Source organism: Xaviernesmea oryzae (genome assembly GCF_900109605.1).
Classification (GTDB): Bacteria; Pseudomonadota; Alphaproteobacteria; order Rhizobiales; family Rhizobiaceae; genus Xaviernesmea; species Xaviernesmea oryzae.
Window position 1 is genome coordinate 1 of the sequence record NZ_FOAM01000023.1, and the last position, 56,489, is coordinate 56,489.

Annotated in this window: 52 protein-coding genes and 3 tRNA genes (1 of these 55 running past the window's edge); 34 read left to right on the forward strand and 21 right to left on the reverse strand. The window is 63.1% G+C overall.

Annotated elements, in window-relative coordinates; translation table 11 throughout:
• Positions 1–851 (reverse strand): elongation factor Tu (gene tuf / locus BMX61_RS21630; RefSeq protein ID WP_092743013.1); only part of this gene is annotated, 851 nt, incomplete at its 3' end.
• Positions 852–1,317: 466 nt separating this feature from the next.
• On the opposite strand from tuf, the gene BMX61_RS21635 reads away from it, so the two are divergent.
• A complete protein-coding gene (locus BMX61_RS21635; RefSeq protein ID WP_075628844.1) occupies positions 1,318–1,527 on the forward strand; it encodes a KTSC domain-containing protein in 210 nt (69 codons plus the stop codon).
• Between the two features lie 106 nt (positions 1,528–1,633).
• Here the strand turns inward: BMX61_RS21635 and BMX61_RS21640 are convergent.
• A tRNA-Gly gene (locus BMX61_RS21640) sits at positions 1,634–1,707 on the reverse strand.
• Between the two features lie 27 nt (positions 1,708–1,734).
• Positions 1,735–1,819, reverse strand: a tRNA-Tyr gene (locus BMX61_RS21645).
• A gap of 256 nt (positions 1,820–2,075) precedes the next feature.
• Here BMX61_RS21645 and BMX61_RS21650 point away from each other — a divergent pair.
• The gene (locus tag BMX61_RS21650) at positions 2,076–2,954 is read left to right on the forward strand and encodes a TrmH family RNA methyltransferase (RefSeq protein WP_075628845.1); all 879 of its coding nucleotides are present in this window, start codon (positions 2,076–2,078) and stop codon (positions 2,952–2,954) included.
• A 276-nt stretch (positions 2,955–3,230) separates the two neighbouring features.
• Here BMX61_RS21650 and BMX61_RS21655 read toward each other — a convergent pair whose 3' ends face one another.
• Positions 3,231–3,812, reverse strand: a complete 582-nt coding sequence (locus BMX61_RS21655) for an FMN-dependent NADH-azoreductase (protein ID WP_075628846.1) — start codon at positions 3,810–3,812, stop codon at positions 3,231–3,233.
• A 177-nt stretch (positions 3,813–3,989) separates the two neighbouring features.
• Between BMX61_RS21655 and BMX61_RS21660 the strand changes: the two genes are divergently transcribed.
• Both BMX61_RS21660 and BMX61_RS21665 read left to right on the forward strand, forming a co-directional pair.
• The gene (locus BMX61_RS21660; protein ID WP_075629179.1) at positions 3,990–4,934 is read left to right on the forward strand and encodes a LysR family transcriptional regulator; all 945 of its coding nucleotides are present in this window, start codon (positions 3,990–3,992) and stop codon (positions 4,932–4,934) included.
• 67 nt (positions 4,935–5,001) lie between these two features.
• Positions 5,002–5,076, forward strand: a tRNA-Thr gene (locus tag BMX61_RS21665).
• Between the two features lie 209 nt (positions 5,077–5,285).
• Here BMX61_RS21665 and BMX61_RS21670 read toward each other — a convergent pair.
• Entirely contained in the window at positions 5,286–5,657 is a 372-nt protein-coding gene (locus tag BMX61_RS21670; RefSeq protein ID WP_075628847.1) for a c-type cytochrome, read from the reverse strand.
• A gap of 455 nt (positions 5,658–6,112) precedes the next feature.
• Here BMX61_RS21670 and BMX61_RS21675 point away from each other — a divergent pair, with 455 nt between their 5' ends.
• From BMX61_RS21675 to BMX61_RS21690, 4 genes are all read left to right on the forward strand, one after another.
• Positions 6,113–7,570 carry a sensor histidine kinase gene (locus tag BMX61_RS21675; RefSeq protein WP_170854999.1) on the forward strand — a complete coding sequence of 486 codons (1,458 nt, stop codon included), beginning with the start codon at positions 6,113–6,115 and terminating at the stop codon, positions 7,568–7,570.
• Between the two features lie 199 nt (positions 7,571–7,769).
• Entirely contained in the window at positions 7,770–8,120 is a 351-nt protein-coding gene (locus BMX61_RS21680; protein ID WP_075628849.1) for a hypothetical protein, read from the forward strand.
• Between the two features lie 253 nt (positions 8,121–8,373).
• Positions 8,374–9,147, forward strand: coding sequence for an NAD kinase (locus tag BMX61_RS21685; RefSeq protein WP_075628850.1), 774 nt, complete (start codon positions 8,374–8,376; stop codon positions 9,145–9,147).
• A gap of 243 nt (positions 9,148–9,390) precedes the next feature.
• Entirely contained in the window at positions 9,391–9,927 is a 537-nt protein-coding gene (locus tag BMX61_RS21690) for a hypothetical protein (protein WP_083639556.1), read from the forward strand.
• A gap of 122 nt (positions 9,928–10,049) precedes the next feature.
• Here BMX61_RS21690 and prfB read toward each other — a convergent pair.
• From prfB to BMX61_RS21705, 3 genes are all read right to left on the reverse strand, one after another.
• Positions 10,050–11,181 (reverse strand): peptide chain release factor 2 gene (gene prfB, locus BMX61_RS21695; protein ID WP_139198982.1). Its coding sequence is split into 2 segments (ribosomal slippage): positions 10,050–11,111 and positions 11,113–11,181, totalling 1,131 coding nucleotides; the frame shifts between segments, so codons are not numbered across the junction.
• 201 nt (positions 11,182–11,382) lie between these two features.
• Entirely contained in the window at positions 11,383–13,836 is a 2,454-nt protein-coding gene (locus BMX61_RS21700; protein WP_075628852.1) for a penicillin-binding protein 1A, read from the reverse strand.
• Positions 13,837–14,099: 263 nt separating this feature from the next.
• Positions 14,100–15,305, reverse strand: a complete 1,206-nt coding sequence (locus tag BMX61_RS21705) for an N-acetylmuramoyl-L-alanine amidase (RefSeq protein WP_075629181.1) — start codon at positions 15,303–15,305, stop codon at positions 14,100–14,102.
• Positions 15,306–16,073: 768 nt separating this feature from the next.
• Between BMX61_RS21705 and BMX61_RS21710 the strand changes: the two genes are divergently transcribed.
• The 6 genes from BMX61_RS21710 to aat all read left to right on the forward strand — a co-directional run bounded on the left by BMX61_RS21710 (position 16,074) and on the right by aat (position 23,785).
• Positions 16,074–19,088 carry an Rne/Rng family ribonuclease gene (locus tag BMX61_RS21710; protein WP_075628853.1) on the forward strand — a complete coding sequence of 1,005 codons (3,015 nt, stop codon included), beginning with the start codon at positions 16,074–16,076 and terminating at the stop codon, positions 19,086–19,088.
• Between the two features lie 899 nt (positions 19,089–19,987).
• Positions 19,988–20,755: a DsbA family protein gene (locus BMX61_RS21720; RefSeq protein ID WP_075628855.1), complete on the forward strand. Its 768-nt coding sequence runs from the start codon at positions 19,988–19,990 to the stop codon at positions 20,753–20,755.
• 110 nt (positions 20,756–20,865) lie between these two features.
• Positions 20,866–21,318, forward strand: a complete 453-nt coding sequence (aroQ, locus tag BMX61_RS21725) for a type II 3-dehydroquinate dehydratase (protein ID WP_075628856.1) — start codon at positions 20,866–20,868, stop codon at positions 21,316–21,318.
• 20 nt (positions 21,319–21,338) lie between these two features.
• Positions 21,339–21,809 carry an acetyl-CoA carboxylase biotin carboxyl carrier protein gene (gene accB, locus BMX61_RS21730; protein WP_075628857.1) on the forward strand — a complete coding sequence of 157 codons (471 nt, stop codon included), beginning with the start codon at positions 21,339–21,341 and terminating at the stop codon, positions 21,807–21,809.
• 4 nt (positions 21,810–21,813) lie between these two features.
• Positions 21,814–23,160, forward strand: a complete 1,347-nt coding sequence (accC, locus tag BMX61_RS21735; protein WP_075628858.1) for an acetyl-CoA carboxylase biotin carboxylase subunit — start codon at positions 21,814–21,816, stop codon at positions 23,158–23,160.
• Between the two features lie 10 nt (positions 23,161–23,170).
• Positions 23,171–23,785: a leucyl/phenylalanyl-tRNA--protein transferase gene (aat, locus tag BMX61_RS21740; RefSeq protein ID WP_075628859.1), complete on the forward strand. Its 615-nt coding sequence runs from the start codon at positions 23,171–23,173 to the stop codon at positions 23,783–23,785.
• Positions 23,786–23,839: 54 nt separating this feature from the next.
• Here the strand turns inward: aat and BMX61_RS21745 are convergent, their stop codons facing one another.
• The 4 genes from BMX61_RS21745 to gatB all read right to left on the reverse strand — a co-directional run bounded on the left by BMX61_RS21745 (position 23,840) and on the right by gatB (position 27,130).
• Complete coding sequence (locus BMX61_RS21745; RefSeq protein ID WP_075628860.1) at positions 23,840–24,298, reverse strand: DUF2155 domain-containing protein; 459 nt, start codon at positions 24,296–24,298, stop codon at positions 23,840–23,842.
• 257 nt (positions 24,299–24,555) lie between these two features.
• The gene (locus BMX61_RS21750; RefSeq protein WP_075628861.1) at positions 24,556–24,954 is read right to left on the reverse strand and encodes an NADH:ubiquinone oxidoreductase subunit NDUFA12; all 399 of its coding nucleotides are present in this window, start codon (positions 24,952–24,954) and stop codon (positions 24,556–24,558) included.
• Between the two features lie 176 nt (positions 24,955–25,130).
• Entirely contained in the window at positions 25,131–25,628 is a 498-nt protein-coding gene (locus tag BMX61_RS21755; protein ID WP_075628862.1) for a GNAT family N-acetyltransferase, read from the reverse strand.
• Positions 25,628–27,130, reverse strand: a complete 1,503-nt coding sequence (gatB, locus tag BMX61_RS21760) for an Asp-tRNA(Asn)/Glu-tRNA(Gln) amidotransferase subunit GatB (protein WP_075628863.1) — start codon at positions 27,128–27,130, stop codon at positions 25,628–25,630. The genes BMX61_RS21755 and gatB overlap by 1 nt, the downstream gene beginning before the upstream one ends.
• A 209-nt stretch (positions 27,131–27,339) precedes the next feature.
• Between gatB and BMX61_RS21765 the strand changes: the two genes are divergently transcribed.
• Together BMX61_RS21765 and BMX61_RS21770 are read left to right on the forward strand one after the other, a co-directional pair.
• Positions 27,340–28,797: an ArnT family glycosyltransferase gene (locus tag BMX61_RS21765; protein WP_234794778.1), complete on the forward strand. Its 1,458-nt coding sequence runs from the start codon at positions 27,340–27,342 to the stop codon at positions 28,795–28,797.
• Positions 28,798–29,172: 375 nt separating this feature from the next.
• On the forward strand, positions 29,173–29,430 hold the full coding sequence (locus BMX61_RS21770) for a YjhX family toxin (RefSeq protein WP_075628864.1): 258 nt from the start codon (positions 29,173–29,175) through the stop codon (positions 29,428–29,430).
• Between the two features lie 18 nt (positions 29,431–29,448).
• Here BMX61_RS21770 and BMX61_RS21775 read toward each other — a convergent pair whose 3' ends face one another.
• Positions 29,449–29,727: a hypothetical protein gene (locus BMX61_RS21775; protein ID WP_075628865.1), complete on the reverse strand. Its 279-nt coding sequence runs from the start codon at positions 29,725–29,727 to the stop codon at positions 29,449–29,451.
• Positions 29,728–29,826: 99 nt separating this feature from the next.
• On the opposite strand from BMX61_RS21775, the gene BMX61_RS21780 reads away from it, so the two are divergent.
• Positions 29,827–30,012 (forward strand): hypothetical protein, encoded by a 186-nt coding sequence (locus tag BMX61_RS21780; protein WP_075628866.1) that lies wholly within the window; start codon positions 29,827–29,829, stop codon positions 30,010–30,012.
• Positions 29,996–30,295, forward strand: a complete 300-nt coding sequence (locus tag BMX61_RS21785; protein WP_075628867.1) for a type II toxin-antitoxin system RelE/ParE family toxin — start codon at positions 29,996–29,998, stop codon at positions 30,293–30,295. The genes BMX61_RS21780 and BMX61_RS21785 overlap by 17 nt, the downstream gene beginning before the upstream one ends.
• 142 nt (positions 30,296–30,437) lie before the next feature.
• Here BMX61_RS21785 and gatA read toward each other — a convergent pair whose 3' ends face one another.
• The 3 genes from gatA to BMX61_RS21800 form a co-directional block, all read right to left on the reverse strand.
• A complete protein-coding gene (gene gatA / locus BMX61_RS21790) occupies positions 30,438–31,919 on the reverse strand; it encodes an Asp-tRNA(Asn)/Glu-tRNA(Gln) amidotransferase subunit GatA (protein WP_075628868.1) in 1,482 nt (493 codons plus the stop codon).
• Positions 31,920–31,978: 59 nt separating this feature from the next.
• On the reverse strand, positions 31,979–32,266 hold the full coding sequence (gatC, locus tag BMX61_RS21795) for an Asp-tRNA(Asn)/Glu-tRNA(Gln) amidotransferase subunit GatC (RefSeq protein ID WP_075628869.1): 288 nt from the start codon (positions 32,264–32,266) through the stop codon (positions 31,979–31,981).
• A 128-nt stretch (positions 32,267–32,394) separates the two neighbouring features.
• Complete coding sequence (locus tag BMX61_RS21800; protein ID WP_075628870.1) at positions 32,395–33,099, reverse strand: metal-dependent hydrolase; 705 nt, start codon at positions 33,097–33,099, stop codon at positions 32,395–32,397.
• 99 nt (positions 33,100–33,198) lie between these two features.
• On the opposite strand from BMX61_RS21800, the gene ruvX reads away from it, so the two are divergent.
• The gene (ruvX, locus tag BMX61_RS21805) at positions 33,199–33,693 is read left to right on the forward strand and encodes a Holliday junction resolvase RuvX (protein ID WP_075628871.1); all 495 of its coding nucleotides are present in this window, start codon (positions 33,199–33,201) and stop codon (positions 33,691–33,693) included.
• Here ruvX and BMX61_RS21810 read toward each other — a convergent pair.
• Positions 33,630–33,992 carry a DUF6105 family protein gene (locus tag BMX61_RS21810; protein WP_075628872.1) on the reverse strand — a complete coding sequence of 121 codons (363 nt, stop codon included), beginning with the start codon at positions 33,990–33,992 and terminating at the stop codon, positions 33,630–33,632. The genes ruvX and BMX61_RS21810 overlap by 64 nt on opposite strands.
• Positions 33,993–34,188: 196 nt before the next feature.
• On the reverse strand, positions 34,189–34,368 hold the full coding sequence (locus tag BMX61_RS21815) for a hypothetical protein (RefSeq protein ID WP_075628873.1): 180 nt from the start codon (positions 34,366–34,368) through the stop codon (positions 34,189–34,191).
• A 294-nt stretch (positions 34,369–34,662) separates the two neighbouring features.
• Between BMX61_RS21815 and BMX61_RS21820 the strand changes: the two genes are divergently transcribed.
• The gene (locus BMX61_RS21820) at positions 34,663–35,598 is read left to right on the forward strand and encodes an AEC family transporter (protein ID WP_075628874.1); all 936 of its coding nucleotides are present in this window, start codon (positions 34,663–34,665) and stop codon (positions 35,596–35,598) included.
• On the opposite strand, the gene BMX61_RS21825 is transcribed toward BMX61_RS21820, so the two are convergent.
• Positions 35,580–37,229, reverse strand: a complete 1,650-nt coding sequence (locus BMX61_RS21825) for an acyl-CoA dehydrogenase family protein (protein ID WP_075629183.1) — start codon at positions 37,227–37,229, stop codon at positions 35,580–35,582. The two genes, BMX61_RS21820 and BMX61_RS21825, sit on opposite strands and share 19 nt — an antisense overlap.
• 217 nt (positions 37,230–37,446) lie before the next feature.
• On the opposite strand from BMX61_RS21825, the gene BMX61_RS21830 reads away from it, so the two are divergent.
• From BMX61_RS21830 to rpmG, 10 genes are all read left to right on the forward strand, one after another.
• Positions 37,447–38,388, forward strand: a complete 942-nt coding sequence (locus BMX61_RS21830; RefSeq protein WP_075628875.1) for an aspartate carbamoyltransferase catalytic subunit — start codon at positions 37,447–37,449, stop codon at positions 38,386–38,388.
• On the forward strand, positions 38,385–39,722 hold the full coding sequence (locus BMX61_RS21835; RefSeq protein ID WP_092743016.1) for a dihydroorotase: 1,338 nt from the start codon (positions 38,385–38,387) through the stop codon (positions 39,720–39,722). Before BMX61_RS21830 ends, BMX61_RS21835 begins: the two co-directional genes overlap by 4 nt.
• Before the next feature lie 54 nt (positions 39,723–39,776).
• On the forward strand, positions 39,777–40,385 hold the full coding sequence (gene plsY / locus BMX61_RS21840; protein ID WP_075628876.1) for a glycerol-3-phosphate 1-O-acyltransferase PlsY: 609 nt from the start codon (positions 39,777–39,779) through the stop codon (positions 40,383–40,385).
• A gap of 4 nt (positions 40,386–40,389) precedes the next feature.
• Positions 40,390–41,535, forward strand: coding sequence for a DNA-processing protein DprA (gene dprA / locus BMX61_RS21845; RefSeq protein WP_075628877.1), 1,146 nt, complete (start codon positions 40,390–40,392; stop codon positions 41,533–41,535).
• Positions 41,536–42,047: 512 nt separating this feature from the next.
• Positions 42,048–44,795 (forward strand): type I DNA topoisomerase, encoded by a 2,748-nt coding sequence (gene topA, locus BMX61_RS21855; protein WP_075628879.1) that lies wholly within the window; start codon positions 42,048–42,050, stop codon positions 44,793–44,795.
• Between the two features lie 85 nt (positions 44,796–44,880).
• Entirely contained in the window at positions 44,881–47,190 is a 2,310-nt protein-coding gene (gene rnr, locus BMX61_RS21860; RefSeq protein WP_083639558.1) for a ribonuclease R, read from the forward strand.
• Positions 47,191–47,548: 358 nt separating this feature from the next.
• On the forward strand, positions 47,549–47,971 hold the full coding sequence (locus tag BMX61_RS21865) for a DUF983 domain-containing protein (RefSeq protein ID WP_075628881.1): 423 nt from the start codon (positions 47,549–47,551) through the stop codon (positions 47,969–47,971).
• Positions 47,968–48,840, forward strand: a complete 873-nt coding sequence (locus BMX61_RS21870) for an NUDIX hydrolase (protein ID WP_234794779.1) — start codon at positions 47,968–47,970, stop codon at positions 48,838–48,840. The genes BMX61_RS21865 and BMX61_RS21870 overlap by 4 nt, the downstream gene beginning before the upstream one ends.
• A 10-nt stretch (positions 48,841–48,850) precedes the next feature.
• Entirely contained in the window at positions 48,851–50,029 is a 1,179-nt protein-coding gene (locus BMX61_RS21875; RefSeq protein WP_075628882.1) for an MFS transporter, read from the forward strand.
• 94 nt (positions 50,030–50,123) lie between these two features.
• Positions 50,124–50,291 (forward strand): 50S ribosomal protein L33, encoded by a 168-nt coding sequence (gene rpmG / locus BMX61_RS21880; RefSeq protein WP_075628883.1) that lies wholly within the window; start codon positions 50,124–50,126, stop codon positions 50,289–50,291.
• A gap of 1,171 nt (positions 50,292–51,462) precedes the next feature.
• Here the strand turns inward: rpmG and BMX61_RS21885 are convergent.
• Together BMX61_RS21885 and BMX61_RS21890 are read right to left on the reverse strand one after the other, a co-directional pair.
• Positions 51,463–52,830, reverse strand: coding sequence for a PleD family two-component system response regulator (locus BMX61_RS21885; RefSeq protein WP_075628884.1), 1,368 nt, complete (start codon positions 52,828–52,830; stop codon positions 51,463–51,465).
• A 99-nt stretch (positions 52,831–52,929) separates the two neighbouring features.
• Complete coding sequence (locus BMX61_RS21890; protein WP_075629186.1) at positions 52,930–53,301, reverse strand: response regulator; 372 nt, start codon at positions 53,299–53,301, stop codon at positions 52,930–52,932.
• 280 nt (positions 53,302–53,581) lie between these two features.
• On the opposite strand from BMX61_RS21890, the gene BMX61_RS21895 reads away from it, so the two are divergent.
• The 4 genes from BMX61_RS21895 to BMX61_RS21910 form a co-directional block, all read left to right on the forward strand.
• Positions 53,582–53,896 (forward strand): DUF3572 domain-containing protein, encoded by a 315-nt coding sequence (locus BMX61_RS21895; RefSeq protein WP_234794780.1) that lies wholly within the window; start codon positions 53,582–53,584, stop codon positions 53,894–53,896.
• Between the two features lie 11 nt (positions 53,897–53,907).
• Positions 53,908–54,570, forward strand: coding sequence for a hypothetical protein (locus BMX61_RS21900; RefSeq protein WP_092743019.1), 663 nt, complete (start codon positions 53,908–53,910; stop codon positions 54,568–54,570).
• Between the two features lie 139 nt (positions 54,571–54,709).
• Positions 54,710–55,996, forward strand: a complete 1,287-nt coding sequence (locus BMX61_RS21905; protein ID WP_075628886.1) for a DNA polymerase IV — start codon at positions 54,710–54,712, stop codon at positions 55,994–55,996.
• Between the two features lie 366 nt (positions 55,997–56,362).
• Positions 56,363–56,489, forward strand: partial view of a L,D-transpeptidase family protein gene (locus BMX61_RS21910; protein WP_075628887.1) — the 5' end (the start) only. 1,238 nt of this gene lie beyond the right edge of the window; 127 of the gene's 1,365 nt are visible here — the first part of the coding sequence; the start codon lies at positions 56,363–56,365; its stop codon lies beyond the right edge, outside the window.

Below are 56,489 nucleotides of genomic sequence, written 5' to 3' on the forward strand. Positions count from 1 at the left end.
ACGCCGTCACGGTTCACGCCGCGCAGAAGCGCGCCGATGTTGTCGCCAGCCTGGCCCTGGTCGAGCAGCTTGCGGAACATTTCAACGCCGGTGCAGGTCGTCTTGGTGGTCGGACGGATGCCGACGATCTCGATTTCCTCGCCAACCTTGACGATGCCACGCTCGACGCGGCCGGTCACAACCGTACCACGGCCCGAGATCGAGAACACGTCTTCGATCGGCATCAGGAAGGGCTGGTCGATCGGGCGTTCCGGGGTCGGGATGTAGGCGTCGACCTGAGCCATCAGCTCGCGGATCGCGTCTTCACCGATGGTCTTGTCCGAATCTTCCAGAGCGGCCAGAGCCGAGCCCTTGACGATCGGAATGTCGTCGCCGGGGAAGTCGTAGGACGACAGCAGTTCGCGCACTTCCAGCTCGACCAGCTCGAGAAGCTCGGCGTCATCGACCTGGTCGACCTTGTTCAGGAACACGACGATGGCGGGAACGCCGACCTGACGGGCGAGCAGGATGTGCTCGCGGGTCTGCGGCATCGGGCCGTCGGCGGCCGAGCACACCAGGATCGCGCCGTCCATCTGGGCAGCACCGGTGATCATGTTCTTGACGTAGTCGGCGTGGCCGGGGCAGTCGACGTGGGCATAGTGACGGTTCGGCGTCTCATATTCGACGTGGGCCGTCGAAATGGTGATGCCGCGGGCCTTTTCTTCCGGAGCGGCGTCGATCTGGTCATACGCCTTGAACTCGCCGAAATACTTCGTGATCGCCGCCGTCAGCGACGTCTTGCCATGGTCAACGTGGCCGATCGTGCCGATGTTCACGTGCGGCTTGTTGCGTTCAAACTTGCTCTTTGCCATGGGTCTGTTTCCTATGATCCATCAAAAAGGTCAGCCGGCCGGGCCGGTTTGGGGAGGCGTTTAAGGGTTTCACTGCAATTGCGCAAGACTTAATTGCGTGAGCTACACGGCCCGGCGTCTCGCGCCTCGGTTTGAGCTAAGGCCTTGTGACGCAAGGCGGAGCGGCCCTCCCCGCGCCGTCACCCCATCAAGCCCCGACCCGCCGTACGCCTGCCCCGATTCCTCGCCTGCCGATGCACGCGCCCATGCGGCCTTGGGCGACAGGGCCGCATCGACAGCTTCGACGCGCTGAAAGACGATGCAGCCGGCCCCTGGATCGAAATCGCACAGGCCCGAGGCGGGAATGCCGCAACGCGCGGGGATCGATAAAATGCCAGGGTTCTTTGTCAGCTTGAGCTAACCAGGTCTCTTGACCCAATGTTTGCGTCCGCTCCCTTAAGATGACGACAAACAAGGGAGAAAGACCATGCAACACCTTCCCGTGAAGTCGCGCATCATCGACAGCGTCTATTTCAGCCAGGAAGACGGGCAATTGCGGATCTGCTTCAAGAATGGCGAGGAGCGCCGCTTCGCCGAGGTCCAGGAAACCGAGGTTTTGGCCATGTGCGAGGCACGCTCGCCCGGTCAATATTACATCGACAATATCCGTACCCGCTTCAGGCGAATCGCTGCCTGACAAGGGATTTCAGGCTCGCGCGGCTAGGCTGCGTGACCCTGTTCCAACAGCAACGGAATACCGTGACACGGTAGTGACACGGTGACTTGCCAATTCTTGAAATTATTGGAGCGGGTAGCGGGAATCGAACCCGCGTATTCAGCTTGGAAGGCTGCTGCTCTACCATTGAGCTATACCCGCGGGGGTGGTCTTGATCCTGCGTCAGAATGGTGGAGGGAGTTGGATTTGAACCAACGTAGGCTGAGCCAACGGATTTACAGTCCGTCCCCTTTAACCACTCGGGCATCCCTCCATTATTCTGTCGGGATCATCGACCGGTATCGGATCAAGCGTTGCTGGCCAGCCTGTTGAAGCGGGCCGCGCTCGTTCCGTGGGGCGCTATATGACGGGCCCGATCCGCGCTGTCAACACAGCCATTTAAAGTTTTTTCCGCTTGCACCGGCAGGGGGCGTCCAAGGGCGCGCGGCTGTGGAAAACCACGAGGGCTGCGCTGCGACAGGCTGCGAGAAAGCTGTTTCGGCCAGCCGCCCGCCGGTCTATAAGGCAGCATGAGCAAGGACAAGAGCGGCGACAAGAGCGCCAAGGACACCCATTACGCCACGCTGAGGCGTGCCCACCGCGACGCCAAGCGCGAGCGCGGCGAAATTCCGACGCCGCAGAACGACACTCGCCGGCGCAAGGCGCAGACCGACTGGAAGGCACCGCCGCTGCCGCCCGATACGGTGCAGCTTTACGGTCTGCATACGGTGCGCGCCGCGCTTGCCAATCCGACGCGCGAAAAGCTGCGGCTGATGGTGACCCAGAATGCGCTGGGGCGGCTGGAGATCGGTGATGCCGCAGCGATCGGCATTCCCGTGGAGACTGTGGCGCCGGCAGCGCTGGACAAGCTGCTCGGTCCCGACGCAATTCATCAGGGCGTGCTTCTGGAGGCAAGGCCACTGCCGGTGCGCCGGCTCTCCGCCTTGACGGACAGCCCTCTGGTGCTAGTGCTCGACCAGGTCACTGACCCACACAATGTCGGCGCGATCCTGCGCTCGGCCGTGGCCTTCAATGCCGGCGCGCTAATCACCACCATGCGCCATAGCCCATCCGAATCGGGCGTTCTCGCCAAGTCGGCCTCCGGCGCGCTGGAGCTCATCCCCTATATCCAGGTGAGCAACCTCGCCGATGCGCTTGGCGAGCTGCACAGCATCGGTTTCCAGTCCTTCGGGCTCGATTCGGAAGGACCGCTGGTGCTGGAGGAAACGCTGGCAGGAGATCGGCTGGCGCTGGTGCTCGGCGCAGAGGGCAAGGGGCTGCGGCAGAAGACCCGTGAAACGGTGACGGCGCTTGCCCGCCTCGACATGCCGGGCGCCATCAAGTCGCTGAACGTTTCCAATGCCGCCGCCATCGCGCTTTATGCCGCGCGGCGTCATCTGCAGGGCTAAGACACCCCATCGGCGTCAAAACACAAACGCCCCGCCACCGCCGCCTGAACTGCCCTGACCGAAAATGGTCTGAGCGATTCAGGCGGCGATGACGGGGCGTTTCATTTTGACGCCTGCTGGGTCGAGCTGAAATCGGAGTCGCTTGAAGGCGTTAAGCGGAAAGCTTCGACAAAAGCGGCAACTCGGACGTCAACTGGCGCGATTCTGTTGGCCGGGCCGCACAAGCGGCGCCGGAGACCCAGGCCCGTTGCCGCAAGGCCGCGGCGCGCGTCAGTGTTAGGCGGCGAGTGCCAAGCTCTCGCGGCTGGCGATATCCGACAGAGCGGCTTCGATCGAGGCGGCCTTGGCATCCGGGCCCATAGCCAGGCCTTCAGCGCGCACCACCTCGATATCGGTCACGCCGATAAAGGACAGCACATTGTGGAGGAAGGGCTCCTGATGATCGAGCGTGGCCATCGGGGTGCCTGCACCATAGACGCCGCCACGGGCCGACGCGATGATCACCTTGCGGCCGCCAGCCAAGCCTTCGGGACCGGATTCGGTATAGCGGAAGGTCGTTCCAGCCACGAGCAGGCGGTCGATCCAGGCCTTCAGCTGGCTCGGAATCGTGAAATTATACATGGGCGCACCGACGACCACGATATCGGCTGCGAGAAATTCCGAAAGAACGTCGCGCCCAGCCGGCGCTGCGCCGAGATCGGCGCCCGTGAGATGACCGACCGGCTCGGCCACCAGATCATGCGTGGTGACCTGCGCCTCGGGATGCTCTGCCCGAAGCCGCTCGACAATGGCGGCCGTCAGGCGTCGGGACACGGAATGTTCGCCGAGAATGCCGGAATCGATATGGAGGATGTTCATGTCGCACCTTTGTCGCTGAAGGGTTCAAAGGACCAATGTCCTTTCGACAAAACATATGATCCGGAAACGATGAGAGGATAAGTTGCCCAGATATTGACGCATCGTTTCCTTCGGGAAACAATAATGCGCTTTGCGGATAATGAGCCCGCAGCGTGGAGCAAAGGCTTGGAGATGCAGATGAGGGATCTGAACGATATCGCCTACTTCGCCGCCGTGGCGCGCCATCAAGGTTTTTCCGCCGCCGCGCGGGCGCTGAACGTGCCGAAATCCCTGCTCAGCAAGCATATTGCCGCCCTGGAGCAGGAACTCGGCGTACGCCTTCTGGAGCGCTCCACCCGCATGCTGCGCGTTACCGAAGTCGGCCAGCGCTTTCTCGATCACTGCGAACAGGCTCTCGCCAATGTCGAAACGGCCCAGGCGGTGGCCGTGGCCGCACAGCTCGAGCCGCAGGGAACGGTTCGTCTGGCCTGCCCGCTCGGCTTCGCGCCGATGATTGCCCATGTGATGCCGGACTTCAGCCGCCGCTATCCCAAAGTGCAGGTCCTGATCTCCGTGTCCAACCGGCGGGTCGATCTGGTGGCGGAGCAGATGGATATCGCCTTGCGCGCCCGACCCGAAATTGAGATGGACGAGACATTGGTGGTGCGCCGCCTCAGCGTCGCGCGGCGGCGGCTGGCGGCCAGTCCGCAACTGCTGGAGCGTCTTGGCGCGATCACCATCGATTCGCTGCATAAACAGCCGACGCTCTCGATGAACAGCGAGCATGGCACGGACCGTTGGACGCTGGTCAACGAGGCGGGCGACACAAAGGACGTGGACCATCGCCCTGTGATCGGCTGCGACGACTTTACCGTTCTCGAGCGCGCGGCCATCGAAGGGCTCGGCATTGCCCTCCTGCCGGATCATATGTGCCAGCGCATCATGCGTGTCGGGCTGCTCGCCCCGGTGTTGCCGACGTGGAGCGCGGCAGAAGCCATCGCCCATCTGGTCTTTACCACCCGCCAGGGCATGCTGCCGGCCGTGCGCAGTCTGATTGATCATCTGGCCACCCAGCTGCCGCGAGTTATGGCGCGTTGCTCGGAAGTGGAGGTTGCGCCGCGCTTGCACGAGGCGGCCGAGTAGCGGTGCGCTTCCCTCTTTTTTCTTTACACGGCAGGGGAATCTGCTAATTCCCGTCAGCGCCTTGGAAGCCGGATTAGCTCAGCGGTAGAGCAGCGGTTTTGTAAACCGAAGGTCGGGGGTTCAATCCCCTCATCCGGCACCACGCCTCCCAAGCCAGTTCGCGCCATCGGTATCGATCCGTTTCGCGCGAGCAGGGCATAGCGGGATAACCTGTTTCCCAGCGCCCCCTGTTTCAGACTGCGACCGAAATCGCCGGGCGATTCTGTCCGGTGTGATTCCAGAGCGCGATTGGCACAAATATGGGCAATCTTCGCCTGAGATCTCGCTCTAAACTTTGATAGAGATCATGATTTACGGATGCGCCTGCAAAAAGGCGATCACGTCCTTGATCTCCGACTCGCCCCAGAGCCCCCAGAAGCGCATCTTTGTGCCCGGTACGGCCTTGGCCGGGCTTGCCAGAAAGGCGGACAGCGTCGCCTCGTCCCAGACAAGACCCGCCTCGCCTGCTTTGCGCATGGCCTCAGAATAGGCATAGCCTTCCGCCGACCCTGCCTGGCGTCCGAACACGCCTTTAAGTGACGGGCCGAACCCATGACGATCGGCATTGACGATATGGCAGGAGCTGCAGGCATCGAAGACCTGCCGGCCATGCGCGGCATCCTGCGCTTGAGCCCATGCGGCCGACAACAGCAGGCCACCTGTCAGAACACAGGTTCGAAACATGGTCGCTCCCTTTCGCAAAAAGCTGGCTTGTGTGACGAAGGTGCGCATGAAACCGCCATTGAACTTGCGATAACGACAGGCGCTAAAGCGCAACGCACAGTCGGATCAAGGCATCAGCAGACTTAAAATTGCAAGGCGTTGCCGGATCTCGCCTGCATTTCACCCTTGGACTTCAAACTCTGCGCGCCGGCTGGCCCGACGGGCCGAATGCCGGAACGTGCAGAAAACACTTGCCCTTCCCGCCTTGGGTGCCGTCGTCTTACCGGATCCGTTCGGCCAAAGTGAAATTGAGCCGATCGACTAGAGAACGGGATTGTTTCAACCGGAGTTTGCAGTCATGGTCTTGCTGGCCGATGTCGGGATTGATTCTGATGATCGCCTCAGACGTGCGAGATCGCCAAAACCATTCCGTCGGTCGGCATGGTCTGTGGGCCATGGATGACCAAAGGGCTTCGATGTTGCAGTCAACAAGCGAATGTGCCCTGCTGTTTCAGCAATTCGATTGGGCCAGCTCGCCTCTGGGTCCGGTCGATGGCTGGAGCCCGGAGCTGCGCACGCTCGTCGACGTGACGATGAATTCTTTGCAGCCCATGCTGATCGTCTGGGGCCCGGAGCAGATCATTCTCTATAATGACGGCTATGCCCGGATGTGCGGTAATCGCCATCCCGGCGGCTTCGGCCACCCGTTTCGCGACCTCTGGTACGATATCTGGGATCAGGTCGATCCGATCATCTCCGCCGCATATGCCGGCCATGGCACGTCGATGGATGACATCGAATTCATCATGCATCGCAACGGCTTTCCCGAGGAGACGCATTTCGCCTTCTCCTATACGCCGGTGCGCGATCCCACGGGCGCGGTGCTCGGCATGTTCTGCGCCTGCACGGAAACCACGGCGGATGTGCGCCTTCGGCGCGAGCAGGTGAGCGAGCGCGAGCGACTCCTGCGGATCTTCGAGCTTTCCCCGGCCGCGACCGCCGCGCTGACCGGACCGAATCACGTGTTCGACTTTGCCAATGCTGCTTTTGCCGCCATGATCGGTGATCGGGACGTTATCGGCCGGCCGGCGGCCGAGGCGCTGCCCGCTCTGGCGCAGGCCGGGCTGATCACCAGTCTCGATGCGGTCTATCGCTCCGGCATGCCGCTGACGGCCCATGCCATGCCGCTGATGCTCGAAACCGACAGCGCCCATACGCGCGGCAAAAGACTGATCGATCTCATCTGCCAGCCGATGCGCGATCCCTCCGGTGCCATGGCCGGCATTCTGCTACAGACGCAGGATGTGACCGAGCAGCTGGCCGAGGAGGAGCACCGCAATCTCCTGGCGCGCGAGCTTGCCCATCGGCTGAAAAACCAGCTGGCCATGGTTCAGGCGATCGTCTCCCAGACCTTGCGCAGCGCCGGCGACATCACGTCCGCGCGGCGGGCATTGGGCGACCGTCTGGCCGTGCTCGGTGCCGCACATGACATGATCATCAAGGGTGGCGCCAACACGTCGACTATGGCCGAAGTCGTCGCGCAGATGACGCAGGTCCATGACGACAAGCTGGCGCCGCGCATCCAGGTCGATGGTCCGCCATTGCGAATTGCCGCGCGCCCGACCCTGTCGCTTTCGCTGATCCTGCACGAACTTGCCACCAACGCCTCGAAATATGGGGCATTGTCGGTGCCATCGGGCCGGGTGCAGCTGAATTGGGACCTGAGCGGCCCGAACCGCGATCGGGTCGAAATTAGCTGGACGGAGCACGCAGGCCCGCCCGTCGCCATGCCACAGGCCGATGGCACCGGCAGCAAGCTGATCAAGGCCGGCCTTTCCGGCACGCAGGATTGCCAGGTCGAAATCGCCTTTCATCCCATGGGCCTTCACTGCCGCATCTGCGCTGACCTCAAGGGCTTTGAAAGCGAGCACTGAGACTCAAGTCCGATCTGGACTTGCCTCCGCGTTTGCGGCCGCCTCCCCTCCATCGTCACGCGCCCTTCGCGATAGGCGGCTAATTCTGCAAAAAAAGCCGGCCTTCTGCGCGTGATCAGCCCTTGGCGGCAGCGCAGCATGTTGACCACCGGCCAATTTTACGCAACGCTCTCTCAACGTGTTGTGGATGGAGTTGACGATGTCTTGGGTAACGCTGCAGTCCAAACGTCTGAAAAAGGCTCGCTACAATGTCGGGCGCCAGATTCTGGAAGTTCGTATACAGGGCGAAGGCACGGTCAAACATCATAACGTGCTTCCGCACATGGCGGAGAATTTCTTCAAGACCAGCGATCCGGACTTCTACTACCGCTATTATTTGGAAGACAGCCGTGTGGTCTCGCCGATGCGCGGAATTTTACAGACCAGCGGCTGGGTGGCGAAGGCGGTGATTATTCTGGCCGCTGCGTGGCTGCTCTCCTACTCCTCGCTCTCGGACATGAGCGTGCTCGAAGCCAGCAATATCACGACGACCAGGCCAGCGGTCCAATAGCCTCATCCAGACGCGCAGCCTGATGGTCCTCCTGGCGTCGGCGCTTTTCATCAAGCTTCTCGCTTGCCCGCCGGCGATCCCTTGCCCCGCACCAAGCCGCCATCATCTTTGACGTCCAGTCCGGCTCATCTGACCGGGGTTGCAGCAGTTTGGCGGCCCTGAGCCATTTTGGTTTGCCGCGATATCCGCTAGGACTACGGCGACCCGCTCCCGCGCGATCGCTAACGCGCCTTCTCGAACACAGTGTCTCCTCATGGTGCGTCCCGTCGACACGATTGCTTTTGTTGCCTCAACCGCTCCCGACGCGCAGGACGCGCTGGCGGAGCTGACAGCGCTTTACGGCAATGTGCCGCTGGCGGCCGCCGACGTGGTTGTGGCTCTTGGCGGCGATGGCTTCATGCTGCAGACGCTGCATAGCTGCATGCGCAACGACAAGCTCGTCTATGGCATGAATCGCGGCTCCGTCGGCTTTCTCATGAACCGCTATAGCGCCGAAAACCTGCAGGACCGTCTGGGGGAAGCGGTCGAAAACGCCTTTCACCCCTTGGAAATGCAGACGGTCGATACGCAAGGCAACCGCTTTCGCGGATTGGCGATCAACGAGGTTTATCTGTTTCGCCAATCCTATCAGGCCGCAAAGCTTCGCGTCGTCGTCGATGGGCGGGTGCGGCTGGAAGAGCTGATCTGCGATGGCATCCTGCTGTCGACGCCGGCGGGCTCCACCGCCTATAATCTCTCCGCCCATGGGCCGATCCTGCCCCTGGAGGCGCCACTTCTGGCGCTGACGCCGGTCAGCCCCTTTCGTCCGCGCCGCTGGCGCGGCGCGCTCCTGCCCAATCGGGTGACTGTGGATATTTCGATCCTGGAAGCGGACAAGCGACCGGTCAACGCAGTCGCCGATCACACAGAAGTCAAATCTGTACTGAAGGTGCGCATCGCCCAGGCCGAAACGGTGACGGCGCGGCTTCTCTCGGATCCGGATTATTCCTGGTCGGACCGCATTCTGGCGGAACAGTTCACCAATTAGAGCATCGGATCGAAAAGCGGGAACCGTTTGTCGGATAAATTCGATGCGGCGGCGTTCAGTCAATCGCAACCATACGCATAGGCTCTATGGTATGGTGCGTTTTTATGAACACATCGTCTTTATCGTGGGAGACAGCGCCAGTTTCGTGATTGTGACTTAAGTTTTGGACCGAAAGGACTGTCCGAGCTCTGGGCTGGCGCACACGCACGCACACGTCGTCCTGCGGGCAAAAAAAGGAGTGGCATGCGTATCCGGTTTCAAGCGTCCCGTCTAACCATCGCAGTCTGCATGGGCGCCCTGGCGCTCGCCTGCGTGCCGCTCGCGCATGCCCAGGCGCTGCAAGGCGAACGAACGCTTCTCGCCTCCGACATTCTCTTCGTCACCAGCACCGGCTTTTGGCAAGAGGCAAGCGACCCGAACGTGCTGCTCGACCCGCAGGGCGAGACCGACAAGCCGGCCGGCGACCAGGGCGGGATCAAGGGCTATTACAAGCTGATTGCGCAACGCCAGCCTGACGGCACTGCCCATATCCATCTTCAACAAATTGCGCTGGAACCCCAGGGGCCGCGAATCGTCACATCGGCCGAGCTTGAGGAATTTTCCCGCATGCATGCCTATGTCACGGATATCCGTCCGGAAAACTCCGATGGCATTACGCGTCAGCCAGGGCTCTTCGCCACTGTCTGGCTGAAGACGGACCCCACACAAACCGAAACCGAGAGCTGGACGGTTCTCGTCGATGATATCGGTGACATCCGCATCGAACGCGAAACGAACTGACGCCTGCGCCAAGTTCCAGGGCTGATTCCGGCGCGATTTCCCTTTCCCAATCTCGTAGACGACGAAAAAGGCGCCGGCGGTTTCAACCGCTCGGCGCCTTGCTGTTTCGAACCCAATGAAAATTAGGCGATATCGTCCACCGCCGCATCGGCGCCGCCATTCACGCGGTGGGCGAGCGCAGCTTCCATGAACTCGTTCAGTTCGCCATCGAGAACATCCGAGGGTGCCGAGCTTTCCACGCCTGTGCGCAGATCCTTCACCATCTGGTAGGGCTGCAACACATAAGAGCGGATCTGGTGGCCCCAGCCGATATCCGATTTGGAGGCCGCTTCGGCATTGGCCGCTTCTTCGCGCCGCTTCAGCTCGGCCTCGTAAAGGCGCGCACGCAGCATGTCCCAGGCTTTCGCCCGGTTCTTGTGCTGTGAGCGCTCCTGCTGGCACTGCACCACGATCCCGGACGGCATATGCGTGATGCGCACGGCCGAGTCGGTCGTGTTGACGTGCTGGCCGCCAGCGCCGGACGAGCGATAGGTGTCGATGCGGCAGTCGCTTTCGTTGATATCGATCTGGATCGAATCATCGACCACCGGATAGACCCACACGGAGGAAAAGGAGGTGTGGCGCCGCGCGTTGCTGTCATAGGGCGAGATGCGCACCAGCCGGTGGACGCCCGATTCGGTCTTCAGCCAGCCATAGGCATTGTGGCCTTTGACCAGAAGCGTCGCGGACTTGATGCCGGCCTCTTCGCCGTCATGGATTTCCAGAAGCTCGACCTTGTAGCCGGAGCGCTCGGCCCAACGGGTATACATGCGAAGAAGCATGTTGGCCCAGTCCTGACTTTCCGTGCCGCCGGCCCCGGAATGCACTTCCAGATAGGTGTCGTTGCTGTCGGCCTCGCCAGACAGCATGGCTTCCACCTGGCGGCGTGCCGCCTCTGTGCGCAGTGCCTTCAGCGCGTCCTCGGCATCCTTGATGATCTCGGCATCGCCCTCGGCTTCACCAAGCTCGATCAGCTCGACATTGTCGGCAAGCTGCCGCTCGAAGTTACGCACGCCATTGATGCCTTCATCCAGCATCTGGCGCTCGCGCATCAGCTTCTGCGCTTCGGCCGCGTCATTCCAGAGGTTGGGATCCTCGGCCTTGTTGTTCAACCAGTCCAGTCGTCTTACCGCCTGGTCCCAGTCAAAGATGCCTCCTCAGCAGGCTTATGGCCTGCTTGATCTCGTCGACAATATTCTCGATTTCGTTGCGCATGGTCCTCAGTCTTCTTGTCGTGGTCAGGCCAATTCCGATTTCGGCCGGCCGCCGCTTGCCTCCGGCGAAGCTGGCAGGGTGATTACCCGTCGTGCTCTGTTCTGTAAAGGCAAGGCATTTCCGGAAATAGGCAACGAGAGCCCGGCGAACAAGGAGAGCCGCCGGCCTCGCAGGCAAACGCAGCCACCAGCCGCACCGACCTTAGAACAGGCCGGTCGAGCCCGACTGCACCGCCTGATTGGCCTGAGGCGAAGACCGAAGAATCTCTTCCGGCGGCACATATTGATCGCTGCCGCCGATGACCGAGAAGCTGGAGGCCGGGCCGGTGCCGGGCTTGAAGGCTTCGATGATCGTATCGGGATCACCCTCGCGTGCCGCCATACCTGTCTTGCGATTGACGGGGATCAGGCTCATGCCGGCTGGGACGGCGAACTGCACCGGCTTGGTGCCGGCCACGGCCGCCTGCATGAAGTCATTGAAGATTGGCGCCGAGAGGCCGCCGCCCGTACCGCCGCGCCCGAGAGGAGCGGGCTCATCGAAACCCAGATAGAGACCGGCGACGAGGTCAGGCGTGTAGCCGACGAACCAGGCGTCCTTCTCGTCATTGGTGGTGCCGGTCTTGCCAGCCACGGGACGATCCAGATTGACCTTTCCTGCCGCAGTCCCGCGCTGAATGACGCCTTCCATCATCGAGGTGATCTGATAGGCGGTCATGGGATCGAGCACCTGCTCGCGATTGTCCGTCAGCACCGGCTCCTCCTGGTTTTTCCAGTCGGTGGCGTTGCAGGTCTCGCAGGTGCGGTCCTCATGGCGGAAGATCGTCTTGCCGTAGCGGTCCTGGATGCGGTCGATCAGCGACGGCTTGATCTGCTTGCCGCCATTGGCGATTACCGCATAGGCCGAGACCATCCGCATGACGGTGGTTTCGCCAGAGCCGAGCGACATGGCCAGCACCGGCAGCATCTTGTCGTAAATGCCGAAGCGCTCGGCATATTCCGCGACCAGGTTCATGCCCATATCGTTGGCGAGACGCACGGTCATCTGGTTGCGCGATTTTTCGATGCCGAGCCGCAGCGTCGAGGGGCCGGCCGAACCGCCGCCATAGTTTTCCGGGCGCCAGACCTGACCGCCGGTCACGAGCTCGAACGGGGCGTCGAGGATGACCGATGCGGGCGTATAGCCATTGTCGAGCGCGGCCGCATAGACGAAGGGCTTGAACGAGGAGCCGGGCTGACGCATCGCCTGCGTCGCGCGGTTGAACTCCGATTGCGCATAGGAGAAGCCGCCGACCATGGCGAGTACGCGACCCGTCTGCGGATCCATCGCCACCAGGCCACCCTGCACTTTCGGCGGCTGGCGCAGGCGATACTGCCCATCGTCCTTCAGTGGCTCGACATAGACCACATCGCCTGGCTCCAGCACGTCGGAAGGCACGCGGCCGGCCTTTCGGTTGCCGCTGGCCGGTCGATAGGCCCATTGCATGTTCTGCGCAGAAATGCGGCCGCGCACGCGCTCGGCAACCGGCTTGCCAGCGCCGTCGGATTTTGGCTGCAGCCCGATATCGACGCCCTTGGAATCGGCGGCGAGCACGACGGCAAGGCTCCATTCCGGCACGTCGGAATAAGCGGGGATCTTGAAGAGTGCATCGCCCCAATCGCCGCCCACCTGGATGGACTTGACCGGCCCGTGGAAGCCGCGCCGCTCGTCATAATTGATTAGCCCCTGCTGCAGGGCATGGCGCGCGGCTTCCTGAATGCGAGGATCGAGCGAGGTGCGCACCGAAAGTCCGCCTTCGTAAAGCGCGCTTTCGCCATAGCGCTGGATCAGTTGTCGGCGCACTTCCTCGGAGAAATAATCCGACGCAAAGAGATGCGAGCCGCCGCGGCGCAGATTGACGCCAAGTGGCTGCTTTTCCGCATCTGCAGCTTCCTCGGCCGTGATGTAACCATCCTCCGCCATGCGCTTGATCACGTAGTTGCGGCGGTTGAGCGCAGCCTCTTCGCGGCGGAAGGGATGGTAATTGTTCGGCCCCTTGGGCAGGCCGGCGAGATAGGCGGTTTCGGCAATGGTCAGCTCGGTGACCGACTTATCGAAATAGGTCAATGCCGCGCCAGCGATGCCATAGGCATTCATGCCGAAATAGATTTCGTTCAGATAGAGTTCGAGGATCCGGTCCTTGCTGTAGGACTGCTCGATGCGGAAAGAGAGGATCGCCTCCTTGACCTTGCGCTCCATCGTCTGGTCGCCGGAGAGAAGGAAGTTCTTGGCCACCTGCTGGGTAATCGTCGAGGCGCCTTCCGGGCGGCGGCTGGAACCGATATTCTGGATATTGTTAATCACCGCACGGCCCAGGCCGTTAATGTCGATGCCGGGATGGGTGTAGAAATTCTGGTCTTCCGCCGCGATGAAGGCCGCCTTGACACGATCGGGAATAGCCTGGATCGGCAGATAGAGCCGGCGCTGGCGGGCATATTCGGCCATCAGCTCGCCGTTGCCCGCGTGAACGCGCGTGGTCACCGGCGGCGCATAGCTGTTCAGCACCTCGTAATCCGGTAGATCGCGGGTGATATGACCGAGATAGACGGCGGCGACGGCAGCCAGCCCGAAGGCAAACACGGTGCCGATCCCGAAGAAATATCCAATCAGTCTGATCATCAGGCGGTATCCGACTTTCGCTCAAGGTCCCTGTGCCACGGCCAGACGGCTACACAGCGGTGCGCGAAGGGCGCGGCAGCGACTCGTGACTCTTATGCGCCCGGATAGCGATCCGATTGTGCGCAAAATAGGGCTTTCCGAAGAATCCTGGTGTTCCCACAGGGGAAAAGCTTAGGGCTGTTACCGCACCGACACAAATATTAAAGCTTGGCCTTGCGCAGAACCAAGCATGATCGGCAGTCTCCGACAAGCGTCAAAGGCGTTCAGCCGCCATTGGCGGCAACGACAGCCCGGTAGCGCCCGACAGCGTCGGCGATACGGTCCGCGACCTTGTCGCGCCAAGCCGTGTCGAGCAGCAGCGCCTCGTCTTCCTTGTTGGACATGAAGCCGAGCTCGAGAAGGATGGACGGCACATCAGGCGCCTGCAGCACCCGAAAACCGGCAAAGCGATGCGGGTTGTTGATCAGGCGGATCTGCCCTTCAAAGGATGAGACGATCGATCGCGCGAGATTGATGGAGAAGGCTTGGGTCTCCCGGCGCGTGAGATCGATGAGGATGTCAGCCACCTCGGCCGGCTCGTCGGTCAAGGTCAGGCCGGCGACGGCGTCCGAAAGGTTTTCACGCTCGGCAAGGCTGGCGGCCAGATGGTCGGAGGCTTTGTCGGAGATGGTGTAGACCGTGGCGCCGCGAATATCGGCCTGCTTGACCGTATCGGCATGGAGCGAGACGAACAGGCTCGCGCCTTTCTGCCGGGCGATCTGCACACGCTCCGACAAGGAGAGGAACTCGTCCGCCTCGCGCGTCAAAACGGCCTGCACGCCCGGCAGGTCGTTCAGCCGCTTGGCGAGCGCCTGGGCAAAGCCGAGCGTCACGTTCTTTTCCAGAACCTTGGAGTCCACGCCGATCGCGCCCGTATCGATGCCGCCATGGCCGGCATCGACGGCAATGACGAAGGGGCCGCTGCTCTTGTTCGCGCCAACGGCATCGAGCGGCTGAACCCGATCGGTTTTCTGCGTGCCGATGGTGGCTGCCCAATCCTGCCCGGCCACGAGCTTGGCGAAGGCTGAAGCATCGACGCGCTCGACATCGACAACCAGCCGGAAACGACCACCCTCGATCGGGGTGACCTCGGCGTGGGCCACACCGGCCGGCTTGTCGGCGGTGATGACGAGACGGGCAAGGCCCTCGCTCATCGCACCGTAACGAATATCCTTCACCAGGCCACGCGGCTTGAGATCGTCGGGATGAATGCCAAAGGCGGTGCGGGGAAGATCGAGGATGATGCGCACGGGCTCGCGCACGTAATGCAGGGCAAATTCGGGCTTGCGGTCAAATTCGAGCACGAGCCGGGCCCGTGCCTCGTCGCCGGCAATCCGCCCGCTGACGGCCAGAGGGCCGGACGGCGCCGCCGCCGAGGGCGCTGGCTTGTCTTGCGCGACCGCGCCACCCAACGGAGCGAATGCAATCATAACAAGAAAAACGAGCAGGGGCAGCGCCCGGATCACCGATCCATGCGCCCTGCCCGCCCCTGATTCGCTCGTTATCCCGCTCATGGTTTCCGTGATCGCGCCGCGCTGGTTAATGCGCCGTTAATGCTTTGCCCCGCGTTCTGCGCCGAGCAGCCTTCAGGACCCTCGATCGCCGCGCCAAAAGCCCTCTCGAACGCGCTTTGAGCGAGCGCATGAAATTCATCAATATTAAGGCAAGTCCGGCTTTTCCCTTGCTATTGTGACATGAAAACCATAAAAGCGTCATAGGCCAAAAAGCGTTGGCGGGATCAATCGATGTCTTGGCTGCCGGGGGTTTTCTCTGGCGCCTGGGTTGAGGATCAGACAAGCGGAGCGAGCGGCACGGATGCCGTATCCGCCGATCCAAGGAAACATCGAGGTTTTGCCCGCCGCACAGCGCTTTCGGCTGCATGAGATATCGCTCATCCGGCGGTGGCCGGACCTTATCCGGTGCGTTGCGCACCATGCCCGTTTTGCGGGTTTTTCATCGGGCCCTTCGAGGGCCTAACCATTGGCATTCTTGCTTGGTCCCATGATGTCGCGGCAGTATCGATCGGAATTGGACGGAGGGCGGAACATCATGTTTCCGGCTTCTGTTCGTCCGGGCGATCGGCGGCGGGTGCCTGCAGGATTTCATTTGTTCGGCATGCACCGCACCGCACAGGAGGGCGCGCCTTACAGGCGCCAGCGTCCTCTCGGGCCTCGGCCATGCCGAGGAGCTTGGCTTACATGGCAGAGAAAATGCTCATCGATGCGTCTCACTCGGAGGAGACGCGCGTTGTTGTCGTTCGCGGCAATCGCATAGAAGAATTCGACTTCGAGTCGGAACATAAGAAGCAGATCCGCGGCAACATCTATCTGGCGAAGGTGACCCGCGTCGAACCCTCGCTTCAGGCCGCCTTCGTCGATTATGGCGGCAACCGCCACGGCTTCCTGGCTTTCGCCGAAATTCACCCCGACTACTACCAGATCCCGCTGGCCGACCGGCAGGCCCTGCTGAAGGCCGAAGCCGAGGACGCGCGGCGCGACGACCACGATTCCGCCGAGCATGAAACGCCGGAAGAGGCTGCGATCGCCCCTGCCGCCGAGCCGGCCGCGTCCCCGAACGACATCGCTACGGACGAGACGGCCGCTGTCGAAGCCGTGGAGGAAAAGCCGAAGAAGCCGAAGCGCGCGCGCCGCAGCAAGAAAGCCGCCGCCGCAGAGCCGGCTGCAGACGCAGAGGCCGGCGAAACTGCCGCAGATGGCCAGAGCGTCGAGACGGTGCCGGAAAGCCCTGAAGCCGCGCTTGAGGGCGCCGACACGTCGGACGCCGCGACGGGTGATGCCGATGCCGGCGATAGCGGCCCCGCAACCGCAGGCGATGCCGGCTTCGGCGGCGACCAGGACGGTACAGAGGCTGACTCCGATGCCGGCCATGAGGACGGTGGACAGGACGAAGGCGGCGAACGTGGCGGCTCCATCGCCGCGATGGTCGATGTGGACGAAGTGTCCGAAGCCCGCCCTTTCGACGATGAAGACGACGATGACGACCACCGTCACGAGGAAAAGGAAGTCATCGAATCCGTCGGCGCTGAAGACGCCATGGAGGAAGTGCCCGACCGCCAGGTGCGCAAGCCGCGCAAGCAGTATCGCATCCAGGAAGTGATCAAGCGCCGGCAGATTCTCTTGGTGCAGGTCGCCAAGGAAGAGCGTGGCAACAAGGGCGCGGCACTTACCACCTATCTGTCGCTTGCCGGCCGTTATTCGGTTCTCATGCCCAACACGGCGCGCGGCGGCGGCATTTCGCGCAAGATCACCAATCTGCCCGACCGCAAGCGCCTGAAGGACATCGCCAAGTCGCTCGACGTGCCGCAGGGCATGGGCGTCATCCTGCGTACGGCCGGTGCCAACCGCACCAAGGTCGAGATCAAGCGCGACTTCGAATATCTGATGCGCCTGTGGGAAAACGTCCGCACGCTGACGCTGGCCTCCACCGCGCCCTGCCTCGTCTATGAGGAAGGGTCGCTGATCAAGCGCTCGATCCGCGATCTCTACAACAAGGACATCTCGGAAATCGTCGTCGCCGGCGAAGAAGGCTACCGTGAAGCCAAGGCCTTCATGAAAATGCTGATGCCGAGCCACGCAAAGGTGGTTCAGCCCTATCGCGACGTGCATCCGATCTTCTCGCGCGCCGGCATCGAGGCGCAGCTCGATCGCATGCTGCAGCCGCAGGTGACGCTGAAGTCGGGTGGCTACATCATCATCAACCAGACGGAAGCGCTGGTTGCCATCGACGTGAACTCCGGCCGCTCCACCCGCGAGCATTCGATCGAGGATACGGCGCTGCAGACCAATCTGGAGGCCGCCGAAGAAGTGGCCCGCCAGCTGCGCCTGCGCGACCTTGCCGGCCTGATCGTGGTCGACTTCATCGACATGGAAGAAAAGCGCAACAACCGCGCTGTCGAGAAAAGGCTGAAAGATTGCCTAAAGAACGACCGCGCCCGCATCCAGGTTGGCCGCATCTCGCATTTCGGCCTTCTGGAAATGTCGCGCCAGCGCATTCGTGCTTCGGTTCTGGAATCGACCACGCAGGTCTGCTCGCATTGCGGCGGCACCGGCCATGTCCGGTCGCAGTCTTCGATCGCGCTGCACGTGCTGCGCGGCATCGAGGAATATCTGCTGAAGAACACGACGCACAATATTTCCGTGCGCACGACGCCCGAAATCGCGCTCTACCTGCTCAATCACAAGCGCGGCACGATCATCGATTATGAAGATCGCTTCGGCGTGGCAATCCTGATCCAGGCGGACGCCCTGGTCGGCGGCCAGCACTTTGCCGTCGATCGCGGCGAGCCGGTGGAAAATCCGGTGAAGATCGACCAGCTGCTGCCCTGGGAGCCGGAGATCGAAGAGGAAGAGGATGACGTTGTCATCGAGGAAGAGCTCGATGAGGACGAATCCACCGAGGCTCAGGCTGAGACACCGGAGCGCGAAAGCGCGCGTGACGATGAGGGCGAGAACGGCCGCAAGCGCAAGCGCCGCCGCCGCCGGCGCGGCCGCAACGGCACCACGGGCGAAGCCGGCTCGGACAGCCAGGCCGCCGGTGAAGACGACGCGGCAGATGACGAGGCCGGCGACACGGACGAGGACGCCGAAGGCGACGAGACGGACGGCAACGCGCCTGCCGAAGCGACGACGGGCGATGTCTCCGATGAGGAGCGCCAGAAGCGCAAGCGCCGCCGCCGTGGTAAGCGTGGCGGTCGCCGCAGCCGGGCCGACGAACTGGAAGCAGGCGCCGAGGGCGAGGCTGGCGACGAGGCCGATGGCGATGACGACGAGGCACAGGCGGCGCCTGCTGCCGACAACGCCCCGGGCGCATCGGCCGACGAGACCGCGATCGATATGGCGCCGCTCGAACAGGCTGTCGATGTTTCAGGCGTTGCCGTTCTCGGTGAAGGCGATGAGGGCGCGTCGCAGACCGGTCTTTCCGCCGGCATCGAGCCATCGAGCGAAAGCGCCACGCCCGACGTCCCCAGCGTTCCGGAAGCAACGGCCCAGAAGGTTGATGAACCGGAATCGTCTGATGCGCCTGCCGAAACAGCGCCTGAGCCTGAAGCGGCTGAGAAGCCAGCGCGTCGCAACCGCGATCTCGACACCATCGCCACGGCCCCGGTCGTCCGCTCCAGCGGCGCGGGCGATAAGGAAGACGAGGCCGGCAAGCCCAAGAAGGGCGGCTGGTGGCAGCGCCGCGGTTTCCTCTAGGACATAGACGTCCGGCGCCCTGTTGATCAGGCCGTTGACGAAGACATGACGCAAGGCCGGTGGAGCAATCCGCCGGCCTTGCTCGTCTGTGGATATGACAGACCTCTCGTGTCTGGGCACAAGGCTGCTTGTGTCGGATGGGATGCCCTACGCACTGACCGCGTACCGCAGCGTGGTGGTCTTGCCGGCTATAATAAAGCGAGCCAGGTCCCAAACCGGCTTCTATCGGCAAGGCAAAACAGACCCGGCTGTCGATCTTGAGGACCTCGCGGCAGGCCTTGAACATTCGCCTCAAGCAATCAACCGAGCGGGCACAGGAGCCATCCGAGTCCGGCTTCACAGATTGATTCATCCTGATGCCGAACTGATTCAAGGCGGCGAGACAAGCCGCTGTTTCCGCACGCATATCTGTGAGCAGTGGCGAGATACAATCGCGGCACCGGAGAAGCCTGCCCATCAAACTTCCGGGGAGGTCTCGCAGTCTGCGACAGACCTGAAAGATCGCATGTTCACAGAGTGTTAACCAAACAGCCTCGCAGATGGAGTCTGATGCGCGGCCTGCCTCACCGGAGCCGTCGGCAAACGCCTTATCTGGCCCTGTCAAAACGACGTCACTTGCGTTGAACTCCGGATCTCTGCCGCATGCCCGCCATGTTTTCGAAGGATTGCTTGCAGCGTATCCTTCGGACTATGGTCGCGCCGAGAATCCGTCTCGTCCTCAGCGGAAACATGACATGTGAGGATGCAAGACAAGGCGCTTCATACGCCCGCTATGGCTGATGCGTGATGGTAATGCCGATTGCGCCGATGCGTCGCGGTGGGCAAAATGCGATGCGTCTGTCGCCGCCGTCAGGAGGTTTCGCAGCGTGATTTTTCAAGTTCCGGCATAAGGTCGACCGATGCATATGTTCTCTTCTCTCCTGCGCCTTGCCTCCGCCGGCTGCCTCTCGGCGGCGTTGGTCTTTCCCGGCGCGGCCATGGCGCTTGATGACGGACAGAAAGCGGAGATCGGCGCGTTCATCCGGGAATATCTGGTCGCCCATCCCGAAGTCCTGATCGAGGCACAGCAGGCGCTGAAGACCAAGCAGGAGGCTGAGCAGGCCAAGCTCTCCTTCCAGGCGATCACCGACAATGCGCAGGCGATCTTCAATTCCACGCATGACGTCACGCTCGGCAATCCCAAGGGGGATGTGACGATCGTCGAGTTCTATGACTACAATTGCGGATATTGCAAAAGGGCGCTCTCCGACATGGATGCGCTGATCAAGAGCGACAAGAACGTTCGCTTCGTGCTGAAGGAACTGCCGATTCTCGGCTCCGATTCGCTGGCGGCGCACCGGGTGAGCGCCGCGTTCCGGGCCATCGCGCCGGAAAAATACGGCGCTTTCCATCGCAATCTGCTGGGCGGAGAAGACCGCGCGACAGAAGAGACGGCAATCGCCGTGGCCGAGCGGCTGGGCGTCAAGGAAGCCGATCTGCGCGCGCATATGAAGACCGAGATGCCTGACGATGCCGTCCGGGAAAGCTATACGCTCGCCAATGCCTTGGGCGTGACCGGCACGCCGTCCTATGTGGTGGGCAACGAGGCGGTGTTCGGTGCGGTCGGCGCCGATACGCTGGCGGAGAAGGTGGCCAATATCAGGGCCTGCGGCAAGGCCTCCTGCTGAGGCGGGGAACATTCAACACCCTGAAAGCCTTGGTGGCACGGCCGCCAGGGCTTTTTTTTGCACCATCATTTGTCTATAGCTACCGCCCAAGATCATCGGACCCCACACCAATGCCCCGGTTTTTCGTTCTGAACGGCCCCAATCTGAACTTGCTCGGCAAGCGGGAGCCCGGAATCTACGGCGGTCAGACACTGGCCGATATCGAGGCCCTATGCCGGCGCGAAGGCGAGACACGGGGCTTTTCGATCGATTTCCGCCAGACCAATCACGAGGGCGTGCTGGTCGACTGGATGCACGAGGCGCAGGAGGCGGCCGATGGCATCGCCATCAATGCCGGCGCCTACACGCATACATCGATCGCGCTGCATGACGCCGCGCGCGCCATCCGCGTGCCGGTGGTGGAGCTGCACCTGTCCAATGTGCATGCCCGCGAAGCGTTTCGCCACCATTCCTATCTTGCGCCCGCAGCCAAAGGGGTCATCTGCGGCTTCGGCGCACAAAGCTACGTGCTGGCGCTGCAGGCGCTGCAGGCGCTGCATTCCCTCACCCTATCCGCTGAATAAGAAGAAGAAGAGGCTTATCCATGGCTGAAAAGAAGACCGGCATCGATCAAGCGCTGATCCGCGATCTGGCCAATATCCTGAACGAGACCGACCTGACAGAGATCGAGGTCGAACAGGACGATCTGCGCATTCGCGTGTCGCGCACGATTACGGCCCCCGCCTATGCACCGATGCCGACCTATGCCGCGCCCGCGGCGCCCGCCGCAAGCGCACCGGCCGTTGCCGCGCCAGCCGCGACAGAGGTTGGCCGCAACAACAAGAACGCGCTGACGGCGCCGATGGTCGGCACGGCTTACCTCGCACCTGCTCCAGGATCGCGTCCGTTCATCGAGGTCGGCGCCCAGGTCAAGGAAGGCCAGACGGTGCTGATCATCGAAGCCATGAAGACCATGAACCAGATCCCTGCCCCCCGTTCGGGCAAGGTCGTCGAAATCCTCGTCGAAGACGGCGCGCCGGTCGAATATGGCGAAGCGCTTGTCGTGATCGAGTAAGCCCATGATCTCGAAGGTCCTGATTGCCAATCGCGGGGAAATTGCCCTGCGCGTGCTGCGCGCCTGCAAGGAACTGGGCATCGCCACCGTCGCAGTTCATTCCACGGCGGATGCGGATGCCATGCATGTGCGCCTTGCCGATGAGAGCGTATGCATCGGCCCGCCGCCCTCGCGCGAGAGCTATCTCAACATCCACCAGATCGTTGCCGCCTGCGAGATCACCGGCGCCGACGCCGTGCATCCGGGCTACGGATTTCTGTCGGAAAACGCCAAGTTCGCCGATATTCTCGATGCGCATGGCATCACCTTCATCGGCCCGACTGCCGATCACATCCGCATCATGGGCGACAAGATTACCGCCAAGCAGACGGCCATGGAGCTCGGCATTCCCGTCGTCCCCGGCTCGGATGGCGAGGTGAAGCCCGAGACCGCGCTGGAGACCGCGCGGCAGATCGGCTTCCCCGTGCTGATCAAGGCTACCGCCGGTGGCGGCGGGCGCGGCATGAAAGTGGCCCGCAGCGAAGCGGATCTGGAAGAGGCGGTCAGCACCGCCCGCTCCGAAGCGGCCGCCGCTTTTGGCAATGATGCCGTCTACATGGAGAAATATCTGGGCAAGCCCCGGCATATCGAAATCCAGGTCTTCGGCGATGGCGCGGGCAATGCCATCCATCTCGGTGAACGCGACTGCTCGCTGCAGCGCCGCCACCAGAAGGTCTGGGAAGAGGCCAATTCCCCTGCCCTCACCGTCGAGCAGCGCATGCAGATCGGTAAGGTCTGCGCCGATGCCATGAAGAAGCTGAAATATCGCGGCGCCGGCACGATCGAATTTCTCTATGAGAACGGCGAGTTCTATTTCATCGAAATGAACACCCGCCTGCAGGTCGAGCATCCCGTGACCGAAGCGATCACCGGCATCGATCTCGTGCACGAGCAGATCCGCGTCGCGTCCGGCAATGGCCTATCGGTCACGCAGGACGAGGTCGTCTTCCAGGGCCATGCGATCGAATGCCGCATCAATGCCGAGGATCCGCGCACCTTTGTACCCTCGCCCGGCACGATCACGCATTTCCATGCACCCGGCGGTCTCGGCGTACGCGTCGATTCCGGCGCCTATGCCGGCTATCGTATTCCGCCCTATTATGACAGCCTGATCGGCAAGCTGATCGTGCATGGTCGTACGCGGGTGGAATGCATGATGCGCCTGCGCCGTGTGCTGGACGAATTCGTCATCGACGGAATCAAGACGACGCTGCCGCTGTTCCAGGACCTCATCAACAATGAGGACATTGCCAACGGCGATTACGACATCCACTGGCTGGAACATTATCTCACCCAGCCGGACGGCGAATAAGGGCATCCGAATGAAGGGAACGCGCAGCAGCCAGCCGGACATCACACCGGAGCTGCTGCTGCGCGCCTATTCCATCGGCCTGTTTCCCATGGCCGATTCGGCTGACGATCCCGAGCTTTTCTGGGTCGAGCCGGAAATCCGCGGCATCATTCCGCTGGATGCCTTCCACGTCTCGCAATCGCTGGCCAAGACGATCCGCAAATCGCCTTTGCGCATCACTGCCGATAGCGCGTTCGCAGCGATCGTGGCGCTTTGCGCCGAGCCAGCACCAGACAGGCCTTCGACCTGGATCAACAGCGAGATCAAGCGGCTCTATGGCGCGCTGCATGCACGCGGCCATGCCCATTCGATCGAGGCTTGGGAGGATGGGGAACTGGTGGGCGGCCTTTACGGCGTCTCGCTCGGCGCTGCCTTCTTCGGCGAGAGCATGGTCTCGCGCCGGCCAAACGCCTCTAAAATCTGCCTGGTGTATCTGGTCGAGCGTTTGAAGGCGCAGGGCTACGAACTGCTCGACACCCAGTTCACCACCGACCACTTGAAGACCTTCGGCGCCATCGACGTGCCCAAGGCACGCTATCAGCGGATGCTGGAAGCGGCCGTATCGAAGCCCGACCGGGGGTTTTGAAACGCGTTCCTTGCTAAACCGACTCACAGAGCGAGCGGCTGTAGACGACAGCGATTATTGCGCGGGCTTGGCCTGAGCCGTGTCCGGCGGCGGCAGGTCGGACTTGGCCTTGCAATCCTTCAGCCAGACGTCATAGACCGGATGCTCGACGGCATTGAGACCAGGGCTGTCGGCAAACATCCAGCCGGTGAAGATCCGACGGATCTTGCGGTCGAGCGTGATCTCGTCGACTTCAACAAAAGTGGTCGTCTTCGGCGCTTCCGTGTCGTCGCGGCTATAACAGACGCGCGGTGTCACCTGCAGTGCGCCGAATTGCACGGTTTCGCCGATATAGACATCGAAGGTGGTGATGCGGCCGGTGATCTTGTCGATGCCGGAAAAGACCGCGACAGAATTCGACACACGGGCAGCGCTGGCGAGCGGCGGCAGCGCGAGGCTGGTGCCAAGAGCGAAGACGGCGCCGAGCAGGGCCGGTAACGCTCTGCGAACCGTGGGCTTCGAACGATGACGCATTGAAAATCCATCCTTTGACCGGAGCGGTGCTCCACCGGATCGTTTGATCCAGGACACGGCCTGCCAGTCGTCTTGCTCGGCGCGGTCGGCCCGAAAAGCAGGTAAGCTTAAACCGCTCCATGTCCTTTGCAGCGATATCCAGCGCGACAGCACGGCGGCCTTTAAAAACGGAGAGCCGCTCACGCGGCTCTCCTGCAGTCTTTCTCAAGCGAAATTAAGGCGTCCGCTCAAGCCGACAGCCAATCGCCCGGATGGGGTCAGGAGCGCGGTGTCCAAGCATCGTAATCGCCGGTGACCTGCGGGCGTTCGCCCTTGCTGTAGATGGAGCCCTGCGGGCGATAGGCACCGGCACTGCCGGTCTGGTTCGGCTTATGCGGCTTTTGCCAGTCGCGTGCCTGATAGTTTTCCTGGCTCGGCGGAACGTCGGTGCGGTGATGCATCCAGCCGTGCCAGCCGGCCGGGATGGCCGAGGCGTCGGAATAGCCGTTATAGACCACCCAGCGGCGGGTGCGGCCTTCGGAATCCTTCTTGCCGCCTTCGTAATAGACATTGCCGAGTTCGTCCTGGCCGACCTTTTTGCCGAAGCGCCAGGTGTGAAACCGGGTGCCGAGCGTCTGGCCATTCCACCAGGTGAAAATCTGCAAGAGCGTGCTCATCGTCTCTGTCCTTCAGCTCTCGCCCAGGCCTATCGCGCCTGCGAGATCAATCTCATCCATCTTCGCTTATGGCGCGGCCGGCAGCGCTTGTCCAGCCATTCCGGCCCCTCGTCCCCGCACGTGCTTCAGAGAGTCTTGCCGGCGCGTGCGAGCCAGCCGCAGGCCTGGATCGCCCCTCAGAAATCCAGCACCTTTTCCAGAACCACGGTGGGCATGCCGTCCCGCCCGGCGCAGCTGGTCAGGCGGTCGATCTCGGCAAAGCCGAGTCGGGTATAGAAATGCAGTGCCCGCTCGTTCTGTTCGGCCACCTCGACCCGCATGCGCTCGGCTTCAGGAAAACAGGTTTCAAGCTCGGCGAAAAGGTCCCGTCCGATGCCCTCGCCCTGATGATCGGGATGGACATAGAGCTGGTGCAGCATGGCGAGCTTCGGCTGCTTGGCATCGCGGGCGGCAAAGCCCATGCCCGCCAGCCGGCGGCCATTATCCGCCACCACGAATTCCGAATGCGGACGGCCGAGGCGGTTTTTCAGGGCCGGCACGGAATGCCAGGAGGCCACGATCTCCGAGACCTTGTCCACGCCATAGACCGCGTCATAGGTCGCATGCCAGGTCTCGCCTAAGAGCTTGCTGACAGCGGGAAGGTCGGCCGGCGAAGCGGTGCGGACGAAGAACATCAGTCCTCCAGGCCGAGCTTGGCCTTGACAAGCGCCTGCACGGCCTGCGGATTGGCCTTGCCGCCGGTGGATTTCATCACCTGTCCAACGAACCAGCCCGCCAGCGTCGGCTTGGCCTTGACCTTGGCGACCTGATCCGGATTGGCGGCGATGATGTCGTCCACGGCCTTTTCGATCGCGCCCGTGTCCGTCACCTGTTTCATGCCGCGCGCTTCGACGATTTCGGCGGGATCGCCGCCTTCGGAGAAGACGATCTCGAACAGATCCTTGGCGATCTTGCCGGAAATGACCTCGGATTTGATCAGGTCAAGGATCGCGCCGAGCTGTCCAGGCGAAACCGGCGTCTCCTCGATCGACTTTCCTGCCTTGTTCAGCGCGCCGAGCAGATCGTTGATCACCCAGTTCGCCGCCGCCTTGCCGTCGCGCCCGGATGCCACCGCCTCGAAATAATCGGCAATCGCCTTTTCCGAGACGAGCACGGAGGCATCATAGATGGACAGGCCGAGCTCGGAAACGTAGCGGGCTTTCTTGTCGTCGGGCAGTTCCGGCAGGTCGTGCTTCAAGGCCTCGACAAAGGCATCGTCGAATTCGAGCGGCAGGAGATCCGGATCGGGGAAATAGCGATAATCATGCGCATCCTCCTTGGACCGCATGGACCGCGTCTCGCCCTTGTTCGGATCGAACAGGCGCGTCTCCTGGTCGATCTTGCCGCCATCCTCGAGGATCGCGATTTGGCGGCGCGCCTCATATTCGATCGCCTGGCCGATGAAGCGGATCGAGTTCATGTTCTTGATCTCGCAGCGCGTGCCGAAGGCCTCGCCTGGACGGCGCACGGAGACGTTGACGTCGGCGCGCATCGAGCCTTCGTCCATATTGCCATCGCAGGTGCCGAGATAGCGCACGATCGCGCGCAGCTTGGTCATATAGGCCTTGGCTTCGTCGGAGGAGCGCATGTCGGGCTTCGACACGATCTCCATCAGCGCCACGCCGGAGCGGTTCAAGTCGACATAGGACATGGTCGGATGCTGGTCATGCATCGACTTGCCGGCATCCTGCTCCAGATGCAGGCGCTCGATGCCGATCTCGATGTCCTCGAAATTGCCTTGGCGATCCGGCCCGAGCGAAATGACGATCTTCCCCTCGCCGACGACCGGATCCTTGAACTGCGAGATCTGGTAGCCCTGCGGCAGATCGGGATAGAAATAGTTCTTGCGGTCGAAGACCGAGCGCTTGTTGATCTGTGCCTTGAGGCCGAGGCCGGTGCGCACGGCCTGGCGCACGCATTCCTCGTTGATCACGGGCAGCATGCCAGGCATGGCGGCATCGACCAGCGAGACATTGGCATTGGCCGGCTTGCCGAATTCCGTTGAGGCACCGGAAAAGAGCTTGGCGTTGGAGAGAACCTGCGCATGCACCTCCATGCCGACGATCACCTCCCAGTCGCCGGTGGCGCCGGGAATGAAGCGTTTGGGGTCGGGGGTGCGCACGTCGACGATGGTCATGGAAAGGCTCTTCTTGAACGGCTGTTACCTGAAAACGGGGTTAAAACAATTGGCCTGCCGGTGCAAGCGGCGGGCGCACTTGACGCCGGCCGGCAAGCCGACAAGAACAGCGTGAAAGACGCTGAGCGCAGAATGCCGGAGAGCCGCAGGGGCAAAGCAGAGCGCACATGCCGGCGTCCCTCCAATCGCTTGTTCCTTCGAGGCCCACTTTGTCTCATGCCATTTCCCCGGCCGAGGCCGCGTCGCCCACGCGGCGCGCCGCCATTCTCGCCATCCTCGCCATCACGCTTTACCGCGTCGTCCTGCTCGCTTTCGACACGACCGATCTGTTCGTCGACGAGTCGCAATATTGGGCGTGGTCGCAGCATCTGGATTTCGGCTATTATTCCAAGCCGCCGCTGGTGGCCTGGGTCATCCGCCTGACGACGGAGCTCGGCGGCAGCAATGCGCGCTTCTGGGTGCGCCTTGGCGGCCCGCTCTGCCACATGCTGACGGCGCTCCTCCTGATGCAGGCGGCGGCCCGGCTGGCGGGCGAGAAATTCGCGCCCTGGGTGGGTTTGAGCTTCATCACCTTGCCGGCCGTGGCGCTTTCCTCCGTCTTCATTTCCACCGATACAGTGATGTTCGTCTTTCTGGCTGGGGCGCTTCTGGCCTATGCCGGGCTGATCGAACGTGCCTCTCTGCCCCGCGCGCTCGCCTTCGGCGCCTGCGTCGGCATGGCCATGCTCGGCAAATATTCCATGGTCTTCGTGGTCGGCTGCATTGGGCTCGCCGCACTTCTCATGCCCCGCGCGCGTGTCAGCTGGCGCGACGGTATCGTCTCGGCGCTGACCGCGTTCCTCGTCTTCTCGCCCAACATCTGGTGGAACCTCACCCACGACATCGCCACCGTTCGCCACACCTCCGACAATGTGAACTGGCAGGGCCTGAACCTGCACCTGCGCGGGGCGCTCGAATTCTTCCTGGCCCAGTTCGCCGTGGTCGGCCCCGTGCTGTTCGGCACATTGATCTGGGCGGGCGTGCGGGCGCTGAAGCGCGTCGACACGCCGCTGGAGCGGCATCTGGCGCTTCTCACCTGGCCGATCATCCTCGCCTTCGTGGTGGAAGCGCTCATCTCCCGCGCCTATGCCAATTGGGCGGTGCAGGCCTATGCTGCGGGCACGATCCTGGCGACGATCCTGCTTCTGACCCACACGAAGCGCGGCATCATCCATTCCTTCCGCATCAATCTCTTCGCGACGATCGTCTTCCCCCTCGTGTGCATCTTTGCCGCGCAGGTCGCACTGCCCGGTGGCGATTCGGTCCTGAAGCGCTATCTCGGCCGCGCGGCGCTCAGCCAGGAGATCGGTGCGACCGCCAAAGAGGTCGGCACCGCGGTGATCGTCGCCGAGAACCGCGACATTCTCGCCGACCTCTTCTACACGCTCAACGATCAGGGCTTCACACTGGCGGCGCGCAAGGAGGCGGGCTTCCCGCGGCATTATTACGAGCAGAATTTTGCGCTCGATCCGGCGACCGCCGGGCTGATTCTCTATGCCTCCATCGGCCAGTTGACGTGCAAGACTGGCACGCCCCAACTTGTGAAGACGATCAAGCCGGCAAGCGGCTATTGGCGCAAGCATGAGATCGCGCTCTATCTGACGGATGCCGCCTGCCTCGCGCCGTGATGCGGGGAGGAAGTCGCATCGGACCGAAAAGGTGGGAACCAGTTTTCGGAGAAATCCGATGCGAAGACAAAGAATCTGGAGCGTCGTCCCGATCCCCCTCTTCGGTGCGATGCTCTGGACAGACAGGCCTTGAAGATCCTAACATAGCGCATCCATCAAGGAGCTTGGATGTTCTCTTACGAGCAGACCCGCTGATGGTCTCGCGCATGCGGGCGGCCTGAGCGCCACCGCCTGCCCGAGACCCGGAAACGACGCCCCGCTTTGGCAGCCGCCACAGCGGACCCGTTTTCCTGCGCGACAGATGCGCCGGGTTGCTCTTTCCAAAGACGATGTCTGAAAGCCCCGGCCACTGTCCGCTTTGTCGGATCAGCAACAATGGATATTTCCCGCAAGGAGCAACGCATTCTCCACCGCCTCGCCCAAGGAGGGCGCATCGCCGTGGAACGCGACGAGAGACGCAAGATCGCCAAGACCCTGCTTCTCACCCGCGACGGCTGGCTCGCGCCCGGCCTCGACCTCGAAACCTTCCGCAAGCTCAAGCGCTTACGAGCCATCGCTTCGAAATCGGGCGAGCCCTATCGCATCACGGAGCGCGGGCTGGAACTGGTGCGCGCCGAACAGGACAATCGCTGACCTCTGCGCATCCTGAGATCAACCGGAATAGGCGGCAAGCGCGGCGCGCATGGCCGCCCATTCCTCAGCGAAGGTCCCCAAGGGCTTCGGCTTGCCGGCGCGGCGATACCAGTAGCCAGCATTCCAGTCATCGCCCTCGATGCGATGGCAGAGCGCATGGCCCCAATCGAACGCCGCCTCGCCCTCATGTGCCTGACAGATGTCATGCACCTCAGCCCAGTGCGGACCGGTTGTGAAACCGGCTTCGGCCAGACGGTCGAAGGCTTCGATGAGAGAGGTGAGATCGGATCGGGACATGGGGTCCTCCATGACTGAGGCGGCACCGTGCTTGTTCGATCGACAGATAGTGCGCCGCTTGCTCTTGGCGACGTGAAGCCTGGCGCCTATGATTGAAGGATGAGCGAAACCGATGACAAGCTGACCTTCAAGGTATTGATCGACCCTGCTCGGGACCAGGAGCCTGATGCCGGCTATCGCGCGTGGAAAGAGCGCAAAATACGTGCGGCACTCAAGCAAGCCGATCAGGGCGGACAGATGATACCGGCTGACAAGGTGTGGGCATCATTTGGTTTCGAAGATTGAGTTCACGCCGCAAGCGGTTGCGGATCTTCAAGAAATTCATGCCCACATTGCCACGAGCGACGCCTCTGCAGCGCAACGCGTGATTTCCCGCATTCGACAAGTCATCGAAATTTTTGAAGGCTTCCCGCTGCTCGGTCGCAATGGTCTTGTCGAAGGAACCCGTGAATTCGCCATAGCCGGGCTGCCTTACACAATCGTTTATCGCTGGCTCCCCTCCTCCGAGCGGATTGAGATCCTGACAATCGTGCATCAAAAGAAGCTTTATCCGCCTGAAAAAGCGTAAACCTGGACGCAAAGCGCAGGATCTCGACGATCCGTGTGCCCGTGACAACAAGGTACAGCTTGCGGAACGACAAGCAGTTGATCCGAAGGATGGCAACCGCTCTTCGCCTCGCCGTCTCACCGACCGTGACGTTCGCCTTCGATCACCACCAGCGCTTCGGCTCGAAGCGGCCGGCGGCCTGTTCGATGGCATAAGCGGTCTTGAACAGCGTCTCTTCCTCGAAAGGCTTGCCGATAAGCTGCAGGCCGAGTGGCAGGCCGGAGGCGTCGAGGCCGGCAGGAACGGCAATGCCCGGCAGGCCGGCCATGTTCACGGTCACGGTGAACACGTCGTTCAGATACATCTTGACGGGATCGGCGGCGAGCTCCTGATCGGCAATGCCGAAGGCGGAGGACGGCGTGGCCGGCGTCAGGATGGCGTCGACGCCGGCATGGAAGGCTGTCTCGAAATCGCGTTTGATCAGCGTGCGCACCTTCTGGGCGCGCAGGTAATAGGCGTCGTAATAGCCGGCCGAGAGCACATAGGTGCCGATCATGATGCGGCGTTTGACCTCCTGGCCGAAGCCTTCGGCACGCGTCTGCTCATACATGTCGGCAATGTCCTTGCCATCGACGCGCAGGCCGTAGCGCACGCCGTCGTAACGGGCAAGGTTGGACGAGGCCTCGGCGGGCGCGACGATGTAATAGGCCGGCAGGGCATATTTCGTGTGCGGCAAGGAGATATCGACGATCTCGGCGCCGGCATCCTTCAGCCAGGCAATGCCTTTCTGCCAGAGCGCCTCGATCTCGTCGGGCATGCCGTCGACGCGGTATTCACGGGGAATGCCGATCTTCATGCCTTTCAGCGAACCGCCAAGCGCCTGCTCGTAATCTGGCACCGGCAGGTCGACCGAAGTCGTATCCTTGGCATCGGTGCTGGCCATCGACTTCAAGAGAATGGCGGCGTCGCGCACATCGCGGGCGATCGGCCCTGCCTGATCGAGCGAAGAGGCGAAGGCGACGATGCCCCAGCGCGAGCAGCGGCCATAGGTGGGCTTGATGCCGACCGTGCCTGTAAAGGCAGCCGGCTGGCGGATCGAGCCGCCGGTATCCGTGGCGGTCGCGCCAGCGCAAAGATGCGCGGCGACGGCAGCCGCCGAACCACCGGAAGAGCCGCCGGGCACGAGATCGCGGTTGGCACCCTCGGCCCGCCAGGGGTTCTTCACCGGACCATAATAGGAGCTCTCGTTCGACGAGCCCATCGCAAACTCGTCCATGTTCAGCTTGCCGAGCATGACGGCGCCATCCGCCCAGAGATTGGCGGTGACGGTCGACTCATAGCGCGGCTTGAAGCCGTCGAGAATGTGGCTGCAGGCCTGGGTATGGACGCCTTCGGTTGCGAAGAGGTCCTTGATCCCAAGCGGAATGCCTTCCAAAGCGCCGGCCTTTCCGTCAGCGATGCGCGCGTCGGAGGCGACAGCCATCTTGCGCGCCTGCTCGGGCGTTACCGTCACATAGGCGTTCAGCGCGCCATTGGCGGCCTCGATCGCGCCGAGATAAGCGTCGGTCAGTTCGAGCGCAGTGAAGTCCTTGGCGGCAAGGCGGGCGCGGGCTTCGGCAATGGTCAGGCGGGTCAGGTCGGTCATGGGCGCTTTCGCGAGGCTTTGGCAGGGGCTTGTTCGGACAGTGGGACAGAGAAAATCGCTTATTCCACGACCTTCGGCACCAGGAAGAAATTGCGGTCCGAATTCGGCGCATTGGCGACGATATCCTCCGCCTTGTCGCCGTCATTGACCACGTCCTCGCGCTTCTTCATCGCCATCGGGGTGACCGATGTCATCGGCTCGACGCCGGAGACATCGACCTCGGACAATTGCTCGACAAAGCCGAGGATGGCATTGAGCTCGCCCATCATCCGGTTCGCATCCTCTTCATTCACCGCGATACGGGCGAGATGCGCGACGCGCTTGACGGTGGCGAGATCGACGGACATGGCTGGACTCCGATGGGCGTGGTTCTGTGGTTCGCTATACAAAGGGCATGGCGGCGGCGCAACCGCCATGAAACCCCTATCGTCGTCAGGCAGGCACAGTGGCGGCGCAGACAGGCGCCGCCGACGCATCAGAAGCTCAAGCCCTTGCCCACGGTTGCCACCGCCACCTTGGCCTGCGCGCCCTCCATGCCGGCCACGAACTTGTCGGCGGTCTGGTCGACAATGGGAAAGCTGGCATAGTGGCAGGGAATGACGGTCTCGAAGCCGAAATAGCGCTGGCAGGCGAGTGCGGCCACGGCACCGCCCATGGTGAAGCGGTCGCCGATGGGCATCAGGCCGATTTCCGGCTCGTGCAACTCGCGGATCAGCGCCATGTCGGAAAAGATGTCGGTGTCGCCCATGTGATAGACGGTCGGCTCATCCTCGAAATGCAGCACCAGGCCATTGGCGCTGCCCAGCGAATGGGAAGTCCCGTCCTCGGTCACCTGGGCGGAGGAATGCAGCGCCTGGGTGAAGGTGGCGGAGAAGCCGTCGAAATGCACCGTCCCGCCGGTATTGCCCATATCGAGCTTCGACACGCCTTTCTTGCCGAGCCAGGCAGCGAGGTCGGCATTGGCGAGAACGGTGGCGCCGGTTTCTTGCGCCAGCTTGATCGTGTCGCCGACATGATCGCCATGGCCATGGGTCAGGAGAATATGGGTCAGACCCGCAGCCGCGTCCTTCCGTGTCGCTTCGTCAAAAGCGGGATTGCCGGTGAAGAAGGGGTCGATCAGGATCTTCGCTGTCGCGGTTTCCAAGTGAAAGGCCGAATGGCCAAGCCAGGTGATCTTCATGGGAAAGGGTCTCCTTGGTCGGGAATGGGCTGAAAGGCGTTGCGTCCGCCGCCAGCATATGGAACGGGGAGGCTTTGCGGGAAAGAGGCTGATAAAAGCATGACGGTGATGACGATCGAGGATCTGGCGGCTGCCCTGCCGCCGCGCGTGGCCGTCGCCGGGCTCGATCTCGGCACCAAGACCATCGGGCTTTCGGTGTCCGATCTCGGCCGACGCTTCGCCACGCCGCGCACCGTCATCAAGCGGCAGAAATTCTCTGTTGATGCAGACGCCCTGCTGGCCTTTGCCGAGAAGGAAAAACTCGCAGCCTTCGTCATCGGCCTGCCGGTGAACATGGATGGCAGCGCCGGCCCGCGCGTTCAGGCCACCCGCGCCTTCGTGCGCAACATGGAAGCCAAGACCGACCTGCCCTTCGTTTACTGGGATGAGCGGCTGTCGACCGTGGCGGCGCAGCGCACGCTGATCGAAATGGACGTCTCGCGCGCCAAGCGGGCCGAACGCATCGATTCGGCGGCCGCCTCCTTCATTCTTCAGGGGGCGCTGGACAGGCTGACCGCGCTTGCCCGCGCGGCGTCCACTGATGGTTCGGACTGAACCTCGACCACCTGCTGTGCCCGCGCCAGGCGACGCCGGATCCAGCCTGTAATGGTCTTTCTGCGGCGCAGCGCCAGCAGGCCGAAGACCAGAAGCGTATCGAAGGCCAACGCGCGCGCCACCAAAGGCGGAATGGCTTCCGGCGGCAGGCCGAGCGCGCTGCCATAGATTTGCATGACCAGATCATGCATGTCGCGGCTGAAGAAGTAGAGGCCGAAATTCAGGTCATAGAAGGACAAGCCGTACCAGCAGGACAGGAACAACAGAGGCCCGCCCCAGGCGATCAGAACCCACTTCATGGCTGGCCTCTCCTTCATTTTCTTTGCCATGCAGGCCTCATGCCCACATCCGTTCATCCCAGGCGAGCAAGGCCGCCGCCTGTGCAAGATCGTCCGGGGTCGGCCGTATCAGCTCACCAGTCGAGCTCATGCTTCCAAGCAGCGATCCGAGGATCAGAATCAACGCGCTGCTTCAGCGTCTTGTTTTGCTTCGGGTTTATCCGAAAAGCGGCTTCCATTTTTCAGCCTCGTGCTCCGGGGCCAAGGCCACGAGCAGCGAGCGCCGCGCCCGCTCCATCAGGAGGACACAAAGCATCAGCGCCGCCGACAACGTCAGGTCGGAGGGCAGCGCTGCGCTTGACAGGCTGAGCATGGCCACAAGCACCGCGTGTTTCATCAACCTCTCCTTGCACTCGATATCAACGACTGCCGTGCCATCCTGTTCGGCTCTCGCCGCCGGACGGTCTCGACACCCTTGCTCAAAGGTTAATGTGACCCCCGGGGGTTGATTGGCAACGTCAACCTTTTGTTAAGGTTAATTTCTGCGACTCGAAAAGGATCATGAAAACGTTGCAGGACGGACGCCGAGGCGGTAGAGCCACGCGTCAGAGCCCGTTATGCGCTGGCGATCCCGCGCGGCTCATCTCTTTTCCGCGTGGTCCTCCAAGGCGCCGCAAGGCGTAGTGAATCCATGTCCGTGATCTTCGAAAGCCTGGTGCCGATCTTCCTGCTGGTGGCCTGTGGCGTCTGGCTGAAGCGGGCGCGATTTCTGGCGCCGACGCTGTGGGAGGGGCTGGAGCAGCTCGGCTATTATGTCCTCTTCCCTGCCCTGCTCTTCTCCACGCTGGCCACAGCGCATTTCCAAGGCCTGAAGACGGATGCGACGGCGGCAGCGACGATTGGCGGCGTGCTGATCATGTCGGCTTGCGTCCTTGCGCTCTGGCCGCTGTTGAAGGCGCGCGGCGTCTCCGCCTCGACCTTCACCTCGCTGTTCCAGACCGCCACGCGCTGGAACGGGTTCATGGCGCTGGCGGCGGCGGAACGGCTTTATGGCACGACGGGGCTGACCCTGACCGCGCTGGTGATGACGCTGATCATCGTGCCGATCAATTTCGTCAACATCGGCGTGCTCATCTGGTTCAATGGCGGCCCGCGCAATCTGCGCTTCTTCGCCATGCGCATCCTGTCCAACCCGATGGTGTCGGCATCGCTCGCCGGCATCGCGCTCAATCTGGCGGGAACTCCTGTCTATGCGCCGGCCATGAGCGCCGTGCGCATGCTGGCGGAGTCTTCGTTGCCGCTTGGCCTGATCATGGTCGGCGCCGGGTTGAGACTGGGTGATCTCGTCCGGCCGAAGCCGCTGGTCTTTCTCTCCGGCGCGCTGAAGCTGATTCTCATGCCGATCTTCATGGTGGGGCTCGCGGCGCTGTCAGGTGTTCGCGGCGATGCGCTGCTCACCATTGCGCTCGGCGCCAGCGTGCCCACGGCGATGAACGGCTATCTGCTGGCCAAGCAGATGGGCGGCGATGCGCCGTTCTATGCGGTTTCAGCGACACTGCAGATGGTCGCGTCCTTCCTGACGATCCCGCTGGTGCTGACCGCCGCCGCCTATTTGGCGGCAGGGTAGAGCAGGTCGACGATATAGGCCGAATCAAAGCGCGAATCGAGCATGCCGTAGGTCGAGCGCCACCCAGCGGCAAGGCGTGATTCGAGGAAGGCGTCGGCGATTCGCCCTGCCCCCAGCCGGTAGAGCTCGGCCGCGGCCGCTGCCAAGGCCAGCTGCTCCATCAGCATGCGCGAGGCGCCCTCGTCGCGTTCGCAGAGCGAAAGTGCGGCGCGCAGAACGTCGATGGTCTTCGGCGCGGCCGCCCCCATATCGTGGGCGATGATCTGGAAGAGGTGGTCGAAATTTTCCTTGCCACGGCCCATGACGCGCAGCACGTCGAGCGCCATGACATTGCCCGAGCCTTCCCAGATCGCATTGACGGGGGCCTCGCGATAATGCCGGGCAATCGGCCGCTCCTCGACATAACCATTGCCACCAAGGCATTCCATCGCCTCGGCAATCAGCCCGGGCGCGATCTTGCAGACCCAATATTTGACGACGGGCGTCATCACCCGTGCATAGGCGGCATCGGCCGCACTGTCGCGCGAGCGGTCGAAGGCGCGCGCCAGACGGAAGCAAAGCGCGCTGGCGGCTGCCACATCCAGCGCCATATCGGCGAGCACGCGGGTCATCAGCGGCTGGTCGAACAGCGCCTTGCCGAAGACCTGGCGGCCGCGGGTGTGATGCACGGCTTCGGCGAGCGAGGCGCGCATCATGCCGGCAGAGGCGAGCGCGCAATCGAGCCGGGTGAGCGTGACCATGTCGAGAATCGTGCGGATGCCCTCGCCCGGCGGGCCGAGCACGAAGCCGAACGTGTCGGTGAACTCGACTTCGGCCGAGGCATTGGACCGATTGCCGAGCTTGTCCTTCAGCCGCTGGTAGCGCAGCCCATTGGCCGAGCCATCCTCCAGCAGGCGCGGCACGAGGAAGCAGCCGATGCCTTCGCGCGTCTTGGCGAGCATGACGAAGGCGTCGCTCATGGGTGCCGAGAGAAACCATTTGTGGCCGGCCATGCGATAGATGCCCTCGCCCACGCGCTCGGCGGTCGAGGTGTTGGACCGTACATCCGTGCCGCCCTGCTTCTCCGTCATGCCCATGCCGATGGTCGCGGCTGTCTTTTCCATGAAGGCGCGGTTGGTCGAATCATAGCGGCGCGAGAGGATCTTCGGCGCCCATTCCTTCTGCACCACCTGCGAGGCGCCGATGGCGGCGAGCGAGGCATTGGTCATGGTCAGCGGGCAGAGATGGCCGCATTCCAGCTGCGCGGTCAGATAGAATCGGATGGCGCGGGCGAGATGGTTGATGCCCTTTTCCGGCCCCAGATTCTCCCAGGGCGAGGCATGCAGGCCCGAACTCATCGAGCGACGCATCAGCGCATGCCAGGCCGGATGGAAGTCCACCACATCGAGCCTTTCGCCGCGGGCCCCGTGGGTGCGCAGCTCCGGCGGATTGTGGTTGGCCATGCGGGCCAGGTCCTGCGCCTCGGGCGAGGTCACATAGCGGCCAATGCCGTCGAAATCCTCGCGCAGCTCGCGTGCCATGCCGCTGGCGATATCGGTCAGCAGCGGGTCCGACAGAAAGGCATTGATGCCCGACCACGGCTTGGGCTGGTTCAGCTCTTTCAGCGTCTGTTCTGTTTTGTTCGTCGTCATGGCCGGCTTGTCGTTGATGTCGGGCGCGCGCGCAAGAGCTGTCGAGACACCGTCCCGTGCGCATTGGATCGCCTGCACTCTATTCGGCCGGCGTTAAGAAAGGAAAGGGACTCTTTGCGGCATCGGCGTCAACAGCATGGAAAGGCGGGGAAAGCGCTCTTGCCGGGGCGTTGCGCAGTCCCTATAGAGCGGCCACGAGCAAAAGGGGCAGATCGCCATGAGCCATTTCCCACATCGCCATCTCCTGGGCATCAAGGGGCTGACGGAGCCGGAGATCACCCTCCTGCTCGACCGGGCCGACGAGGCCGTTCAGATTTCCCGGCAGGCGCAGAAGAAGACCTCGACGCTGCGCGGGCTGACCCAGATCAACCTCTTCTTCGAGGCCTCAACCCGCACGCAATCCTCCTTCGAGCTCGCCGGAAAACGGCTGGGCGCGGATGTGATGAACATGTCGGTCGGCAATTCCTCGGTGAAGAAGGGGGAAACGCTGATCGACACGGCGATGACGCTGAACGCCATGCATCCCGACGTGCTGGTGGTGCGCCATTCGAGCGCAGGGGCAGCCGCCCTTCTCGCCCAGAAGGTCTCCTGCTCCGTGGTCAATGCAGGCGACGGCCAACATGAGCATCCGACCCAGGCGCTGCTCGACGCGCTGACCATTCGCCGGGCCAAGGGCAAGCTGTCGCGCATCATCGTCGCCATCTGCGGCGATGTGCTGCATTCGCGCGTGGCCCGCTCCAACATCCTGCTCTTGAACCGCATGGGCGCGCGGGTGCGGGTCGTCGCGCCCGCCACGCTGCTGCCGGCCGGCATTGCCGATATGAGCGTCGAGGTCTTCCACTCGATGGAGGAAGGGCTGAAGGATGCCGACGTCGTGATGATGCTGCGCCTGCAGCGCGAGCGCATGGCCGGCTCCTTCGTGCCCTCGGTGCGCGAATATTTCCGCTATTACGGGCTCGATGCCGAAAAGCTCAAGGCGGCCAAGGAGGATGCGCTCGTCATGCATCCCGGCCCGATGAACCGGGGCGTGGAAATCGCCTCCGAAGTCGCCGATGGCCCGCAAAGCGTCATCGAAGCCCAGGTCGAAATGGGCGTCGCCGTGCGCATGGCGGTGATGGAGACGCTGCTGCTTTCGGAAAACAGGGGACCGCGCTCGTGACCGATACCGTTCTTGCCCCCGACGCCGCGCCCGCCCAGGCTGGCCGTCCGCTGGCGCTGACCAACCTGCGCATCGTCGATCCCGCACGCAATCTCGACGAGACAGGCACAGTGCTGATCGCCGAGGGCCGCATTCTCGCCGCCGGGCGCGATGCCGCTAACCAGGGCCTGCCCGAGGGCGGACAGAGGATCGACTGCACCGACCTGGTGGCTATTCCCGGTCTGGTCGATACCCGCGTCTTCGTCGGCGAGCCCGGCGCTGAGCATCGCGAAACCATCGCTTCGGCCGCACGCGCGGCCGCCGCTGGCGGCATCACCAGCTTCGTCGCCATGCCCGACACCGATCCGGTGATCGACGATGTTGCGCTGATCGAATTCCTGCTGAAGACCGGACGCGACAAGGCCGTGGTCAATGTCCATGCCGCCGCCGCCCTGACCCGGGGGCTGCATGGAGAGGAGATGACCGAGCTCGGACTTTTGCGCGAGGCCGGCGCCGTCTGCTTTACCAACGGTCGCGAGCCGATTCACGATACGCTGGTGCTTCGCCGGGCCATGACCTATGCGCGCGATTTCGATACGGTGATCGCGCTGGAAACCCGCGACCGCTATCTGGGCGCGGGCGGCGTGATGAATGAGGGCCTGCTGGCCAGTTGGCTGGGCCTTGCCGGCATTCCGCGCGAAGCGGAAATCATCCCGCTGGAGCGGGATCTGCGCATCGCCAGCCTGACCAAGGCGCGCTACCACGCCGCCAAGATCTCGCTGCCCGAATCGGTCGAGGCGGTCAATGCGGCCAAGGCGCGCGGTGCCAAGGTCAGCGCCGGCATCTCGATCAACCATCTGACGCTCAATGAAAACGACATTGGCGACTACCGGACCTTCTTCAAGGTTTCCCCGCCGCTGCGCGCGGAAGACGACCGGCGCGCCATGGTCGAGGCGCTGGCCAAGGGCGAGATCGACATCATCTCCTCCTCGCACGACCCGCAGGATGTCGACACCAAGCGCCTGCCCTTTGCCGATGCGGCCGATGGTGCCATCGGGCTCGAAACCATGCTGGCAGCGGCGTTGCGCCTCCATCACAGCGGCGAGGTGCCGCTGATGCGGCTCATCGACGCGCTGTCGACACGGCCGGCCCGGATCTTCGGCCTGGATGCCGGCACGCTTGCGCCCGGCGCGCGCGCCGATCTGACGCTGATCGATCTGGAAGAGCCGTGGGTGGTCGCGCGCGAGCAGCTATTGTCGCGCTCGAAGAACACGCCTTTCGAAAATGCCCGCTTTACGGGCCGCGTGGTCGAAACCTATGTTGGCGGCAAACGGGTCCATACCGGTCGCGCTTAACCCCCATCCTCGAAGCGGGCCTCCAACCGCATCCGTCATCGCAAGGGAAACACGATGTTTGACTGGCAGATCGGCCCGGTGCCGGCGCTCATCAGCTTCCTGATCGGCTATCTCTCGGGGTCCATCCCCTTCGGCCTCATTCTCACGCGCATGGCCGGGCTCGGCGATGTGCGAAAGATCGGCTCCGGCAATATCGGCGCGACCAATGTGCTGCGCACCGGCAACAAGAAGCTGGCCGCCGCCACGCTGCTGCTGGACGCGCTCAAGGGCACCGTGCCGGCTGCTCTGGCGCTACATTTCCTCGGTGTCGAAGCGGGCGTGATCGCCGGTCTGGCGGCCTTCCTCGGCCATCTCTTCCCCGTCTGGCTCGGCTTCAAGGGCGGCAAGGGCATCGCCACCTATATCGGCGTGTTGCTGGGCCTGGCGCCCTGGGTGGTGCTGGTCTTCGCGGCGGTCTGGCTGGGCTCTGCCAAGATCACCCGCTATTCCTCGCTTTCGGCCCTGCTGGCAACGCTCGTCGTGCCCATCGTGCTTGCCTTCACCGCACCGCTGCCGGTCACTCTGCTTTTCGTGGCGATGAGTGTGATCACCTGGGCCAAGCACCACGCCAACATCAAGCGGCTGCTCGCCGGCACCGAAAGTCGGATCGGTCAGAAGGGATAGACCGATGGGCGGCACGGCGCGCGAGGGGACCGGCATTGTCCTGACCGAGCGGCAACGCCTTGCCTGGTTGCGGCTGATCCGCTCCGACAATGTCGGGCCCTCCACCTTCCGCGATCTGATCAACCATTTCGGCTCGGCCGAACGGGCGCTCGACGCGCTGCCCGAGCTTTCGCGCCGGGGCGGCGCAGCGCGCCCGATCCGAGTCGCCAGCCGCGAGGAGGCCGAGCGCGAGATGGAGCGGGCGGTCCGCATCGGCGCCCGCTTCGTCGGCGTCGGCGAACCGGATTATCCACCGGCGCTGCGCCAGATCGATGGCGCGCCGCCGCTCCTCTGCGTCAAAGGCCATGCGCCAACAGGACTTGCCCCCGCGCTTGGCGTGGTCGGTGCGCGCAATGCATCCGTCAGCGGTGCCAAATTTGCCGCCTATCTTGCCCGTGAGGCTGGCAAGGCCGGCTACAGTGTAATTTCGGGTCTCGCACGCGGCATCGATGCGGCCGCGCACCGCGCCACGCTCGATTTCGGCACCATCGCGGTTCTCGCCGGCGGCATGGACAAGCCTTACCCGCCGGAAAATCTGCCATTGCTGGCCGAGATCGTCGAAGGGCGCGGGCTGGCGATCACGGAGATGCCACTGGGCTGGGAGCCGCGCGCGCGAGATTTTCCCCGGCGCAACCGGCTGATTGCCGGCGTTGCCCTCGGTCTCCTAGTGGTGGAAGCGGCGGCCCGCTCGGGCTCGTTGATCTCGGCGCGCCTGGCCGGCGAATTCGGCCGCCTGGTCTTCGCAGTCCCCGGCTCACCGCTCGATCCGCGGTCGGAGGGCGCCAACCGGCTGATCAAGGACGGGGCGATCCTGACCACCGGGCCGGCTGACGTGCTGGAAGCCCTGGCGCCGCTCAGCCGCATCGACCATGTCGCGCCGCCGGTGGTGGATGAGCCTGAACGGCCGGAAACGGACATGACGGCCCCGGACCATCGCGCCCGCGCCGCCATCCTCGACGCGCTTTCGCCGACCCCGGTCGAGATCGACGATCTCATACGCTATACCGGCCTGCCGCCGGCCACCGTCTATCTCGTCCTGCTAGAGCTTGATCTTGCCGGGCGTCTCCATCGCCATTCCGGCGGCCGCGTTTCCCTCGCCCTCGGCGATTGAGCTGATCGCCCGCCTTCCGCTTAAAATGTCACCGGCTTCCACATAGGCCATCTCAATCAAATAGCAGAGCATGTCGGCCTTGGCTCCATCGGCCACGCTGCGCAATTCGCCGAGCATTTGGCGGATATAGGCGATTCGGTCCCGCGCCATGGCTGGCGGCGGCGGGCTCTGTGTCTGTTTCGCAATCATCTATCGGTCCTGTCGGCAGAAAAATCGGCACCGAGCCGTCAGCACGCGGCACTTTCGATTTCTGGCGCCCCATACAAGGCGAGGTCATCGCGAAAGGCCGCGTCACGCGCTGCACGTGCAGGATATCGCCTTTATCTTTAATTGCAATATTGCATGCATCTCGCAATGGTTGTGGCGCGTTGCATCCCTTATTTCAGGCGGGCTCTTGACCGTGACAAATTCACTGTCCATGTCGGGGCTTCGATTGCGCAAGCGCGGCGGAGGCATTCCGGTTCCTGTCCGGATCGCGGGGCCCGCTGGAAAAAACGGTATTTAAAGAGCACATGACCACACACGTCGTCGTCGTGGAGTCGCCGGCCAAGGCCAAGACGATCAACAAATATCTCGGGCCGAACTACAAGGTTCTGGCCTCGTTCGGCCATGTCCGCGACCTTCCGGCCAAGGATGGTTCGGTGCGCCCGGACGAGGATTTCGCCATGTCCTGGGAGGTGGATTCCGCCTCGGCCAAGCGGTTGAACGATATCGGTGCTGCGCTGAAAAGCTCGGACGAGCTGATTCTCGCGACCGACCCGGATCGCGAAGGCGAGGCTATTTCCTGGCATGTGCTGGATCTGTTGAAGAAGAAGAAGCTGGTTGGCGACAAGCCGGTCAAGCGCGTGGTCTTCAACGCGATCACCAAGAAGGCCGTGCTCGATGCCATGGCCAATCCGCGCGAGATCGACGCGCCGCTGGTCGATGCCTATCTGGCCCGGCGCGCACTCGATTACCTCGTCGGCTTCAATCTGTCTCCGGTTCTCTGGCGCAAGCTGCCGGGCGCCCGCTCGGCCGGTCGTGTCCAGTCCGTGGCGCTCCGGCTGGTCTGCGACCGCGAATCCGAGATCGAGCGCTTCGTCTCGGAGGAATATTGGAGCCTGGTTGCCGAGCTTGCCACGCCGCGCGGCGACACGTTCGAGGCGCGGCTCGTTGCCGCAGACGGCAAGCGGCTGCAGCCGCGCGCTATCACCAATGGCGAGGATGCAAACCGGCTGAAGGCGCTGCTCGACGGTGCTGCATACAGGGTCGAAAGCGTCGAGGCCAAGCCGGTCAAGCGCAACCCCTCGCCGCCCTTTACCACCTCCACGCTCCAGCAGGCAGCCTCATCCAAGCTCGGCTTCTCGGCCTCGCGCACTATGCAGGTGGCGCAGAAGCTCTATGAAGGCATCGACCTCGGTGGCGAGACCGTGGGTCTGATCACCTATATGCGAACCGACGGCGTGCAGATGGCACCGGAGGCGATCGATGCCGCCCGTGCAGCCATCGGCGATCAGTTCGGCGCGCGCTACGTGCCGGAAAAGCCGCGCCTCTATTCGACCAAGGCCAAGAACGCCCAGGAAGCCCACGAGGCGATCCGCCCCACTGACTTCTCGCGCACGCCCGATTCCATCCGCCGGTTCCTCGACCCTGACCAGATCAAGCTCTATGACCTGATCTGGAAGCGCGGCATCGCCAGCCAGATGGCGGCCGCCGATATCGAGCGCACGACGGTGGAGATCACGGCGTCCAAGGGCGGCGAGACCGCAGGCCTGCGCGCCGTCGGCTCCGTCATCCGCTTCGATGGCTTCATCGCCGCCTATACCGACCAGAAGGAAGACGGCGAACAGGCCGACGAAGGCGAGGATGGCGGCCGCCTGCCGGAAATCAACCGTGACGAAAAGCTCGACAAGCGGGCGGTGAACGCCACCCAGCACTTCACCGAGCCGCCGCCGCGCTACTCGGAAGCCTCGCTGATCAAGAAGATGGAAGAGCTCGGCATCGGCCGGCCGTCCACCTATGCCGCCACGCTCGCCACCCTGCGCGACCGCGATTATGTGACGATCGACAAGCGCAAGCTGATCCCGCAGGCCAAGGGCCGGCTGGTCACCGCCTTCCTCGGCAGCTTCTTCCATCGCTATGTCGAATATGATTTCACCGCGGCCCTGGAGGAAAAGCTCGACCGGATTTCCGCCGGCGATCTCGATTGGAAGGATGTGCTGCGCGACTTCTGGCGCGATTTCTTCGCCCAGATCGAAGACACCAAGGAGCTGCGTGTCACCAACGTCCTGGACGCGCTGAACGAGGAACTGGCGCCGCTGGTCTTCCCCAAGCGCGAGGATGGTGGCGATCCGCGCCAGTGCCAGGTTTGCGGCACCGGCAAGCTGTCGCTGAAGCTCGGCAAATACGGCGCTTTTGTCGGCTGCTCCAACTATCCCGAGTGCAATTTCACCCGCCAGCTCTCCTCCGAGGGCGGCGCGGATGCGGAAGCCCAGGCCTTGGCCGAGCCGCAGGCGCTGGGCAAGGATCCGCTGACCGGCGAGGAAATCACGCTGAGATCCGGCCGTTTTGGCCCCTATGTCCAGCGCGGCGACGGCAAGGAGGCCAAGCGCGCGAGCCTGCCCAAGGGCTGGACACCTGAGACCATCGACCATGAGAAGGCAGTGGCGCTTCTGTCGCTGCCGCGCGACATCGGCGCCCATCCCGAGACGTCGAAGATGATTTCCGCCGGCATCGGACGCTACGGTCCCTTCCTGCTGCATGACGGCAAATATGCCAATCTGGAGACGGTGGAGGATGTATTTTCGATCGGTCTCAACCGCGCGGTGACCGTGATTGCCGACAAGGCTTCCAAGGGCCCGGCGGCACGTGGCGGGGCAGCCCAGACCGCGTTGAAACAGTTGGGCGATCATCCGGATGGCGGCGCGATCACCGTGCGCGATGGCCGTTACGGACCCTATGTCAATTGGGGCAAGGTGAACGCCACCCTGCCCAAGGGCAAGGATCCGCAAAGCGTGACGCTGGAAGAAGCGCTGCCGTTGCTGGCCGAGCGGGCCGCCAAGGGCGGCATCAAGACGCCGGCGAAGGCTAAGTCGACCAAGGCGGCGAAGACCACCAAAACGGCGTCGGCAAAGGCGAAGACCGCGGCCGGCGAGGATGGCGAGGCACCGGCGAAGCCCACACGCGCCAAGCCGGCAGCGGCCAAGAAGACCAAGAGCGCAGCTTCGGCCGCCAAGACGCCGACGGCGCGCAGCAAGGCCGCCAAGGCAGAAAAGGACTGAGCACGTGACCAAGCCCCCGCGCGAACCGAGAGAACGGACCGGTAAATCGACACTCCGTCTCGGCGCGCGGCGCAAGGCAGCGGACATGGCCGGCGAAAGCGATGCGCAGGCGCCGATCATCCATGGCGTGGTGCCGCCGCGCGACGTGCTGATGCGCTTTCTCACCGAAAATCCGGATCGCGCCTCCAAGCGCGAGATCGCCAAGGCCTTTGGGCTCAAGGGTGACCAGCGTGTGGGCCTCAAAGACCTTTTACGCGCGTTGGAAGAAGACGGGCTTCTGGAAAAGAAGCGCAAGGCGCTGACGCGTCCCGGTGCACTGCCGCCGGTTACGGTTCTCGACATCACCACGCGCGACCATGACGGCGAGCTGATCGCCCGCCCGGCCGAATGGCCCGAGGATGCCGGCGTCGCGCCAGCAGTGCTGATCCGCCAGTCGCAGATTGCCAAGTCCAAGGGCAAGCAGGCCGTCGGCGGCATTGGCGACCGGGTGCTGGCCAAGATCTTCGCCTCCAAAGGCGAAACCGGCCCCGCCTATACGGCCCGTATCGTCAAGGTGCTCGACCGCAAGCGCAGCGCCAATGCAGCGCTCGGCGTCTACAAGACGATGGCGAGCGGTGGCGGCCGGGTCCTGCCGATCGAAAAGCGCGGCGAGGAACTGATCGTCGATGCCGGCGCAGAAGGGGAAGCCAAGGATGGCGACCTGGTCGAGATCGAGATCGAACGCTCCGGCCGCTTCGGCCTGGCGCGGGCGCGCGTCAGCAATGTCATCGGCTCGGTGGCGACGGAAAAGGCGATCTCGATGATCGCCATCCATGCCCATGGCATTCCCTATGTTTTTCCCGACCGGGTGATCGAGGAGGCGGAGGCCGCCGGGCCCGCCACCATGTCCAAGCGCGAGGACTGGCGCACGCTGCCGCTGGTGACGATCGACCCCGCAGACGCCAAGGATCATGACGACGCCGTGCATGCCGAGCCGGACACGACACCCGAAAACGAGGGTGGTGTCGTTGTCACCGTCGCCATTGCCGACGTTTCCTGGTATGTCCGTCCGCGCTCGGCGCTGGACCAGGAAGCGCTGAAGCGCGGCAATTCGGTCTATTTCCCCGACCGCGTGGTGCCGATGCTGCCCGAGCGGATCTCCAACGAGCTCTGCTCGCTGAAGGAAGGCGTGGACCGGCCGGCACTCGCCGTGCGCATGCGCTTTTCCAAGGATGGGCGAAAGCTCGGCCATAGCTTCCACCGGATCATGATGCGCAGCGCCGCCAAGCTCGCCTATGCGCAGGCGCAGGCGGCGATCGACGGCAAGCCTGACAACCAGACCGGGCCGCTGCTGGAGCCGATCCTCAAGCCGCTCTGGGATGCCTATGCGATCCTGAAGCGCGGGCGTGAGCGGCGCCAGCCGCTGGAACTCGACATGCCCGAGCGCAAGATCGTCCTGAAGCCCGATGGCACGGTCGACCGCGTCTTCGTGCCCGACCGGCTGGACGCGCACAAGCTGATCGAAGAGATGATGATCCAGGCGAATGTGGCGGCGGCGGAAACGCTGGAAGCCAAGCGCCAGGTTCTCGTTTATCGCGTGCACGATGCGCCTTCGCTGGCCAAGCAGGAGGGCCTGCGCGAGTTCCTCAATACGCTCGACATCTCGCTGATGAAGGGCGGCAATCTGCGCGCCAACCACTTCAACGGCATTCTCGCCAAGGCCGAGGGCAAGCCTTATGCCGAACTGGTCAACCAGATGGTGCTGCGCTCGCAGAGCCAGGCGGTCTACAGTCCCGAAAATATCGGGCATTTCGGCCTGAACCTGATGAAATACGCCCACTTCACCTCGCCGATCCGCCGCTATGCCGACCTGATCGTGCATCGCGCGCTCGTCGGCGTGCTGGGTCTTGGCGAGGGCGGCATCACGCCGGCGGAGGAGGCTGGGCTGAACGACATCGCGGCTGAAATCTCCACCTTCGAGCGCCGCGCCATGGCGGCCGAACGCGACACGGTGGATCGGCTGATCGCCCATCACTTAAGCGCCCGCGTGCAGGAAGAATTCGATGGCCGCGTGTCGGGCGTCACCAAGTCCGGCCTGTTCATCTCGCTGCCCGAATATGGCGCCGATGGCTTCATTCCGATTTCCACGCTCGGGCGCGACTACTACATCTATGACGAAGCGCATCAGGCCTTGAGCGGCGAGCGCAGCGGGCTCGGCTTCCGGCTGGGCGACAGCGTGCGCGTCAAACTGGTCGAAGCCGTGCCGCTGGCCGGTGCGCTGCGCTTCGAGATGATCAGCGACGGCAACCCGATGCCGACCGCCACCCGCTCGTTCCACAAGGCCGGCCGCCGGGACCGCGCGGGCGGCCGGCGCGCACCGCCGGCAGGAACGCGCCCGCCCCGGGGCCGACGCTGAAAGCCTGATCCAGAGAGAGACAATGGTGGCGCGGACCGCATGCGCAGCGACAGCGTGTCGCGGACCAACCGGCGCATTTCAATGACGCGCCGGCAGACGCGCGCCGGCAAGCCGTTTATCACGGCTGTGATGGCGGCAAACGTCAGGCGGGCCAATAGATCCACAGTCCGCGCATCGGCGGATCGATGGCTCACGCCGACCCTGTGCTCCACCATCCGGGTTAGCGCGGATGGTGGAGATCGGAAAGCCATCGCGTGCCATGCTTGCATGATCGATCGTTCGAGCACCATATGCATGTGCATGGCGGCCAGCCGCTGTCGCTTGCGATGATGTCGGGCAATTTGTGCGGAGGATAGCAATGCAGAGCAATTCGATTGAGCGCCCGGCCATGCCGGCGATCCTGCGCGGCTTCAAGGGCCGATGCCCGCATTGTGGCGAAGGCAAGCTGTTCCGTGCGTTCCTGAAGCCCGTGGATCATTGTGCCGTCTGCGGTGAAGCCATGCATCACCACCGCGCGGATGACTTCCCGCCCTATATCGTCGTTACCGTCATGGGCCATCTGGTGATTGCCGGCTACATGGCGACGGAAACCGTGCTGCTCCTGTCAAGCTGGCAGCATCTGGCCATCTGGGTGCCCGTCACCCTTATCGGCTCGCTGGCACTGATGCAGCCGGTGAAAGGCGCTGTGATCGGCCTGCAATGGGCGCTGCGCATGCACGGTTTCGGCGGCAAGCCGGATCAGCCGGAAGATATCCTGCCACCCGCCCGCGAGCCGCGATGAACCGCAGCGAGGACGACGCGGCCTTTGGCAGGCCGGCGAGCACCGATGATGCAGGCCCCGGCCTGGATCTCCCGCTGAGCAGAGCCTTGGGGCCGCCGCCGGACGCGCAGCGCGCGGCGCGGCGGCTGCGCCCGCGCGATGCCGCAAGCCTGCTCCTCATCGACCGAAGCCGGGACACGCCACGGCTGCTGCTTGGCCGTCGGGCCGGCCGCCATGCCTTCATGCCCGGTCTTTTCGTGTTTCCCGGCGGACGACGCGATGCCGCGGATCTCAGGCATCCCGTGGCTGCCGGCCTACCCCACCCTGTCGAGCGGAGGCTGATGGCGGGGCTTGGCAGGCGCGCCAGCCCTGCCCTGGCCCGCGCACTGGCCGTGGCCGCCTTGCGAGAGCTGCAGGAAGAGGCAGGCCTGTCGATCGGCCGTCCGCTATCGGGCCCATCTGCCACATTACCGCGATCGCAGGCCCCGGCGCTCTCCTCAAAGTCGGGCACATCCGCGGGGAAAGTCATTCGAAATCAGCCATCGGCGCTGAGCTTTCTTCCGGATGCCGCAAACTTGCGCTATATCGCACGCGCCGTCACCCCTCCCGGTCACGTTCGGCGCTACGACACCCACTTCTTCGCGCTGTTTGCCGATGAGGCCGGGATCGACACGGCCGCCACGCGCGACAGTCTCGAACTCGAGGAGCTGCAATGGATCGCCCTGAACCAGGCCCTGTCAGTGCCGCCGCCTGTGCCCATGGCTGATATTACCCGTGCGATTCTGTCCGAGATGGCGCGCCGGCTCCTGGCCGATCCCGACCTTGCGCGCGACATGCCCGTTCCCTTCTACCATAGCCGGCGCGGATGCGTCGTCCGCGACCTGATGTAAGGACCTGCTCATGTCCATGCCGCCGCCCGGCGCTTCCGCGCCGGTTGACGAGATCCACTGGCCCTCGCTGATTGCCGCCATTTCCGCCATCACCGCGGTAGGCATCGCCATCGGGCTTGGCCTGCCGCTGCTGAGCATCATCATGGAAAAGCGCGGCATCTCCTCCACGATGATCGGGCTGAATTCGGCGATGGCCGGTATCGCCTCGATGATCGCCGCGCCGCTGACCACGGCTGCAGCGCACCGCTATGGCGTCGCGCGCACCATGCTGGTGGCCGTGGTCGTGGCCGCCATCTCGGCGCTCGGCTTCTACTATATCGAAAATTTCCTGCTCTGGTTCCCGCTCCGATTCGCCTTCCACGGTGCCATCACGGTGCTGTTCGTGCTGTCGGAATTCTGGATCAACGTCACCGCACCCCCGGCGCGCCGGGGGCTGGTGCTCGGCATTTACGGCACGGTGCTCTCGCTCGGCTTTGCCATGGGGCCGCTGCTCTTTTCCTTCCTCGGCAGCGACGGCATCCTGCCTTTCGCCTTCGGCGCCGCCGTCATCCTCTGTGCCGCCATCCCGATCTTCCTTGCCCGGCGCGAAAGCCCGGTGCTCGACGAGAAGCCGGAGCTGCATTTCATGCGCTACGTCTTCCTGGTGCCGACGGCCACGGCCGCCGTCTTCGTCTTCGGCGCGGTGGAGGCCGGCGGCCTCTCGCTCTTCCCGATCTATGGCACGCGTGCCGGCTTCACCGAGCGGGAGGCCGCCCTGCTCCTCACCGTGATGGGCATCGGCAATGTCATCTTCCAGATTCCGCTCGGCATGCTCTCCGACCGGATGAAGGACCGCCGCAATCTCCTGACGCTGATGACGGTCATCGGGCTGATCGGCGCCTTGTGCCTGCCGATCCTGGAGGAAAGCTGGTGGCTGATGGCCGTCGTCCTGCTCTTCTGGGGCGGCTGCGTTTCCGGTCTCTATACGGTCGGCCTCGGCCATCTGGGATCGCGACTCACGGGGTCGGATCTGGCCGCTGCCAATGCCGCCTTCGTCTTCTCCTACGCCGTCGGCACGGTGGCTGGGCCTCAGGCCATCGGCGCTGCGATGGATGTCACCGGCAATCACGGCTTTGCCTGGGCGATCGCCGGCCTCTTTGGCCTCTATGTCCTGCTTTCCCTGGTCAGGATCGCCATCCGGCCAAAATAGACTTGACTTTTCGGGCGCGATTTGTAGTTTCGCGCCCAGTTCGCCGGGGCTCGAGAGCGCGCCCTGGCTTTGTTTTTATCAAGGCAGGACGACCATGGCGAAAGCTGCAAAAATCAAGATCAAGCTTCTGTCGACGGCCGACACGGGTTATTTCTACGTGACCTCGAAGAACAGCCGCACGAAGACCGACAAGATGGTCAAGACGAAGTACGACCCGGTCGTGCGCAAGCACGTCGAGTTCAAGGAAACGAAGATCAAGTAATCTTCTTTTCTGACATCGCAAGGCGCCGGGCCGGCAGCGGCCCAGGCGCCTTTTTTGTTGCCTGTATTTGGGCTCCGCCGCCGCGCGGGACGTGGTCCAGACCAACAGTCGCCTTCGCCTGCTCAAGGATCGACGAAACGAGCCTGTGCCGCTCCCCGGCGCCGCATTCAGACCGATGAGAAACCCGTGCGAGAGCACGGCATCGTCCTGCGCAGCAAGCCGTCCGCTCCCCTGACCGCGCCTGGTGAAGAACAACTCACACGAGAGCAACTGCCGATGATCAAGGCGGTCATCGCAGCCCCGCTTGCCCGGCCTCGCCGCAATCCGATAGCCAGAAACGAAAAACGCCACCTGCCCCTATGGAGCAAGCGGCGTTGAGATGGCGTCGGCTGATCGCAGTCGCGGCACGAGGAACCACTTCGCACGATCAGCCGACAACCCCACGACCCAGGAGATGCGGCGGACCTGAGCATCATGGGGTAATGAAACCCATGGCCGAAACCAGCTCGTTTCGACCTGTTCAGAATTGACCGATCAGGGAAAAAAAGCAACGAAATCTTAACGTTCGAAACAAGCAATGGCAGGTATGGTTAAAGCAAGCTTACTGCCCTGCTGGCCAAGAATGGAGACCGGCTGGCAAATTTTAACGAAAATCGGCCGTCCACAATCAGTACAGAATTGCGTGAAGAGATTGCGGTAGGCTCTCAGGCAAGTGCGACAAAGGCCTGAAATTGCACGATAAGTTTATGCACACGCAAGCATGGCGAGCATCGGGGCGCAATCCGCGCGAAAAAGCGCATGCTCGCCTGTCGGTAACCCGCAGCGTCTATCCCGTTGCGCAGCCAATCATCCAGAAGGCCTGTGGATAAAGAGCGGCTCAGCATCGTCTGCCGAGCGACCGTCACACACGCTTGCCGCCCGAATCGAACTCAATCTAAAATTGCAGAAATTATTTCCTTATATTTCTATGGGCGCGATTTCTGACGATTTTCCAACAGCGAAGATGTGGGTGGCGGGGGAAAGGAGCGAAAAGCGTACCTGTTGGCAGAACCGCATCCCAGCTTTTCCGACGTGAGTCTGTTGGGCGCATCTGGTGCGGAAAGGACGCGCCCCGTGCTACCCAAGGCTCTCGCGGCTGGTATGCACAGGCCGCGCGCGTCTCATCTATGCCTCAGGCCGCTTCGGACACCACCTGGTTGCGTCCGCGATTCTTCGCCTCGTACAGCGCCGTGTCCGCCCGCTTCAGCATGGCCTCGGGCGTGTCGTCCGGACCATGCAGCACGGCAAGGCCCATGGAAGCGGTGATCGGCAGGCTGATACCCTCACGGCCGATGGTCACCGGCACGTCTTCAACGGCCCTGCGCAGCCGCTCGGCGATCTGAACAGCAGCAGGCATGGTCGTATCGGGGAGCACCAGCACGAACTCCTCCCCGCCATAGCGACAGGCGAGATCGGCTCCGCGCACGGCAGAGCGAATGCGCCGGGCAAATTCGCGGATGACATCGTCCCCGACATCATGGCCGTAAACGTCATTGACCGATTTGAAGCGGTCGATATCGGTGATGCACAGCGCCAGCGGCTGGCCGCGCTCAATCGCTCGGGCCATCAGATTGCGCAGATGCGTATCGAGATAGCGCCGATTGTGCAGGCCTGTCAGGCCGTCGATCACGGCGAGCTCGATCGTCTCGCGCAGGCTTGCGCGCAGGCGGTCATTGCAATGCTTACGGCGGATCTGGCTGAGCGAGCGCGCCAGCAGCTCGTTGGGATCGACCGGCCGCATGAGATAATCGCTGACGCCGAGATCGAGGGCGCGCACGACCAGATCCTCGCTGCCCTGCTCGACGATCAGCAGAACGGGAATATAGCGCGTGCGCTCCAGCGAGCGCAGCTGGGAGCAGAGTCGCAGCGGATCGTAATCCTCGAAATTGGCATTGACGATGATCAGGTCGAAACTGCGTTCGGCCGCCTCGAAAAGGGCCGCCTGCGGGTCCGACATGGCGATGATCTCGCCGATCGGCCTCAGCGCGCGCGACAGCCGTTCCTGCGAACTGGCGCGGGCATCCACCAGGAGGATGGAGCCTGGCTCGTCCGGGCGCTCATAGCGTTCAAGGTCATAGAGCCCGACGGAGCGGGCGGTTTCGGCGCGCAGGCGCAATTCGTCGCTGACGGCCTTCAGCCGCGCCAGGCTTTTGACCCGCGAAAGAAGCTGGAGGTCGTTGACCGGTTTGGTGAGAAAATCGTCGGCGCCTGCCTGAAGGCCGCGAACGCGGTCGGAGGGCTGGTCGAGCGCTGTGATCATCACCACGGGAATATGGGCAGTGCGGCTGTTGGCCTTCAGCCGCTCGCAGACCTCGAACCCATCGATGCCAGGCATCATGACATCGAGCAGCACGATATCCACGGAGACCTTGTCGCAGATGGCCAGCGCCTCATAGCCGTCGGCCGCCGTCAGCACCTCGAAATATTCGGCCATCAGCCGCGCTTCCAGCAGCTTCACATTGGCGGGAACGTCATCGACGACGAGAATTCGGGCGGTCATTCGGTCGGTTTCCTGTTTGGCACCGGAGGATCGGCCTTGGGGGCCGGTGCCTTGAAAGGCAGGACGATGCCAGCACGGCCGGCCAGCGTGGAAACGCCGTTAGGCATCGCCAAGATAGATGCGGATCGTCTCGAGGAATTTCGGCACCGAGATCGGTTTGGAGACATAGGCCTCGCAGCCGCCCTGGCGGATCCGCTCTTCATCGCCCTTCATCGCAAAGGCGGTGACCGCGATGACCGGGATCTTGTGCAGCTCGTCATCCTCCTTGAGCCAGCGGGTCACTTCGAGGCCGGAAACCTCCGGCAGCTGGATGTCCATCAGGATCAGATCCGGCTTGTGCTTGCGGGCCAGATCAAGCGCCTCCAGGCCGTTGCGCGTCTGGATCGTTCCGTAGCCGGATGCTTCGATCAGATCTCGAAAGAGCTTCATGTTCAGCTCGTTGTCTTCAACAATCATGACCTGCTTGGGCATGCGGCAAACCTCTTCACGGACGAGCCTCATCATGGGGCCGGAATAGAGACTTCGACCGGAAAGGCCGCCTTGCGGCGCCATCCGGCCGGCGAATGGGCGGGCAAGGCCTCATGCCCCGCCACGCTGGCTGTCACTCCAGCAAGGCCGCAGCACCGGGAAAGATCAATCCTTCGGGGATCGCCACCGGCTCAATCAGCTTGCACGAGCGGGCCGCAAAGGGTTAAACCTCATCGACCGTTGCAAACCTTAGGCCGCTTTGGCTGAATATTGGGTAAATTCCGTGCGTCCGCCGTTCACCCGTTCGCCTTCCCGCATTCCGGCCGTCGATGCCGAGACCATTGCCGTCACCGCGCTGGGCTGGATCGCCGCCGAGCCGGAGCAGATCTCACGCTTTCTGGCGCTGACCGGCGCCGATGTCTCGGACCTGCGCGCGGCTGCGGCCGAACCGGGCTTTCTCGCCGGCGTCCTCGATTTCGTGATGAGCCATGAGCCGACGCTGATGGACTTCTGCGCTGCCAGCGAGCTCGCCCCAGACGCCGTGGCCGCCGCCTGGCAGAAGCTTGCCGGCCGCTTTCTCGATTCCGGTCAGGCGTAACGACGATGACGATGGCCGATGACACCCTGGAATTCGATCCGGTCTGTCTGGATCACGTCCGCCTGGGGGCCAGGCCGCTAGCCGTCTTCGACATTGACGACGTGGTCCTGCAGTTCCTCGTGCCGTTCGAAGCCTATCTGACCAGCCTTGGCCTGCGGCTGATACCGCGTTCCTTCCGCCTGCATGGCAATATTCTGGCATCGGCCACCGAAGAAGCATTGCCGGATGACGAAGTCAGCGCGCTGATCCTCAGTTTTTTCGAAGCACAGGAGCGGTGGCAGACGCCGTTTGCGGAAGCGGTCGAGGTGCTGCACGATCTCGCGCGCACGGCTGATGTCGTGTTCCTCACGGCCATGCCGCCTGTCTACGCCATCCAGCGGCGCCGGCTTTTGGACCGGCTGCAGCTCGATTTTCCGCTGATCGCCACCGAAAGCCCAAAGGGCCCGGTGGTCGCCCGGCTCCATGGCGGGCGACCCCTGCCCGTGGCCTTCGTCGATGACATGGTGCGCAATCTCTCCTCGGTCGGCACCCATGTGCCCGATTGCCTGCTTCTGCACATGATGCCGGAATCGGAAATGCACCGCCATGCGCCCCAGGCCGAGGGACTGGCTTTGCGTGCGCGTGACTGGCGCGAGGCCGAGCGCATCCTCGCGGCGCACTTCCTCGTCGACTGAGCACTGGCACCCCCGTCACTTGCCCCGCCTTTGATCAAGCCGACCCTGTGGAGGAGCCGGCCGCGTCCGTGCGCATGGCTTGCGGCGGCCAGCGGCCGGTTCTATGGTGGCTTCGTTCAACTTATGTTCCGTTTCGCCGATGAGCAGCGCCTCTCCTTCCGCCCCCGGCTTCTGCCGGGACTGCCTGCGCGAACACAGATCGACGCAGCGCCGCTGCGTGGCCTGCGGCAGCCCCAGGCTGGTGCGACATGACGAACTCTATGCGCTCTCCATCGCCCATATCGATTGCGACGCCTTTTATGCCTCGATCGAGAAGCGCGACAATCCTGAACTGGCCGACAAGCCGCTGATCATCGGCGGCGGCAAGCGCGGCGTGGTCTCCACCGCCTGCTATATCGCCCGCATCCACGGCGTGCGCTCGGCCATGCCGATGTTCAAGGCGCTGGAAGCCTGCCCACAGGCTGTGGTCATTAAACCGAATATGGAAAAATATGTCAGCGTCGGCCGACAGGTCCGGGCGATGATGCAGGATCTGACGCCGCTGGTGCAGCCGCTGTCGATCGATGAGGCCTTCCTCGACATGGGCGGCACCGAGACGCTGCATCGCGCGCCGCCCGCTCAGGTGCTTGCCCGCTTTGCTGCGCGCATCGAGGCCGAAATCGGCATCACCGTGTCGGTTGGCCTCTCTTACTGCAAGTTCCTGGCCAAGGTCGCCTCCGACCTGCAGAAGCCGCGCGGCTTTTCCGTCATCGGCCGGGCGGAGGCTTTGACCTTCCTCAAGGACAGGCCTGTCACCACCATCTGGGGCGTAGGGAAAGCCTTTGCTGCTTCGCTGGCCGCCGATGGCATTCACACCATCGGTCAGTTGCAGGAGATGGAGGAAGGAGACCTGATGCGCCGCCATGGCACCATGGGCCAGCGCCTCTTCCGCCTCTCGCGCGGCATCGACGAGCGGCCCGTCGAGCCGGAAAGCATCGCCAAGAGCGTTTCGGCGGAAACCACCTTCAACGACGATCTGAGCAGACCTGAAGAACTGACCGCGCATCTGCGTGCACTGAGCGAAAAGGTGGCCGACCGGCTGCGCAAGAGCGAGCATGCCGGACAGACCGTCGTCTTGAAGCTGAAGACCGCCGATTTCAAGCTGCGCACACGCAACCGCCGGCTGGAGAGCCCGACGCGGCTGGCCGACCGGATCTTCCGCACGGGAATGGAGCTTCTGGACCGCGAGGCCGACGGAACGCGCTTCCGGCTGATCGGCATCGGCGTCAGCGATCTTTCCGATCCTGCGCTTGCCGATCCACCGGACCTCGTGGACACCGGCGCCACACGCCGCGCGGCGGCCGAGGACGCCATGAACCGCCTGCGCGACAAATTCGGCCGCGCGAGCATCGAAACCGGCTACACGTTCGGGCGGAAGAGGCGGTAAGGTCTGGTTGACTGCCGGCTGTCTCATCCATCGTCTGAGGCGCTGCCCTGATCTGCCGCACGGCGCTCAGCATGGCGCGACGCTCGCGCCCTGGAGCGGAAATGAGATCGCGGCAGGCGTGCTCACACGGAACTCCAATCCTGCCGTAAGCCCAGCAGAGGATATGGAGCACTTTCCACAGAAATCGGCGTCAAGATGCCAGCATCGGCCCTGATGGGTAAGCGTTTCGTTAGGTTTAATACGGCAGGCTGGAAGACGGCGTGCAGGTGTCCGTTGAAGGACTAGTCGCTGCTTTGCTCAATCTTCTCCTCGGCTTCTGAAAGCCGACCTCGGCCATGATGGCCGATGCCCAGCCGGACGTGTTTCATGGTTCTGCGTCATGTCTTGAGATCGGGCTTTGTTACAGCCCTGGTGCTTCTCTCCACCACGGCGCTGGCGGCCGATGCGAAGCCGCCCTTGCAGATCGTCGTCTCGCGCGACAGCCAGTCGCTCA

Excerpts from the sequence above, each read along its gene's own strand:
- BMX61_RS21655 (WP_075628846.1), bottom strand. The coding sequence starts at position 3,812 with ATGAACATCCTCCATATCGATTCCGGCATTCTCGGCGAACATTCCGTG.
- BMX61_RS21890 (WP_075629186.1), bottom strand. The coding sequence starts at position 53,301 with ATGCCCAAGCAGGTCATGATTGTTGAAGACAACGAGCTGAACATGAAG.
- BMX61_RS21885 (WP_075628884.1), bottom strand. The coding sequence starts at position 52,830 with ATGACCGCCCGAATTCTCGTCGTCGATGACGTTCCCGCCAATGTGAAG.
- gatA (WP_075628868.1), bottom strand. The coding sequence starts at position 31,919 with ATGACCGACCTGACCCGCCTGACCATTGCCGAAGCCCGCGCCCGCCTT.
- BMX61_RS21870 (WP_234794779.1), top strand. The coding sequence starts at position 47,968 with ATGAACCGCAGCGAGGACGACGCGGCCTTTGGCAGGCCGGCGAGCACC.
- BMX61_RS21750 (WP_075628861.1), bottom strand. The coding sequence starts at position 24,954 with ATGAGCACGCTCTTGCAGATTTTCACCTGGTGGAATGGCCAGACGCTC.
- BMX61_RS21800 (WP_075628870.1), bottom strand. The coding sequence starts at position 33,099 with ATGAAGATCACCTGGCTTGGCCATTCGGCCTTTCACTTGGAAACCGCG.
- BMX61_RS21905 (WP_075628886.1), top strand. The coding sequence starts at position 54,710 with ATGAGCAGCGCCTCTCCTTCCGCCCCCGGCTTCTGCCGGGACTGCCTG.
- rpmG (WP_075628883.1), top strand. The coding sequence starts at position 50,124 with ATGGCGAAAGCTGCAAAAATCAAGATCAAGCTTCTGTCGACGGCCGAC.
- BMX61_RS21675 (WP_170854999.1), top strand. The coding sequence starts at position 6,113 with ATGTTGCAGTCAACAAGCGAATGTGCCCTGCTGTTTCAGCAATTCGAT.
- BMX61_RS21820 (WP_075628874.1), top strand. The coding sequence starts at position 34,663 with ATGTCCGTGATCTTCGAAAGCCTGGTGCCGATCTTCCTGCTGGTGGCC.
- rnr (WP_083639558.1), top strand. The coding sequence starts at position 44,881 with ATGGCCGGCGAAAGCGATGCGCAGGCGCCGATCATCCATGGCGTGGTG.
- BMX61_RS21745 (WP_075628860.1), bottom strand. The coding sequence starts at position 24,298 with ATGCGTCATCGTTCGAAGCCCACGGTTCGCAGAGCGTTACCGGCCCTG.
- BMX61_RS21875 (WP_075628882.1), top strand. The coding sequence starts at position 48,851 with ATGTCCATGCCGCCGCCCGGCGCTTCCGCGCCGGTTGACGAGATCCAC.
- BMX61_RS21670 (WP_075628847.1), bottom strand. The coding sequence starts at position 5,657 with ATGTTTCGAACCTGTGTTCTGACAGGTGGCCTGCTGTTGTCGGCCGCA.
- BMX61_RS21775 (WP_075628865.1), bottom strand. The coding sequence starts at position 29,727 with ATGTCCCGATCCGATCTCACCTCTCTCATCGAAGCCTTCGACCGTCTG.
- BMX61_RS21815 (WP_075628873.1), bottom strand. The coding sequence starts at position 34,368 with ATGAAACACGCGGTGCTTGTGGCCATGCTCAGCCTGTCAAGCGCAGCG.
- BMX61_RS21710 (WP_075628853.1), top strand. The coding sequence starts at position 16,074 with ATGGCAGAGAAAATGCTCATCGATGCGTCTCACTCGGAGGAGACGCGC.
- BMX61_RS21700 (WP_075628852.1), bottom strand. The coding sequence starts at position 13,836 with ATGATCAGACTGATTGGATATTTCTTCGGGATCGGCACCGTGTTTGCC.
- BMX61_RS21900 (WP_092743019.1), top strand. The coding sequence starts at position 53,908 with ATGGCCGATGACACCCTGGAATTCGATCCGGTCTGTCTGGATCACGTC.
- BMX61_RS21635 (WP_075628844.1), top strand. The coding sequence starts at position 1,318 with ATGCAACACCTTCCCGTGAAGTCGCGCATCATCGACAGCGTCTATTTC.
- BMX61_RS21720 (WP_075628855.1), top strand. The coding sequence starts at position 19,988 with ATGCATATGTTCTCTTCTCTCCTGCGCCTTGCCTCCGCCGGCTGCCTC.
- aroQ (WP_075628856.1), top strand. The coding sequence starts at position 20,866 with ATGCCCCGGTTTTTCGTTCTGAACGGCCCCAATCTGAACTTGCTCGGC.
- BMX61_RS21865 (WP_075628881.1), top strand. The coding sequence starts at position 47,549 with ATGCAGAGCAATTCGATTGAGCGCCCGGCCATGCCGGCGATCCTGCGC.
- gatB (WP_075628863.1), bottom strand. The coding sequence starts at position 27,130 with ATGACCATCGTCGACGTGCGCACCCCCGACCCCAAACGCTTCATTCCC.
- BMX61_RS21680 (WP_075628849.1), top strand. The coding sequence starts at position 7,770 with ATGTCTTGGGTAACGCTGCAGTCCAAACGTCTGAAAAAGGCTCGCTAC.
- BMX61_RS21650 (WP_075628845.1), top strand. The coding sequence starts at position 2,076 with ATGAGCAAGGACAAGAGCGGCGACAAGAGCGCCAAGGACACCCATTAC.
- BMX61_RS21825 (WP_075629183.1), bottom strand. The coding sequence starts at position 37,229 with ATGACGACGAACAAAACAGAACAGACGCTGAAAGAGCTGAACCAGCCC.
- BMX61_RS21705 (WP_075629181.1), bottom strand. The coding sequence starts at position 15,305 with ATGATTGCATTCGCTCCGTTGGGTGGCGCGGTCGCGCAAGACAAGCCA.
- BMX61_RS21770 (WP_075628864.1), top strand. The coding sequence starts at position 29,173 with ATGGATATTTCCCGCAAGGAGCAACGCATTCTCCACCGCCTCGCCCAA.
- BMX61_RS21660 (WP_075629179.1), top strand. The coding sequence starts at position 3,990 with ATGAGGGATCTGAACGATATCGCCTACTTCGCCGCCGTGGCGCGCCAT.
- aat (WP_075628859.1), top strand. The coding sequence starts at position 23,171 with ATGAAGGGAACGCGCAGCAGCCAGCCGGACATCACACCGGAGCTGCTG.
- dprA (WP_075628877.1), top strand. The coding sequence starts at position 40,390 with ATGGGCGGCACGGCGCGCGAGGGGACCGGCATTGTCCTGACCGAGCGG.
- BMX61_RS21810 (WP_075628872.1), bottom strand. The coding sequence starts at position 33,992 with ATGAAGTGGGTTCTGATCGCCTGGGGCGGGCCTCTGTTGTTCCTGTCC.
- BMX61_RS21780 (WP_075628866.1), top strand. The coding sequence starts at position 29,827 with ATGAGCGAAACCGATGACAAGCTGACCTTCAAGGTATTGATCGACCCT.
- accB (WP_075628857.1), top strand. The coding sequence starts at position 21,339 with ATGGCTGAAAAGAAGACCGGCATCGATCAAGCGCTGATCCGCGATCTG.
- BMX61_RS21830 (WP_075628875.1), top strand. The coding sequence starts at position 37,447 with ATGAGCCATTTCCCACATCGCCATCTCCTGGGCATCAAGGGGCTGACG.
- accC (WP_075628858.1), top strand. The coding sequence starts at position 21,814 with ATGATCTCGAAGGTCCTGATTGCCAATCGCGGGGAAATTGCCCTGCGC.
- BMX61_RS21755 (WP_075628862.1), bottom strand. The coding sequence starts at position 25,628 with ATGTTCTTCGTCCGCACCGCTTCGCCGGCCGACCTTCCCGCTGTCAGC.
- gatC (WP_075628869.1), bottom strand. The coding sequence starts at position 32,266 with ATGTCCGTCGATCTCGCCACCGTCAAGCGCGTCGCGCATCTCGCCCGT.
- topA (WP_075628879.1), top strand. The coding sequence starts at position 42,048 with ATGACCACACACGTCGTCGTCGTGGAGTCGCCGGCCAAGGCCAAGACG.
- plsY (WP_075628876.1), top strand. The coding sequence starts at position 39,777 with ATGTTTGACTGGCAGATCGGCCCGGTGCCGGCGCTCATCAGCTTCCTG.
- BMX61_RS21685 (WP_075628850.1), top strand. The coding sequence starts at position 8,374 with ATGGTGCGTCCCGTCGACACGATTGCTTTTGTTGCCTCAACCGCTCCC.
- BMX61_RS21690 (WP_083639556.1), top strand. The coding sequence starts at position 9,391 with ATGCGTATCCGGTTTCAAGCGTCCCGTCTAACCATCGCAGTCTGCATG.
- ruvX (WP_075628871.1), top strand. The coding sequence starts at position 33,199 with ATGACGGTGATGACGATCGAGGATCTGGCGGCTGCCCTGCCGCCGCGC.